This is a genomic window from Desulfogranum mediterraneum DSM 13871 (assembly GCF_000429965.1).
Taxonomy (GTDB): Bacteria; Desulfobacterota; Desulfobulbia; order Desulfobulbales; family Desulfobulbaceae; genus Desulfogranum; species Desulfogranum mediterraneum.
In genome coordinates, this window is sequence record NZ_AUCW01000020.1 from 1 (window position 1) to 57,671 (window position 57,671).

General features: G+C 56.3%; 49 protein-coding genes and 1 pseudogene. 15 read left to right on the plus strand and 35 right to left on the minus strand.

Translation table 11 applies throughout. The annotated features are described in order from the left end of the window. The 3 genes from G494_RS27390 to G494_RS22880 all read left to right on the plus strand — a co-directional run. Positions 1-202, plus strand: a 202-nt coding sequence (locus G494_RS27390) for a hypothetical protein (protein ID WP_208597665.1), incomplete at its 5' end; no start/stop codon positions are given. Between the two features lie 155 nt (positions 203-357). Further along, complete coding sequence (locus tag G494_RS0110605; protein ID WP_153305837.1) at positions 358-1,221, plus strand: MlaD family protein; 864 nt, start codon at positions 358-360, stop codon at positions 1,219-1,221. Between the two features lie 111 nt (positions 1,222-1,332). Continuing rightward, positions 1,333-3,633 carry a DNA topoisomerase 3 gene (locus G494_RS22880; protein ID WP_051305595.1) on the plus strand — a complete coding sequence of 767 codons (2,301 nt, stop codon included), beginning with the start codon at positions 1,333-1,335 and terminating at the stop codon, positions 3,631-3,633. A gap of 154 nt (positions 3,634-3,787) precedes the next feature. Here the strand turns inward: G494_RS22880 and G494_RS0110615 are convergent, their stop codons facing one another. The 6 genes and pseudogenes from G494_RS0110615 to G494_RS0110640 form a co-directional block, all read right to left on the minus strand. Continuing rightward, the gene (locus G494_RS0110615) at positions 3,788-4,345 is read right to left on the minus strand and encodes a nitroreductase family protein (protein WP_028584532.1); all 558 of its coding nucleotides are present in this window, start codon (positions 4,343-4,345) and stop codon (positions 3,788-3,790) included. Between the two features lie 155 nt (positions 4,346-4,500). After that, positions 4,501-5,043, minus strand: a pseudogene (locus G494_RS22885) (IS256 family transposase); the annotation flags it as partial. A gap of 18 nt (positions 5,044-5,061) precedes the next feature. Next, positions 5,062-6,276 carry an iron-containing alcohol dehydrogenase gene (locus G494_RS0110625; RefSeq protein ID WP_028584533.1) on the minus strand — a complete coding sequence of 405 codons (1,215 nt, stop codon included), beginning with the start codon at positions 6,274-6,276 and terminating at the stop codon, positions 5,062-5,064. A gap of 697 nt (positions 6,277-6,973) precedes the next feature. Next, a complete protein-coding gene (locus G494_RS28025; protein ID WP_332307525.1) occupies positions 6,974-7,207 on the minus strand; it encodes a hypothetical protein in 234 nt (77 codons plus the stop codon). A 316-nt stretch (positions 7,208-7,523) separates the two neighbouring features. Beyond that, positions 7,524-8,552 carry a B12-binding domain-containing radical SAM protein gene (locus G494_RS0110635; RefSeq protein ID WP_028584535.1) on the minus strand — a complete coding sequence of 343 codons (1,029 nt, stop codon included), beginning with the start codon at positions 8,550-8,552 and terminating at the stop codon, positions 7,524-7,526. Between the two features lie 86 nt (positions 8,553-8,638). After that, positions 8,639-8,932: a putative quinol monooxygenase gene (locus G494_RS0110640; protein ID WP_028584536.1), complete on the minus strand. Its 294-nt coding sequence runs from the start codon at positions 8,930-8,932 to the stop codon at positions 8,639-8,641. Positions 8,933-9,023: 91 nt separating this feature from the next. On the opposite strand from G494_RS0110640, the gene G494_RS22890 reads away from it, so the two are divergent. Both G494_RS22890 and G494_RS0110650 read left to right on the plus strand, forming a co-directional pair. After that, positions 9,024-9,929 carry a LysR family transcriptional regulator gene (locus G494_RS22890; protein WP_084456674.1) on the plus strand — a complete coding sequence of 302 codons (906 nt, stop codon included), beginning with the start codon at positions 9,024-9,026 and terminating at the stop codon, positions 9,927-9,929. 278 nt (positions 9,930-10,207) lie between these two features. Next, entirely contained in the window at positions 10,208-12,001 is a 1,794-nt protein-coding gene (locus G494_RS0110650) for a KamA family radical SAM protein (protein WP_028584537.1), read from the plus strand. A 337-nt stretch (positions 12,002-12,338) separates the two neighbouring features. On the opposite strand, the gene G494_RS0110655 is transcribed toward G494_RS0110650, so the two are convergent. The 6 genes from G494_RS0110655 to G494_RS22905 all read right to left on the minus strand — a co-directional run bounded on the left by G494_RS0110655 (position 12,339) and on the right by G494_RS22905 (position 16,183). Next, positions 12,339-13,208: an MBL fold metallo-hydrolase gene (locus G494_RS0110655; RefSeq protein ID WP_028584538.1), complete on the minus strand. Its 870-nt coding sequence runs from the start codon at positions 13,206-13,208 to the stop codon at positions 12,339-12,341. 10 nt (positions 13,209-13,218) lie between these two features. Next, entirely contained in the window at positions 13,219-14,040 is an 822-nt protein-coding gene (locus tag G494_RS0110660) for a flavodoxin domain-containing protein (RefSeq protein WP_028584539.1), read from the minus strand. Positions 14,041-14,090: 50 nt separating this feature from the next. Further along, positions 14,091-14,555, minus strand: coding sequence for a MarR family winged helix-turn-helix transcriptional regulator (locus G494_RS25400; protein WP_051305596.1), 465 nt, complete (start codon positions 14,553-14,555; stop codon positions 14,091-14,093). A gap of 108 nt (positions 14,556-14,663) precedes the next feature. Beyond that, the gene (locus tag G494_RS0110670; RefSeq protein ID WP_153305838.1) at positions 14,664-14,924 is read right to left on the minus strand and encodes a hypothetical protein; all 261 of its coding nucleotides are present in this window, start codon (positions 14,922-14,924) and stop codon (positions 14,664-14,666) included. 193 nt (positions 14,925-15,117) lie between these two features. After that, the gene (locus G494_RS25405) at positions 15,118-15,396 is read right to left on the minus strand and encodes a hypothetical protein (RefSeq protein ID WP_028584541.1); all 279 of its coding nucleotides are present in this window, start codon (positions 15,394-15,396) and stop codon (positions 15,118-15,120) included. Positions 15,397-15,652: 256 nt separating this feature from the next. Then, positions 15,653-16,183: a GNAT family N-acetyltransferase gene (locus tag G494_RS22905; protein ID WP_084456676.1), complete on the minus strand. Its 531-nt coding sequence runs from the start codon at positions 16,181-16,183 to the stop codon at positions 15,653-15,655. Positions 16,184-17,189: 1,006 nt separating this feature from the next. Here G494_RS22905 and G494_RS0110695 point away from each other — a divergent pair. Further along, positions 17,190-17,579 (plus strand): hypothetical protein, encoded by a 390-nt coding sequence (locus G494_RS0110695; RefSeq protein ID WP_028584543.1) that lies wholly within the window; start codon positions 17,190-17,192, stop codon positions 17,577-17,579. Positions 17,580-17,760: 181 nt separating this feature from the next. Continuing rightward, entirely contained in the window at positions 17,761-18,324 is a 564-nt protein-coding gene (locus G494_RS22910) for a CDP-alcohol phosphatidyltransferase family protein (RefSeq protein ID WP_051305598.1), read from the plus strand. A gap of 216 nt (positions 18,325-18,540) precedes the next feature. Here the strand turns inward: G494_RS22910 and G494_RS22915 are convergent, their stop codons facing one another. Then, a complete protein-coding gene (locus tag G494_RS22915) occupies positions 18,541-18,870 on the minus strand; it encodes a hypothetical protein (protein ID WP_051305599.1) in 330 nt (109 codons plus the stop codon). 541 nt (positions 18,871-19,411) lie between these two features. On the opposite strand from G494_RS22915, the gene G494_RS27255 reads away from it, so the two are divergent. Next, a complete protein-coding gene (locus G494_RS27255) occupies positions 19,412-19,582 on the plus strand; it encodes a hypothetical protein (protein ID WP_167331681.1) in 171 nt (56 codons plus the stop codon). Between the two features lie 285 nt (positions 19,583-19,867). Here G494_RS27255 and G494_RS25410 read toward each other — a convergent pair whose 3' ends face one another. The 3 genes from G494_RS25410 to G494_RS0110725 are packed head-to-tail and all read right to left on the minus strand — an operon-like array spanning position 19,868 to position 24,573. Next, the gene (locus tag G494_RS25410) at positions 19,868-22,195 is read right to left on the minus strand and encodes an ATP-binding protein (protein WP_028584544.1); all 2,328 of its coding nucleotides are present in this window, start codon (positions 22,193-22,195) and stop codon (positions 19,868-19,870) included. Next, a complete protein-coding gene (locus tag G494_RS22925) occupies positions 22,192-23,859 on the minus strand; it encodes an ABC transporter substrate-binding protein (protein WP_051305600.1) in 1,668 nt (555 codons plus the stop codon). Before G494_RS22925 ends, G494_RS25410 begins: the two co-directional genes overlap by 4 nt. Then, entirely contained in the window at positions 23,860-24,573 is a 714-nt protein-coding gene (locus G494_RS0110725) for a response regulator (RefSeq protein WP_232362529.1), read from the minus strand. A gap of 504 nt (positions 24,574-25,077) precedes the next feature. On the opposite strand from G494_RS0110725, the gene G494_RS0110730 reads away from it, so the two are divergent. The 3 genes from G494_RS0110730 (at position 25,078) to G494_RS26130 (ending at position 29,032) form a co-directional block, all read left to right on the plus strand. Then, on the plus strand, positions 25,078-26,481 hold the full coding sequence (locus G494_RS0110730) for a sodium/glutamate symporter (RefSeq protein ID WP_028584546.1): 1,404 nt from the start codon (positions 25,078-25,080) through the stop codon (positions 26,479-26,481). Positions 26,482-26,496: 15 nt separating this feature from the next. Beyond that, the gene (locus tag G494_RS0110735) at positions 26,497-28,086 is read left to right on the plus strand and encodes an amidohydrolase (RefSeq protein WP_035246196.1); all 1,590 of its coding nucleotides are present in this window, start codon (positions 26,497-26,499) and stop codon (positions 28,084-28,086) included. A 463-nt stretch (positions 28,087-28,549) separates the two neighbouring features. Continuing rightward, a complete protein-coding gene (locus G494_RS26130; RefSeq protein WP_084456679.1) occupies positions 28,550-29,032 on the plus strand; it encodes a PilZ domain-containing protein in 483 nt (160 codons plus the stop codon). Between the two features lie 572 nt (positions 29,033-29,604). Here the strand turns inward: G494_RS26130 and G494_RS0110745 are convergent. From G494_RS0110745 to G494_RS0110780, 8 genes are all read right to left on the minus strand, one after another. Then, entirely contained in the window at positions 29,605-30,585 is a 981-nt protein-coding gene (locus G494_RS0110745; RefSeq protein WP_028584549.1) for a hypothetical protein, read from the minus strand. A 261-nt stretch (positions 30,586-30,846) separates the two neighbouring features. Further along, positions 30,847-31,512, minus strand: coding sequence for a GntR family transcriptional regulator (locus tag G494_RS0110750; protein ID WP_232362530.1), 666 nt, complete (start codon positions 31,510-31,512; stop codon positions 30,847-30,849). A gap of 68 nt (positions 31,513-31,580) precedes the next feature. Next, positions 31,581-32,837 carry a hypothetical protein gene (locus G494_RS0110755; RefSeq protein ID WP_028584551.1) on the minus strand — a complete coding sequence of 419 codons (1,257 nt, stop codon included), beginning with the start codon at positions 32,835-32,837 and terminating at the stop codon, positions 31,581-31,583. Between the two features lie 71 nt (positions 32,838-32,908). Beyond that, complete coding sequence (locus G494_RS0110760) at positions 32,909-34,189, minus strand: TRAP transporter large permease (RefSeq protein ID WP_028584552.1); 1,281 nt, start codon at positions 34,187-34,189, stop codon at positions 32,909-32,911. Between the two features lie 12 nt (positions 34,190-34,201). After that, positions 34,202-34,702 (minus strand): TRAP transporter small permease, encoded by a 501-nt coding sequence (locus G494_RS0110765; protein WP_028584553.1) that lies wholly within the window; start codon positions 34,700-34,702, stop codon positions 34,202-34,204. Between the two features lie 63 nt (positions 34,703-34,765). Beyond that, positions 34,766-35,761, minus strand: a complete 996-nt coding sequence (locus G494_RS0110770) for a TRAP transporter substrate-binding protein (RefSeq protein WP_028584554.1) — start codon at positions 35,759-35,761, stop codon at positions 34,766-34,768. A gap of 136 nt (positions 35,762-35,897) precedes the next feature. Then, on the minus strand, positions 35,898-36,896 hold the full coding sequence (gene cuyA, locus G494_RS0110775; protein WP_028584555.1) for a D-cysteate sulfo-lyase: 999 nt from the start codon (positions 36,894-36,896) through the stop codon (positions 35,898-35,900). A gap of 35 nt (positions 36,897-36,931) precedes the next feature. Further along, on the minus strand, positions 36,932-37,348 hold the full coding sequence (locus G494_RS0110780) for a RidA family protein (RefSeq protein WP_232362531.1): 417 nt from the start codon (positions 37,346-37,348) through the stop codon (positions 36,932-36,934). Positions 37,349-37,861: 513 nt separating this feature from the next. Between G494_RS0110780 and G494_RS22930 the strand changes: the two genes are divergently transcribed. After that, positions 37,862-39,298, plus strand: a complete 1,437-nt coding sequence (locus G494_RS22930; protein ID WP_035246198.1) for a pyridoxal phosphate-dependent decarboxylase family protein — start codon at positions 37,862-37,864, stop codon at positions 39,296-39,298. Between the two features lie 153 nt (positions 39,299-39,451). Here G494_RS22930 and G494_RS0110795 read toward each other — a convergent pair whose 3' ends face one another. Beyond that, positions 39,452-40,396, minus strand: coding sequence for a LysR family transcriptional regulator (locus tag G494_RS0110795; RefSeq protein ID WP_028584557.1), 945 nt, complete (start codon positions 40,394-40,396; stop codon positions 39,452-39,454). 134 nt (positions 40,397-40,530) lie between these two features. Here G494_RS0110795 and G494_RS0110800 point away from each other — a divergent pair, with 134 nt between their 5' ends. Beyond that, positions 40,531-41,244, plus strand: coding sequence for a 5'-methylthioadenosine/adenosylhomocysteine nucleosidase (locus G494_RS0110800; protein ID WP_028584558.1), 714 nt, complete (start codon positions 40,531-40,533; stop codon positions 41,242-41,244). Continuing rightward, complete coding sequence (locus G494_RS0110805; protein WP_028584559.1) at positions 41,237-41,716, plus strand: S-ribosylhomocysteine lyase; 480 nt, start codon at positions 41,237-41,239, stop codon at positions 41,714-41,716. Before G494_RS0110800 ends, G494_RS0110805 begins: the two co-directional genes overlap by 8 nt. A gap of 93 nt (positions 41,717-41,809) precedes the next feature. On the opposite strand, the gene ovoA is transcribed toward G494_RS0110805, so the two are convergent. Continuing rightward, the gene (ovoA, locus tag G494_RS0110810; protein ID WP_028584560.1) at positions 41,810-43,915 is read right to left on the minus strand and encodes a 5-histidylcysteine sulfoxide synthase; all 2,106 of its coding nucleotides are present in this window, start codon (positions 43,913-43,915) and stop codon (positions 41,810-41,812) included. 367 nt (positions 43,916-44,282) lie between these two features. On the opposite strand from ovoA, the gene G494_RS25415 reads away from it, so the two are divergent. Next, a complete protein-coding gene (locus G494_RS25415) occupies positions 44,283-46,982 on the plus strand; it encodes a PAS domain S-box protein (protein WP_051305602.1) in 2,700 nt (899 codons plus the stop codon). Positions 46,983-47,096: 114 nt separating this feature from the next. On the opposite strand, the gene G494_RS0110820 is transcribed toward G494_RS25415, so the two are convergent. The 9 genes from G494_RS0110820 to G494_RS0110860 all read right to left on the minus strand — a co-directional run bounded on the left by G494_RS0110820 (position 47,097) and on the right by G494_RS0110860 (position 57,643). Next, the gene (locus G494_RS0110820) at positions 47,097-47,720 is read right to left on the minus strand and encodes a response regulator (protein ID WP_332307526.1); all 624 of its coding nucleotides are present in this window, start codon (positions 47,718-47,720) and stop codon (positions 47,097-47,099) included. 360 nt (positions 47,721-48,080) lie between these two features. Continuing rightward, positions 48,081-48,431, minus strand: a complete 351-nt coding sequence (locus tag G494_RS0110825) for a RidA family protein (protein ID WP_028584562.1) — start codon at positions 48,429-48,431, stop codon at positions 48,081-48,083. A gap of 146 nt (positions 48,432-48,577) precedes the next feature. Beyond that, entirely contained in the window at positions 48,578-50,500 is a 1,923-nt protein-coding gene (locus tag G494_RS0110830; RefSeq protein ID WP_028584563.1) for a molybdopterin biosynthesis protein, read from the minus strand. 36 nt (positions 50,501-50,536) lie between these two features. Further along, positions 50,537-51,775 (minus strand): molybdopterin molybdotransferase MoeA, encoded by a 1,239-nt coding sequence (locus tag G494_RS0110835; RefSeq protein ID WP_028584564.1) that lies wholly within the window; start codon positions 51,773-51,775, stop codon positions 50,537-50,539. Between the two features lie 196 nt (positions 51,776-51,971). Continuing rightward, on the minus strand, positions 51,972-52,676 hold the full coding sequence (locus tag G494_RS22940; RefSeq protein WP_035246201.1) for a HesA/MoeB/ThiF family protein: 705 nt from the start codon (positions 52,674-52,676) through the stop codon (positions 51,972-51,974). Positions 52,677-52,758: 82 nt separating this feature from the next. Beyond that, complete coding sequence (locus G494_RS25420; protein ID WP_051305603.1) at positions 52,759-53,778, minus strand: ATP-binding cassette domain-containing protein; 1,020 nt, start codon at positions 53,776-53,778, stop codon at positions 52,759-52,761. Next, positions 53,775-54,470, minus strand: a complete 696-nt coding sequence (locus G494_RS0110850) for an ABC transporter permease (protein WP_028584565.1) — start codon at positions 54,468-54,470, stop codon at positions 53,775-53,777. Before G494_RS0110850 ends, G494_RS25420 begins: the two co-directional genes overlap by 4 nt. A gap of 95 nt (positions 54,471-54,565) precedes the next feature. Then, positions 54,566-55,459 carry a substrate-binding domain-containing protein gene (locus tag G494_RS0110855; RefSeq protein ID WP_028584566.1) on the minus strand — a complete coding sequence of 298 codons (894 nt, stop codon included), beginning with the start codon at positions 55,457-55,459 and terminating at the stop codon, positions 54,566-54,568. A gap of 456 nt (positions 55,460-55,915) precedes the next feature. Continuing rightward, complete coding sequence (locus G494_RS0110860; protein WP_028584567.1) at positions 55,916-57,643, minus strand: aldehyde ferredoxin oxidoreductase family protein; 1,728 nt, start codon at positions 57,641-57,643, stop codon at positions 55,916-55,918. Positions 57,644-57,671: the final 28 nt, after the last annotated feature.

Genomic DNA, 57,671 nt, shown 5'->3' on the forward strand with positions numbered 1-57,671 from the left:
TTTGCCCTCACACCTGCGCCTCTACCACTATGCCTGCCCTGCTGCCGCCATGCCTACGCTTCTGCCGCCATGCCTACGCCTCTGCCGCCATGCCCGCGAAGGCGGGCATCCAGGTCAAGGACGCTGCATCCTTCCTCCGAGAGAAGTTCCCGCCTACAAGGGATGGCCGGAATTACTCTCCATTGCGACCCCGCCACGGTGAGGGTGACACAGCCACTGGCCGTGCCCCTGTCGCCTCGATGAGTTTCTCCATTTTTGCCTTGGATTCACAAAGGAAAGCTACTACTTTTATGGCCTGCCGGATTATGTTGCCTTGAACCAGCGCCACACGCTCCGGGAGAGACCCGATACGGGACCATGACAGAGAAAACTCTTCTTTTCCTGAATTCGGAATACGCCAATGGATTCCACCTGCAACCTGAAGAAAAAGACATGAGACACCAGCATATTCACAGACCCATCATTCTCCTGCTATTTTTGTCATCCCTGTTTTTCTGGGGATGTTCTGGCAACTCCCTGACCTTTCTGGTGCGTTTTCCGGAGGTCTCGGGCCTGAAACAGGACGACCATGTCTATTTTGGGAAGAATGAAATTGGCCAGGTGGAAAAGGTAACCTACACCACCCAGGGCGACTACCTGGTCGCAGTGAAGATCGTACCGGAGTTCAAGAACGCGGCCACCGAGGATTCATTGTTTTATATTGGCCACGCCCCTGCAAACGAATCGGCTATGGCCGTGATAGTGGAACAGGAACGGCCGGGCGGTGTGACCCTGAAGAATGGCATCACTGTCCAGGGAAGTGCAAGATCCGGATATTTAGATGATATTCTCAATGAGCTGAAGGAAAAAGCAGAAAAGGCCGAAAAGGACCTGAATGAGGCCCTGGGGGAGCTGAAGAAGTCCCTTGATGCGACTTCGGAAAAGCTGGACAGGAACCTGGAGACAACGATCGAAAACCTTTCCCGTCAACTCAATTCATTCACAGATGAGCTTGGGAAACTACCCGATAGTCAGGAAGTAGATCGAATGGAGGAGAGTTTCAGACAATTTAGAGACGAGTTCCAGAAAGCTCAAAAAGATGTTCAGGATCACATCCGCAACGAGATCCTTCCACGCTTTCGCGCGGAGTTGGAGCAGCTCCGTAAACAGTTTAAAAAGGAAGGACGCGAACAGGAACTGGAAAAAATTGACAAGCAGGTAAAAGATCTGGAGATGGTCTAGGAGGCTGGCGGCTTAGAGCTATTTTTTTCCGGATCATCCGGGGACAGACTACGGTTCGGGATAGCAGCTGTGATCTAACCGTGATCTGCCCCCGAATATTTTCAAAGATATATGACTACTCTTCTGATCGCTGAAAAGCCCTCTGTTGCCAGGGACCTTGCCAGGTTTCTCGGTATATCAGGCCAGGGTGATGGATTTATTAGGTGCAAAGACAACACCGTCTGCACCTGGTGCGTTGGCCACATCCTTGAGCAGGCGCAACCACACGTTTATGACGAGAGATACAAACAATGGAGAGGGGAAGATCTACCGATTATCCCGCAGGAATGGATCCTTCTACCCATTCAAAGAACCGAGAAACAGTTAACGATAATCAAGAACCTGCTCACCAATGCCACCGAGGTGATCAATGCCGGGGATCCTGAGCGGGAAGGTCAGCTGATTGTCGATGAGGTTCTTGATTATCTCAACTACACCGGTCCAGCCAAGAGGTTGTGGATATCAGCCCTGGATGAACGAACAATTCAAAAAGGATTTTCCAAGCTGCGGGACAACAGTGAATTCCTGAACATCAAAAACGCAGCGATCTGCCGGGCAAATGCCGATTGGCTCGTTGGTTTGAACGTCACTCGCGGCCTGACCATTGCAGCCCGGACCCGGGGGACAGTCCTTTCCGCCGGAAGAGTCCAGACACCGACCCTTTCACTGGTTGTCGGCCGGGACCGGGAAATTGAGCATTTCGTCAAAAAACCTTTCTGGCAGCTCAAGGCTACGGTCAGGCATGAGAAAGGGGAGTTCATCGCAACCTGGGAACCCGGGGAGCTGTCAAGAGGTGTTGACCACGAAGGCAGGCTTGTTGACGAGTCGGCTGCCGACGAGCTCATCGGACGATTGAGCGGGAGTCGGGCCGAGGTGGCAGATTGCAGGAAAAGCCTGAAAAAGAAGACACCTCCTCTCCCCTTCATGCTTTCTGATCTACAGAAAAAAGCTGAGGACAAATTCGGATATCCACCGAAAAAGACGCTGGATATCGGCCAGGGACTCTACGAAAAAAAGAAATGTCTGACCTATATGCGTACCGAGTGCCGCTACCTGCCGGATGAGATGCATGAGGATGCGCCACGAACAATCGCAACCCTGGTACAACTGGGGATGAAAGGCGCCAAGGAGGCAAACCCCACGCTGCGTTCTCCTGCCTGGAACACCAAGAAGCAGGGCGCCGAAGCCCATCACGGGATCATCCCGACTGAGGTTGTGCCAAGGGATCTAAGCGAGGAAGAACGCAACATCTATAACCTGGTCGCCACCAGGTTCCTCAAACAATTTTTCCCTAATTACCAGTATTATTCGACAAACATCCTGCTGAACGCCCAGGAGGAAAGATGGCGAGCCAAGGGGATCACCGTAAAAGAACCCGGCTGGATGGTGCTCAACGAGCAACAGACCAAGGATCGCCCCTTACCTGAGGTGAAAAAGGGGGACGCTGCCCTCCTCGAGTCGATCAACAAGGAGCAAAAAGCGACCAAGCCGCCTTCGAGATTTACAGAGGCAACCTTGCAGGTTGCCATGACCGAGGTGCATAAGTACGTTGAAGATCCGGTCATAAAGGCCCGCTTAAAAGAAAATTCCGGGATCGGCACACCGGCAACCAGGACCAATATTATTTCTGAGCTGCAGAAACGGGAGTATCTCCAAAAAAAGGGAAAGGCTCTTATCTCGACCGATCGCGGCCGGGAGATCATCGACAAGATGCACCCTACCCTCAAATCTCCAGGCATGACGGCCATCTGGGAGGATGCCCTCGACAGGGTCTGTGAGGGAGAGTTGACGAAGGACGCCTTCCTCACGGAGTTGACGCGGCGCATGGGGAAGATGGTCGAATATGCCCTGGCAACCCAATTTTCAGAGTTGATCACCGGCAAACGCTACAGCTGCAGCTGCGGCGGTGATTTGATCCGGATGGAGTCCAAAAAAGCCAAGGGCAAGTTTTTCTGGTTCTGCTCAAAGGGCAGAGAGAACAACTGTGTGCCCAGATCAGACTATCAGGGGGCCCCAGGTGCCGCCTTTGCGGAGCGCCCCACCTCCGGGCCACCCTGCCCTGCCTGTGGTGAAGGTTTTTTAATGCGACTTGAAAGCAACAGGAGACCGGGATTTTATTTTTGGGCCTGCTCCACAGGAAAGGAAAAGGCCTGTCCTCTCTTGTTGGACGACAACGGCCAACCCGGGAAACCGATGGTTGATCCGGATGCACCGAAGGCCCCCTGCCCCTACAAAGGGTGTAAAGAGCAGGTGACGCGTATACAGTCAGCAAAGAATCCCAATTTTTTTTACTGGAAATGTGTGAATAAGGAACACCCTTTATTCCATGATGACAAGGGCAAACCCGGTAAGAAGATGGAGTTTAAAAAATAGCCTTGGTTTTGAAGGTATCGTTCTTTGCCGTGAGGAAGCTTATTTTCTCCAGATAGCGTCAACCGTTGGAGAGCTCCCTCGGAATATCGTTACATTGCAGGAGGCTTGGAAGGTGATTAGAGACGATAAAAACATCGTCTCTAATCTCAGGGGGTCATGCATCAACAAATCGCATAATTTCACCGACATCTTTTCTAGAAGTCGGCTTCACATGCTCGCCTTCTTCATAACCGTACACAATAAGCGCGGCTACGGTCTCATCCTCGGGCAAATTGACGATTTCAGAGATGGAATCATCATCAATAACACCGAAAATACAGGTTCCAACACCTTTCGCATGAGCAGCCAGGCAAAAAGTCTGGCAGGCGATACCGGCATCGAACACTTCCCATACATTGGCTTTCGAGGTTGCATATTCCTCTTTTTCCAGATCGAGCTTGCCGCTTTTACCTTTGACGAAGCTCAGTACCAGAACACCTTTGGCATTTTTTAAGGTGCTCATGTTGTAGACAAATCCCTTAACGCCGTCGTTTGCCAGCTTCTGCATGACTGCAGCATCATCCACCAGTGTATACCTGGCTACCTGGTAATTCGCCCAGGAAGGAGCCCAGCGGCTGATGTCGATAATCTCCTTCATGGTGGCGCGGTCTACTTTTTCATTCTTAAATTTTCGAACGGACCTGCGCTCTTTTATCATTTCAATAGCATTCATCTTTTCACCTCTTCCTGGTATGGTTTTGGTTATTTTGAATTTTTGTACCTTTAAATAATTCGGTTCCGCGTATCATGGTAAACAGCTTCTATTGTTTGAGGCCCTTCACTCTGACTGTTTTCCAACGAGTTATTGTCAAATGTGGTGTACGAGGGTCAGCCAGCTTTCCTGTCAGGCTGATCGGTAACTCGTACTCCATCTCTGAACTCCACCCCGATTATGACCTCTGCTAACCTGCGGAATCCCTTTATCCGTTTCCAGCGCTTCTGGGCATTTTCCAGTAGCTTAAAGACCATTGCCAGGGTGGTTTCCCGTGATCCGCAGTTACAGCTCTTCTTGGTCCTCAAACGCACCGTTGAAAAGGTCGACTCAATCGGATTGGTCGTCCTTATATGCACCCAGTGTTCCGCAGGGAAATCGTAGAAGGACAGGTGTTCGTCGCGGTCTTTGCTAAGACATTCCATTGCCTTTGGACATTTGACTTCGAAGCGGGCAAGAGCACCGTCGAAGGCTGTGTTGGCATCCTCTTTGGTCTCTGCCATCCAGATGTCATGCAGCGCAACCTTTACCTTGGACTGCATCGACTTTGGTAACTTGTTGAGCACGTTAGCTGTCTTGTGTACCCAGCAGCGCTGGTGCTTTGAGCTGGGATAGAGCAGGCTCAGAGCATTCCAGAAGCCAAGGGCGCCATCGCCGACGTAGTGCATCCTGCTACACTAGCAGCACATGGGGCTTAACGATTCTTCATAGATCTTGGTAACGATATCCGCATCGGCTTCAATGGGCGCAAGACTAAGAAGCAGGCTGAGAGATGGAGTTTCCATGGCAAGCTCGGTCAGACGGGCAACGTCGACGGCAGTGAAACCTTCGTCCTTCAGCTTGGAATCTACGCCAAGAGCGAACAGCCACTTTTCAATTCCGACAGCGGCCTGTTCAGCTTCGCCGGCGTCACCGGTAAGAGCAGGGACGATGGGGGCAAGAATGTCTGCCAGTACCGCACTCTTTACCGTGTAGATGTTCTTCACAACAGATGGCAACAGCATAGCAAGACCGAGACCGTGAGCCAGTTCAGGTTTAACAGCGCTCAGGGGATGCTCCAGAGCATGCGTGAAATGCAGCAGGCCGTTGTCGAAAGAAACACCTGCAATCATAGAGGCGTACAGCAGGTAATAACGGGCGGTCAGGTCTTCAGGGTTTTGCAGTATAATCGGCAGGTACTTAGCAACGAGTCGGACAGTTTCCTTGGCCATGAGGATGGAATAGGGGCTTGCGACCTTGGTGGTAGCAGCTTCGACAACATGGTTGATGGCGTCGATAGACACGTACAAGCTCTGATTGCGAGGCAGCTTGGTCATCAGCGCCGGGTCATCGATGGAGTACATCGGATAAATACAGTCGTAGGCGATGGCAGGCTTGTACTCTTTATCCAGAATGGTGACGACAGCAAAACGATCAATCTCCGTACCGGTACCGTGTGTCAGGTTAACAGTGACAATAGGAGCGGCTTTTTCCGGAGTAAAGGTGTACTCGTACAGGCTGGCGGCAGTTTCTTCCGGGTACTCCATGAGGATAGCAACACTTTTGGCCGCATCAATAGGGCTGCCGCCACCGATGGCAAGTACGCCCTGTGCACCGAACTCCAAAGCAACCTTCGTGGCAGCATCCACCTGCTCAGCAGTCGGGTTCGGGGTAATCTGGTCGTAGATACGGTAGGCAATCCCCTTTGCTTGCAGGGCCTTCTCAACCACCTCCCAGGCGCCGCTAATTTTATAAGAAGACTTACCGGTAACAACGATCACCTTCTCGATCTGCAGCTGTTTCATCTCAGCAGCAATATCATCGATTTTCTGGATTGCTCCGACACCGAGATAAACGGTGCTTTTTGAACGGATCTCCACCACTTCATTAATATCTACATCTTGTTCCCACATATTTGATCTCCATCAAAACTAACATTGTTAAATACAAACACTAAAATACTACCCATCTTAACACACCTTACTTCCACACCATGGGGCAATAAGTGCAAGGAGGCATGTGCCTTCTGCCTCTTGAAAAGAGGCGACCGTGAAACATACCTAAATAATAAATTACATCTAAACAAGTGACGCAGCAGCTCGCACAAAGCTGCTGCACTTAAAGAGGTTGATTTATATCCAGGAGCCCTCATTGATTGATGCACAACTGCTTCATACCTGCAGGAACCGGTGTGAATTCTTGACAATCTGAAAAAATTATAAATATATGGCATCCCGAGTCATTATCTTCCCCAAAGGACTTCTCCTTTATTTCGTGCCAGCAACATGCTCCAGCGCAATGCCGTTGACTTAAGCGGAACCTGATTTACGAGGCCACTTCCCGTAACTACTTTTTGGGCTATATTCGGATCTCCCAAAAGGGTTTAGCAGATAAACCCGCCCTGCAGCACTGTTTAGGAGAAAACAGGCCTGGCCAGGAATTCAATGCCTTCTGAACCGGTTTTAATTGAAGTGATTGTGACCTCACCTTCAGGTTCAAAAGCTACGGGGGCTTAAGCCAAAGCTTGTTATATCAATAAGGTGGTTGGGAGATCCGGATAGACCCGTTTTTTTCTTTGTTCCGTAAAATGGCCAACAGACGAAAACCCTTTCAGGTTGTATCGGCTGCATTGCTTGCCATGACAACCGCCTGATCTACAGCTTTCTCGAAAAGCTCAGAGACGATCTCGAGGGGCAACTTCTTTCTGGCTCGAAAAAAAGCTGCTTTGTCAGGAGGCGAAACACCCTGACCGTGAGCGAGCCCGGTATCGCTGAAAAAACTATTAATTACCTCCTGATAGCCAAAGCGTTTGCCAGGGCGGACCATATTGACCAGCAGCGCCATGGTGACGGCTAGAGAGAGCTTCCTGGTTCTGCTGAAATCCTTGTCTGCAATGGTTACAGTGGTCTCTTCCTTGTTTTTGGGAAGGAATCGTCCGATACAGGGAAACAGGGTATGCTGTGATTTTTCTTCATCTTGGCCACAAACTGGCACATATTTTCACAGCACCTCTGATGCCATTTAACACCTCTTTATAAAAATATTGTTGCCTTAGCCATTTGAAGGCATCACAACAGTCGGACCGCTTGATATTAACTGTGTTTTCAAGATATTAGACACACAAAGCCCTGTTCCATGAGCTTAAGTCAACGGCATCGATTCATATCCAGCTCCTCCGGCAGGCGTGGAAGAATGCTTCGAGTTGGCCAGGGTACTTCTCTTGGTATTTGTTCATTTCAATACTGATCAATGCGTAGCGATCGCGCTGTTGCATGTCATCTAAGTGTGAATAGTATCCCCGCCTCCTGCCGAATATGAAATTCAGTTGATCCTCGTAACTCAGTGCCATAAACCGTCCTATAGTTGAGAGTAAGTTTATCTTGTCTTGTGGCAACTGGCCTCGTAGTTCGGTGAGAAGGTTCACCGCATGGTAGTTGACATACTTGCTGTGAATCCCATCAAGCTGGTTGACGATCATCTGTTGTTCCTTGATCATTTCAACCTCTGAAAGCATGGTGAACGTGCCTTCTTGAACCATTGTATCAAGGGCTGTTCCTGGATTGACGGCAAGAGACAGGATCCGTACAACCGCGGGATCGATCAGGTTAATGAGGCGTGCTGTATCATCAGCATGGGATTGCGTAAGTTCTTTGCCTCCAAGTCCAAGAATGGTGAAAAGCAGTATGTCCATGCCAGCATTTTTGGCATTGATCGATGATGCGAGAAGGGCTTCTGCTGTTACGCCCTTCCGAACCTTTTTGAGCACCTCATCCGAGCCTGATTCCATCCCGCAGTAGAGTACGTTCAGCCCGGCATCGCCGATCTCTTTTATTTCTGTCGGAGATTTCCTGAGCATTGTCTGTGCTCGACCATAGGAGCTGATCTGTTTGATCGAGGGAAATGCTTCTTTTAACGCGTGTAGAATCTCTACGAGATCATGCGTTTTCATGGTGAACGAGTCTCCATCCTGCAGGAAACATCTCTCTACCTTGCGCTCATTGTAGACCTTTTGTGCAGTGAGTATGTCCTTTTTGATCTCGGCCACTGACCGGATAGAAAATTTGATACCTTTGTAGAGCGTGCAAAATGTACAACGGTTCCATGGGCAGCCTCGGGTCGTGCGGATCAGGAGGCTGTCCGCTTCATCTGGTGGCCGGATTTGGCCTTGCTCGAAATCTTCAGTAATCATGATTTTTTGCTACTCAAGACCTTACATATCGAATTGGGAGACATTCTCACTTAAAGTACGTGAGTATGTCCCCTTGGATTTGATCATCAGGCAATCAGTGTCATTTCGTTGAGTGTGAAGTCTGCAACGGCTCCCTCTGTGGCAGCCATATACTCGGCAAGGTGTGTGTTGCCCATGTGAGTTTGCCAGAGTTCACGGGACTCCCAATTTTCGTAGAAAAGAAAAACTTCCGGACGTTCGTTGTCCTGGTGAAGGTCGTACTGAATGCAACCTTCTTCTTTTCGGGTTGTATCGATGAGCTTAATGAGCTCTGTTTTAACCAGCTCGATGCTCTCTTTTTTTGCCTCAATTCTTGCGACAATCGTCAGTTCTTTTTTCATTGTAACGGATCCATGTGAGTAAATGTTAATCTGTAAAGCTACGATGCCACCTTTATGTTGATTTGTAAAACGAGTTGTTCTAATCTTATCTATGAGCATTTTAAATAAATCTGAGGTGGAAATGAATACGGGAAAAAGTTCAACTTTCCTGCTGGATGCCGACCTTATCACTCTACGGGCAATTGTAGCCGTTGTTGATGAGGGGAGTTTTTCCGGCGCTGCCAAGGTCATTGGAAGGTCCCAATCGGCAGTAAGTTTGCAAATCGCAAAGTTTGAAGAAAAGTTAGATGTTCGCCTGTTCGAAAGAACAAGCAGGTCGGTAGCTCAGACACCCGCCGGTGAGGTATTCACGGCTTATGCAAGAAGGATTCTTGAGTTGGCTGATGAGGCTTTAGCCGCTGTTAGCTCTCCGTCTATAAAAAAGCCCTTACGTATTGGCTTTGCCGAGTATCTGGTCCCACATCATCTCTATAAACTACTTTCAAGATTCAAGAGGAGATATCCCAATGCGGCAGTTGAACTCAAGCTAGGCGTGGGAGGGGCTCTTTTGGGTGAAATGAAGGATAAACAACTGGACGTAGTTGTTGCCGGCCCTGAAGGGGCAGAGGGCTTAATACTCTTTGAGGAGCCACTCGTCTGGGTCGGACCTCAGGATCGGCCTTATGAGGAGAAAGAGTTGGCATTGATCCTTATGCAACCTCCCTGCAGTTACCGAAAGGCGGCATTTGACGCTTTAGCCAAGGCTGAATGCTCTTGGAATATTGCTCTCAGCGCAAACTCCATCCAGGCCACCCAGTCTGCCGTTGCAGCCGGTCTAGGCATTTCCGTGGTTCCTCAATCTGCTGTAAGTAAAGATCTAAAAATTTTGAGTGAAGGATTTCCCGAACTACCGACAACGAGCATTCAGGCCTATAGCAACAATGTCGACTCTCACCCGCTGATTGAGCCGTTTGTCGGCTTCCTCAAGGAGGAACTAGTAGGAATTGGAGTGAACTAAGTCAGGGGAGTAGCTATCTAACAAATTAAGTGATTGACTCTAAGACTGCAACAAGGCGACCGCCCTCTGTTCGAGAAGTCCAGGCTTCTCTGTTAAATATCAGTCAGTTCTAAGAGTTGAAAATTGGTCTCGATAAATCGAGATTCCACTCCTTCCTTGCAACGCCCCTGTTTGGTAAGGCGTTGCCGTCTTTTTTTTTGGGATAGGTGCCCTTCGTCTCCCGGTGCACGGTGTCGTGTTTGCACCTGTCCTTGCAAGAGTTGAAGTTGAGGTGTTCAATGAAAACTGCGCAACGTGTGCAACAAATTCGAAAAATTATTGCCCTTGACCCGATCATGGAAGCAATTTTACTCACCGATGTATCCTTGGAGGAAAAGCGGTATAAACTGCGCAGCCATCTCTCCAATCTGCTGCTAAAGATTTATGATAAGACCCACGACATGCCCGCCCTGGAGTGGGTTGTCTTTAGAGATACCATCTGGGTATTACGCAACATGCTTAACACCCGCAGCGAAGAGCTGGCTGGTTTTTCTCTACTTGCCTATCTTGATAATCTGCTGCATGGGCGTCACCAAGGACCGCCTCCGAGTTCGGGGTTTATCGCTGAACTGCGGCATCTGGTAAAGGGCATCAAGGGATTAACCCATCTCTACACGGAAAAGCGACCGGCCTTTCTTAAGCATACCGGCAGGACCGCCGCAAAAATGCGATCCACGGCTCTCTCTCAAATGGCGCGGAAGGCAAAGGCCTTTATCGACCGATACCCCTGCGGTATGGATGACGAGCTGATTCGCGAGCGCAGCAGCAACAGGCAGCACCTGTTTCAATATTTCAATATTACCGATTTGGAGTGGAACGACTGGACCTGGCATAACCGAAATATCATCCGCGATCCGCAGGTCCTTGGGAAATTGATCAACCTCTCTATTGAGGAGCAGCAGGCAGTCACCCTAGCCCGGGAGCAGCGTATTCCCTTTGGGATCACACCGTACACCATGTCATTGATGGATCGGGAGAACCGCGGCAAATGGGATACGGCCATCCGCGCTCAAGTGATCCCGCCCATGCAGTACGTTCAGCGGGTCAGCGAATTACGGCAAGACCCGACCTGCAGCAACGATTTTATGGTCGAGGGGGACACCTCGCCTATTGATGGCATTACCCGCCGCTATCCTAATATTGTGATTCTCAAGCCTGTGCTGACCTGCCCCCAGATCTGCGTGTATTGCCAGCGGAACTGGCAGATTCAGGATGTAACTTCGTCGGATGCGGCCCTAGGCGAGAAAAAACTTACGCAGGCTCTGGACTGGATCGACAAAACCAAGGAGATCTCCGAGGTCCTGGTGACCGGCGGTGATCCGCTGATTCTCTCCGATGACCGGTTGGAGATGATTCTTGGGCGCCTAGCGCAGATGGAGCATGTGGTGCGCATCCGCATCGGCACCAGGACACCGGTGACCCTGCCGCAACGCATCACCGAATCTTTGGTGCGGACCATCACCCGGTTTCACGAGCCAGGTCGACGGGAGATGGTTATCATCACCCACTTTGAACATCCCACCGAAATCACCCCCGAGGCCATGCAGGCGGTGCAGCGTTTTCGTCTCTTTGGGGTCGAGGTCTACAACCAGATGGTGTTCACCTACTACAATTCGAAAAAATTCGAGGCCGCCACCCTGCGCCAACAGCTGCGGCTCATTGGAGTGACGCCCTACTATACCTTCAACGCCAAGGGCAAGGAGGAGACCGACGATTATCGGGTGCCGATTGCCCGTCTGCTCCAGGAACAACAGGAAGAGGCCCGACTCTTTCCGGGCACGGTGCGTACCGATGAAATTGTGTTCAATGTACCGCGCCTAGGCAAGAACTACCTTCGTTCCGGTCAGAATCGGGATATGATCGCCATCCTCCCTGACGGACGTCGTGTCTACGAATTCCATCCCTGGGAGAAGAAAATGGCCCTGATGGATACCTATGTGTACACCGATGTCTCCATCCATGCCTACCTCAAGCGCCTCCAACAGGACGGTGAACAGACGAGAGAATACAATTCTATCTGGTATTACTACTAGAATACCCGCCAGGCGAATCACAGAAGCCCTTCAGCCGCGCCAATCGATCTTTTGGCAATCCTGTCCTGGGCAAAGAGGAACGATTGTCCCCATTCGAGACCTGGAACTTTCCTCCCCCGGCGCCATTAAACGTGGTGGCTCGCTCAAGGTCAGGTATCACGCTTCTTCCATCCACCAGAAAATCACCTCGGCTTCGCCCGACTTTGTCATTATCATCTCTCTCTTTGAGGAGAGAGGTGGCTTCGTTTGTTTGGACAAGATTTACTGCTTTTAAGGTGGGATTTCCAGCGTTGTCGTTTCGCCATATGAACACCTCCTGGCGGCATCTTAACCGCTCTTAAGTTGATGTCCACTTTTTCTCTACCACCTCAGATGAATATGGCAGCAACTTGAAGCCGGTGGTGTTACTGGTTATTCTTCCGAGTTTTGGCATGTGAAACCCGAAGAATATCGCACCCGTTTCGGCAGCTTCCGTCAACAGACGGATTCTGGTCTGGACCGATTTTTCCGGCATGACGTCCACGATAGGACTCCAGCTGGGGGTTTCCACATGGATTTCGTGGATCAGCGCGTCTCCAACGTACACGAGATGTTCCCCTCCTGATGTTGCAAGTAAAGCCATATGCCCTGGGGTGTGTCCAGGTGTTTCCACCAATGATATGCCGGGGACTATTTCAGTGTCTCCATCAATCAGTTCGACTCTCTTCCGTAATGGTTTCAGAAGGGTTGTGACCATGCCAGTTAGCAGCTTTTGGAAGTCGTCTGACAGTCTCGGAAGTTTTGGTTTCCCGGTCCAGAACTGCCACTCTTTTCGGTTCATGAGGATTCTTGCATTCGGGAATAAAGTTGCGCCTCCGATGTGGTCGGGATGGGCGTGCGTTACCAAGACAATGTCGATCGATGCAGGGCTGATACCGGCCGCTTGCATATTGCACACAAGCTTCCCGGCCTCAGGCAGCATTTCGCCCGCTCCGGTCTCCACCAGAATCTTGTTTTTCCCTGTATCGATCAGCAGACATGTGTAGTCACTCACCCAAGTTGGCCACTTGTCGATGGATATACCGTACTGAATTAACGCCTTCCCAAGTTCGTTTTCCGGTGCGTTCGGGAAAAGCAGTGCGCCCGGGTTGTCATAAGCATGCTTACCATCGGTGAAGAGGGTGCATCGAAAATCTCCGATATTGAAATACTGGTATTTTGATTCCATGCCACCTTCTCTACAGATATAGTTTGCCAACCTGGCTGTTCAGCTTTTCTACCGTTGTTTTGCCCATGGTGAGTTTCATTTGCCATGACTGTTCCGTGCTGTTGATCTTCAGGTTCCCCTCCGGGCACACAGCAACGCAGCCGAGGCATGCGATGCACGCGCTTGAGTCAACAGTGCCTGATGCGCAATCCATGGCACCCGTCGGGCATAATTTTTCGCACATACCGCACTGACAGCACTCGGCTCCGTTTCTTGAAGGTAACTCGGTAATGACTTTGAATCGGAATCCTTCGAATTCGTCCAATTGATCATCATTAAATGCTCCTTGCTCGAACCCGGAAACCATATCGCCGTCAACTCCCGAAAATCGGCGGAGTGTTGCGCGTACAAAATCTTCTGCCAACGCATGTTCACGCTTGTCCGGGCGGTCGGTAAATGCCTTCCACCCCCCCACATTGAATGTATGCTTACCTGGGAATTCTGCGGATGAAACAACGATGAAATGCCGCTTTTCAAGAATTCGGGCGGTAGAATAGTGAGCTGGGTGAACCGTAAAGCCTCCATACGTGAAAAACATGGCGCATTTCATTTTATTGCCGTCAAGTGTGCCCAGCCAGTCGCGCATCACTTTGGGCGCGCGAAGCGAGTGAACCGGGGCCCCGAAAACAGCCGCATCATATGCCCCGAAGTCAATTCCTTTTGCCCTTGCAGCCGGGCTGGTTACATCGCAGAGAGTGGCTTCAGCCCCTTCGAATTCGAGACGTTCCCTGATGACTTCGGCCATTGATCGAGTGTTATTAGTCGCGGAAAAAAATACAATAGCAATTCGCATTGGCTACCTCTAGATGCTGTTAGGCAGCCTAACAACTGGGTTAAATTTTTTTAAACCCTATTGCTTCTTGCGTTCAAAGCAATGAGTTCATCGAATGTCATTTTGAAATGATCAATTTTTATGGGCGCTTTATTGCCAAAAAATAGACAGAAGTCTGCATATAATCTTTCGTGGTGAAGGGTGTGATGATGGTCAGCCGTCCTCCCGTTTTCCGTGAGCCAAAGGGTGACTGCCTTTCGGTCATCAGGGTTAGCTTCCTTTCTTACGAAGCCTTTGGCCACGAGCTTTCGTATGCGTTCCGACAGTGTAGGCTTGGAAATTCCAAGGATGCCGGCAAGTTTGGTCAAGCTCCCTCCCTCGGCTTCGGCAATGGCGGCAATGGTGTGGATTTCCGCAGGGTAAAGGGGGATATCCGTACCAAAACAGACACCCTCTGCATGGTGAGCGTTGACAGTGTCAACAAAAGCCAACATTGCAGACAGCATTTGTTCGTATCGTTTTTTTTCATCAACCATGAACCCTTTGTAAGGGTTACTAACAATGAAGTCAAGAGTAAAGGAGAGGAACTTCTCTTATTTCCAAAGAAATAGATAAAAAATTATTAGGCTTCCCTGTTGGAGTGCTCAACTTTCCAACCCGCCATAACCGTTTGTTTTAGCGCCCAAAACAGCTGAGACACCCCGGTGTGCATTGAGAATATCTAGAGCAGTACCCATGATTGCATGGGTCCATGACGACATTGCCTGTTCTGAAAATTCCCCAATGGCCCCAAGCTTGTCGAGAGCCAAAGCCATCAGGCGATGCATTGCCTCCAGCATGCTGATATCCACCAATTCGTCACAACATGCATGGTACAGACTTCCCATATGTCCTCGGATCATCATAATTTCTTTGCTCAAAGGACAAGAATATATAGCGTGCCATGACGATGGTTATGTGGCCCACCAGGCCGTCATAGTCTCGAAGTTGAACCTCCCGCTCCAGGTTCAGATACTGCTTGGCCATCTTAAAAAACACCTCAATGTCCAAGCGCCAGATGGTCCCATATCAGGCCGAGCCGACGCAACAGCTTGTTATTTATTGATAAAAACTCCAAAGGTGGCTGTTATCTTGACTTAACCTTGCATTTTGAGGGGCAAAATCAGCATTGTAAGGAATCATATCCTCCCGGAGTTCAAATCCTTTATGAAATTGATTTTTCTCCCGGTAAACCACCTTCACCCCCAGTTTTTTTTCTATGTCTTCGATATATTCTTCGTTGCCAACGGCAATGGCTTGTGACCAATTGCAGTCCCGTTGGTGCCTGTCGGCTTTCAGTGCTTCCTCTAACCACCTTGCATTTGCCTCTTTAAGCATAGATACTGAATCAAGTCTGAGAAGCTGAGATAAACGCTTTTAATTGATGATGGCATAGCGTTGTTTTTGGCTTTGTGTTTCGTTTTATCCGCTCCAAGCCCATTCTGACGGATGTGGCACGATCTCCGTGCGAACCATGTTCAGGTCAATATATATCAGACAGTTAAACAGGTGTGTTCCACTTTGGATGGCCGTTGCATGGTAGCGGTCTTCCCCAAGGCCCCTTGTCGTTTCTTTCGCCGGTTAAACTAATTATTCAAGATACCCTAAATTTTTCCAAAAATTTTCCTCTGTTTATTGAAAACGGCATAACGACATCTCCGTAAACGTCAAAAGTTATGTCTGGCCTGAATCCCAACTTTTCTAAAATAGATTTTGAGGGCAGGTTTTCAGGTACAACCGCACCGCATATTTTATCTAATTCAAGATCATTAAAACCGTATTCCAATACAGCAAGTGCAGCTTGAAAAGCATACCCTTTCCCCCACACGCTTGGGATTAAGCCATACCTGATATCAACAAAACTGCTCTCTTTCACAAACTCAAGACCGCAATAGCCAACAGGCTCTACGGGCCTCTTACCGCTCAATATGAAGGTACCGAAATTGTGCTTCTGCCAATGATCCAACCGGAGGTTGAACCATGCTTTAGCGTCACTCTCGCTATAAGGTTTTTCAAGCGGTAGATACCTTGTCGTTTCAACCTTTGATAAAAAATTTTTTACAAATTTAAAATCACTTTTTCGCATAGCTCTAAAGGTTATGTCCGCAGTGCTTGGAAGTTCCATTTGTCAGTCCCACATACTCATATCTAAAGAAAACAAAAAGCTGAAGCATGCAGCGATCCAGCCCTGCTGCTTAAATGTTGGGATCGACACTCTCAAACAGAAGATCAGCAATCTCTATCAAGTTCTTCCCTGTTAAGGTGTGGTACACAGAATACCTAACAAAATTCTCCCCAGCCAAAGCCAACATATTTCCACCCGATCTTTACTCCTCGCCTCCCCCCCGCTGCTCATCCCGGAACAACCGGAAAGGCTTGCAAAGCCTGGCTGATTTGCCTAAAAAGTAACTTGCTGCCCCGCAGGGAGCAGGAGGCACAGGGCGGCACCAGCAAATACATATTAAGTTCAGACACTTAAGATTTAGCCACGGCTGTAAACATTTTCAAGCGAATACCTGGTTGCTCCTGCTGGAGACCCATTCTGCCAGGGGCTGCTACGCTTACTGCCGAGCAGGGAAGGGCGACAGGGCGAAGCACGGCGAGCCCTCGCCGAAGCAGGGCCTTGGCATGAGCTCTACCAAGAAGAGGGAGGGAAAGACGATGACTGACCAAGAGAGCAACAAGGGCCGGTTTCTGAGCCGGAAACTCAAACCATGGCACCTGATTGCCCTTGGGCTGCTAGCCTTGGTGTTCCTTGCTGCGCAGTTTGCGCTCTACCGCAGCAGCGCAGACCAACCGCCGCAGCCAGAACAAAGCAGGAGTGGAGGGCAGGAGCAGCAGCAACAACAGTAGGGGAGCGAAGGGCAGCCCAAAGCGACCAAGCCATCCAGGACGGTGGAGCAACCTGGAGCGGCCTGGAGCGGCCTGAAGCAGCCACAGGGGTAAGCAGAATCAAGAGGACCCTGGATTATGCCCCTGGAGCAGGGAAAAAAAGTGCTTACCTGTCCGGCTCAATTTGGTAAAGATACCAAGATGCTGCCATCCAGGCGAGCCGGCAGCGGCGATGGTCTGGTCCAGCTTGTTCTTCTCGATGCGACCACAGGATTAATTTGCAACAAGGGAGTCTCCCCATGAATATCAGTTATGATTTTGTCGTTCCTACAGCCAAAGAGTATACCAAGGCCCTGAAGGCCGTCAAAAAACAGATCAGTGCGCAGCAAAAAAGCATGCTGGAACGCCACTTCAGAAACCTACACCACACCGCGAGCTTTGCTCAGCTGGCCCAGGCCATGGGGGCGGAGGAGTACCAGCAGGCCATTGACAGCTACAACCAGCTCGGTCAACTGCTGGGCGATCAGCTGGGCATGGGCTATCTGGAGAGCGTTTCCCGGCCAGGCGAGCCCTTCTGCTGCAGTGCCCTGGGCAGCGGCAACCCCTATCGCGCCGAGGATGCAGAGTACCAACTGGTGATGCACCGCGAGCTGGTTGAGGCGATCTGGAAGCTCAAGTGGTTCAAGTAAGGGAGTGGGGGGCGTAGCACAGTGGCGGCCACAACCCTCGCTCTCCCCAGATGAGGTCCTGAATCAGGTGAGCGGGTAATAAAAAAGGGCAGAGAAAGAGCTGCCCCCCGTAGCCCCCAAGGGGTCCCCATGGGATCCGGTGATAATTGCAGCAGAGCCTCTTTAGTGGTATGTAGAGAGGATGGTACGCAGATACATACGATTCATCCCCAATACCCTGTCCATGCTGCGGCTGCTTCTGGCCGCCATCTTTCCCTTCAGCCCGCCCGGGCTCTGGCTGTGGCTGATCATCGGCAGCGGCTGCAGCGATGTACTCGACGGCTGGATTGCCCGGCGCTGGCAGCTGCAGAGCCGTCTGGGGGCGATCCTGGACGGGGTGGCCGACAAGCTGTTCATCCTGGCAGCCCTGCTCACCCTTGCCGGCAGCGGCGCCTTCTCCTTCTGCTGGATCCCCCTCCTCCTGGCCCGCGACCTGCTGGTCGCCTTTACCGCCGTCTATGCCGCGGCCATACGCTCCTGGGGATCATTTAACAAGATGGAAGTGCGCTGGCCGGGTAAGCTGGCCACCGCGGCTCAATTTTTGCTGCTGCTGACCGCGGTCATCTTTCCCCGACCCGTCTCCCCCCCCATCCTCTGGCTGGCGACGACCCTCAGTGTGCTGGCTGCCTCTGATTACGGCAGGCTCTTTGTCCTGGAGCTGCGCCTGCGGGCAGCAGCCAAGGAAGGCGAGTCAGGCCGAGAGTAGGTCGCAGATAGGCCAGCGACCGGCCCCTGCCCCAGGCTGCCGATAAAGAAGGCAGAACCGAAGAGGGCAAGGGGACCACTGTCCGGCGGAAGCTGATCAATCACGCCAGCCACCGCAAACCAGATTCACCGAGATCCTGGAATAGGAGGGCAGAACAGCCGAGACCGGCAAGCGGTCTGACCGGCGGCCGCAGCTCCCCAGACGCTCCAGGCAGCGCTACTCACCGCCTGCCTCTTCTTCGCCCTTGGCAGAGACCGGCGTATCCTTTACCGCCTTTGCCTCCTTTGCCTCTTTAGCCGCCTTCTTCCTGAAGCCGCCTGTTTTGGTCTGTTTCTTGAGCTTGAGTTCCTCAACCAAGAGCCGGTAGTCGATCTGCTCCTGATGCAACCGGGCAAAACAGGTGGCGATCACGGCAATCGCATTGGGCACGCTGCCCTTCTTCTTGTAGGACTGAATATTTTTATCACTGACCTTGATGAGCTTACAAAACTTCGGCAGGGTAATCTCGGCATCAAGCAGCATCTTTTTAAATTCTATAAATGTCATGGCATCTACCTGTCCATACCTCTTCCACCATAATTCTCGATCGTTCCTTCCACCAGATCCATCCTGGAGCGCCTGCAAGATATACCGACTTGGGAACAGACTTGTCAATCAGCATCGCCGCCCAGCCCTGGTGATGGTTGCTTCACCTTGAGCGCTCAGAGCAACCGATCCGCCCATGGAGCAGAAAAAAGGGGTGCGCTCTCCGACATTCCCTTTGCTCGTCAGGACGCAGACCCAAGGAGACTTGACGCTGCCTCCAAGACTGGATTCCCGCTTGCGCGGGAATAACGACTACAAAGAGACCAACCATGTACCTGCATCCCGGATTCCCGCCTGCGCAGGATGGACAGCCAAAAAATGAATGACCTGGAGGGGAGAGCAGCCCGCTGCCAAGGCGGTGGCTGATCCGAGGGATACAGCTATTAAACCCTTGACAAGGGTATCCGCCAACAGTACTAATAGTAATATAATATAACTAAAAGTTATATCAACAACTGGATGAACGAAACCCCGCTTTAACCACCCAAACATGGAGGAGCTGATGGCCAAGGATAAGAAAAAGAAGCTCGACAAGAAGAAGGCAAAAAAGAAAGAATTGAAAAAAGGCAAAAACAAGGATCTGAAAAAGGATTTGAAAAAAGCTAAAAAGAAAGAGTTGAAGAAGGCGAAGAAGAAGGAACTGAAAAAAGGCAAGAAAGCGAAGAAGAAGTAATCCTGCCCCGCTCAGTTGCGCCCATGGGGGCCCGCTCGAGGGCACCCATGGTTGGTTTCCCCAGGTTCGTCCCTCATTACAAAGGTCACTGCCAATGATGGCTCGGCTGATCTTGAGGGTACCTTGAAAAGTGTCCCTGCAGGCGGGCATCCCGCTCAAGGCTGGGGTCTCTCTCCTCCAGGACTGGATTCCCGCCTGCGCGGGAATGACGACTACACAAGGGCTATCCCCTCGCTGCTCATTCTCTGGCAGCTCCGGCTAGCTCCCATCTCCTCACAGTATCCTCTATTCAATCTTGTCCAGGGTGGCACAATCCCAGCAGCAGGATATCCGGGTCCCCTGGGAAGAGCTTTCAATCACAAACAGTCCCGCAGTCAGCTCCACCCGCTCACGCATACTGATCAAGCCCAGGCCGCACCTCTGCCGGTCATGCCCGCTCTGTCCGCTCTGTCCGGAGGCGGTTTCCGCCCTCTCCAGGATCTCCTCTCCAATGCCGCAACCATCATCCCGGACCGACAGACAGAGCTGCTCTCCTGCTGCGCTCAGGCTGATATCCACCTGCCCTGCACCGCTGTGCTTGGCGATATTATTCAAACTCTCCTGGACGATACGGTAGATCCCTATCTTCAGGGAAAGCGGCAGGGAAGACTCCTCCACCCGCAGGTCAAGGTTCAGCGAGATAGCACGATAGATCTTGGTATACTCATGACAGTGCCACTCCAGGGCCTCGAGCAGGCCCAGGTCATCGAGGAGAGATGGGCGCAGCTCTTTTTGGATCTCCCGAATCAGAACCACAATGTTCTTGACCATGGTGATGACGCTCGACAGGGTCTCCCGCTGCCGGGGGGAAACCTCTGTGATCACATTCTCCACCCCGAACTTGACCGCCGCCAGGCTGGGACCGATGTTATCATGCAACTCTGCGGCCAGTCGTCTCCGCTCCTCCTCCTGGGCCTCCAGTATCCTGGCGGAGAGGTACTTGAGCCGACTCTCCGAGTTGCTGATTTTCCGCTCTGCCTGTTTTCTCTCGGTAATATCCTCAAACAGCAGGGCCACCCGCAGCTGCTGCTCCTTCTTGTCGCGAATATAGATGAAGCTGACCACACCCCAGCTCACCGGGGCCTCCTCCTGCAGCCGGATCTCAAAGGTTCTCGCCTCCAGTGCCTCTGTTCCCCACAAGCTCTGGACAGAGGAGAGCAGAGCGGGTCGATCTTCAGGAGCGACCAGGCGGGTCAGATCCTTGGCTGAAAGGTTTCCCTCATCCCTGAGGATGGCTTGAAAGGCCCGGTTGCTGTAGGAGACGGCAAGATCATCCAACTCTATAAAACAGAGGGCCTCTTTAAGATTATCGGCAAGGAGCCGGAAGCGCAGCTCGCTCTCACGCAGGGCTGCCTCGACCAGCTTCCGCTCGACGATCTCCTCCTGGAGGCGGCTGTTTTTTTGAGCCACCTCCACAGTCCTGCGCCTGACCCGCTCTTCCAGCTGGTTATGCGAGAGGAGCAGGGCCTGTTCACGACGATTGATCTCGGCAATAAAATATCGCGTGGCCCGGCCAATGGCCGTAATCTCGTCGTCCCCTCTCAAGGGTATCTCGGTTACCTCTCCATGGATATGGCCGCGGATCGCCTGCTGGAGTTCCAAGAGCCTGTCCACGATGGTCCGGCGGAGAAAAACCAAGATAACAATGGCACAGGAAAAACCCAGAACAAGGAGCAGCAGCGAGAGGGTGTTGGCCGTCCGTGACTGCCGGCTTGACTGTTGCACCAAGTTCTTGATATGGGCGTTAATCCGCTCAACGCTCTGGCTGGTACTCGACTTGATCTGCTTGGCGATGAATGCATTGGTGATCAGGAGATCGCGAATATCGCTCTCAACGGCCTGCTCCTGCTGGGAGAGGGAGAAGACATTGGTGGTTCCCTGGGCAAAGCTCATCAACTCTGCATAGACCTGCCTGAGCTGCTGCTCCCTTGCCCCGCTCAACCGGGGCAACAGCGCTGTTGTTTGACCGATATTCTCCGCACTCTTCTCCATGAACTCGTTACGGCGAACCTCGCCATCACTGGTAGCCCCTGCAAAGAGAGCGACCACCAGGCCGTTGGCCCGCTGCAAGACCCTGCGCCCTGCCGCAGTGGCCGGAATGCTGCCATCGAGCTCAACCCCAAGACGCTGGATACGGGAGCTTATCCGGTAGAGCCGCAGCCGCACGCGCCCCTGTTCATCGAGCACCTCTGTCATCCGATCGATGTTGCCATGCATATAGCGTGATAACTCGACAAGGCTTTGCAGGGAGACACTCTCCTGGCCATAATCCTCCAACAGGGCCACCTGCTCCTCCCACTGCTCGATCTTCTCCTTAAACTCCCGGGACAGGGACGCACGGACATAGGAGTTGGGAGCGGAGATGAGTTCCGGGGCAATGGCCAGGATCTGTTCCGACTCCTGGACCAGGGCAAGGCTCTTTATCAGGACAGGGAGCTTTTCCTGGGCAACCGCTTCCACCGCCTGGCGGGCCTTGTAGACCACACAGGTGGTACAGATCGCCAGCAGCATCATCACACTGACCAGGAAAAACAGACTTACCTTCAAGCGGTTGGAGATGGTCATCTTCATCATGGCAGGGCCTGCATCCCGCTGCCCTCTGCCTCGGTCCCAGCCTCTGCCCCAGCCTCTGCCCAGTAGAGGGTATCCATGGGGGCCAGCAGTCCCCAAAAACCCTGATTAAGCCCCCTCAGATCTCGATCATAGACCGTGGAGTAGGGCATCGTCGCAAGCCAGATCATAGGACAGTCCTGACGGAGGATCTCCTGAAAGGTCCCATAGATCTCCCCCCGTTGCCGGGGGGAAGAGGCCCGGCCCGCCCGGGCAAGCAGCTCATCCACCCGGGGATTGCGATAGCCGGTGATATTGGACCAGACCACCCCCTTGCGAACATTGCCCGACTCATAGAGTCGATGGATACCGATCATCGGCTCATGCCAGGTAAAGGTGATATCCAGACTCATCTGATACGCCTCCTGGGCAATCCGCTTGCCCCAGGCTATCAGGTCAGGCGGTTCATAGAGCTGCAGATCCACCCCGATGTCGCGGCTGAGACGATAACGCAGATACTCCAGGAGCGGACGGGTCAGGAGACGGGCATTGGGCAGGGCGGTGATGGCAACCGTCATCCTCTGCCCGTGCTCATCGCGGGGATAGCCGGCCTCGTCCAGGAGGCGGTTCGCCTGCTCAAGATCCTGGTGCAGGGGGTGCGGCGGGGGACTGTAATAACGGTGTCCCGGGACAAGAGGGCCATCCATCGCCAACCCGGTGGGCCCCAGGATGTACTCTGCGATGAAGGCCCGGTCAATGGAGAGCGAGAAGGCCCGGCGCACCCGGACATCGTCAAAGGGTTTTCTCCGTACATTCAACTCAATACCAAGCATGGCGCCGATGCCTGCGAAGCCCCTGGTGGTGGAAACCAGCCCCTCGGGCCAGATCAGGGAGCGGCTCCCCGCGAGTACCGGAAAGAACCCGGTCAGCTGTACATCTCCGGCCTCCAGGGCCATGATAATCTCGGTAGGCCCGGAAAAGATGCGAAACTCGATCTCCCTCAAGAGAGGGCGGTCGGCGATGAAGAACTCCTCAAACCTCTCGAGCACAATGGCATGCCCGGGTTGATAGGAACGGAGACGAAATGGCCCCGAACCGACCACCTGCCAGTTGGCTGGATTGGTACGGATATCTTCGCTGTTGCCATAGACATGCTCTGGCATGATCGGGGTCAAGGCTGCGGTAAGTGCCTGAAACAGGGCAGGATAGGGATAGGAGAGAAAGATGGTGAACCCATGCGCTCCGCTTACCTCCATCCGCTCTATGGGGGAGAGCATGGTGGAAAATGGGTGGTAACGACGCACCGTCTGGATGGAGAAGAGCACATCCCGGGGAAGAACAGGACGGCCATCATGGAAGAGTGCCTCTTCCTGCAAAACAAATTCTACCTTTTTGCCGTCAGCGGAAACCTGCCAGCTCTTTGCCAGGTATGGCCCGGGCACCCCGTTGCGATCACAGCGGACCAGCCCTGCAAAAAGCTGGGTACCGACCAGGCCGGTGAGGGTGCCGGAGTGGAGTCCCGGATTAAAATGGGGGGGCTCGTTGTTGAGGGCCACCCTGAGGGTATCTCGCGACCCAGGCTCCTCTGCCCGGACGAGCAGGGGCGAGACCGAGAGGACGGCCAGCAGGAAGAGGAGCAGCCAAAAAATGCTGAATGAGGAGGTGCTGACGGAGAATCGAACCCCCATTTACTCCTCCACCAGCAGACCATGCCGGCGTGCATAGTTGCTCAGGTCCAGGATATTGTGCAGATCCAGCTTACGCATGACGTTGCTTCGATGATTATCCACGGTCTTGGGCGAGATGCACAACAGCGAGGCGACCTCCCTGTTGGTGTTGCCCTCTGCCACCAGCTTGAGCACCTCACGCTCTCTCTGGGTCAGGATATCAAGGGAGGACTCCTGCTCCTCGCTGTTGAGAAAATATCGATCCAATACCGAGCTGGTAAATTCGGAACTGATATAGGACTTCCCTGCCAGGATCACCTCCACGGCCAGATGAAACTCCTGCTGGTCGGCCATCTTCAGGAGATAGCCCTTTGCCCCTGCCTGGAGGGCAGCCCGCAGATACTTCTCTGAGGCGTGCATGGAAACCACCAGGATCTTGGTCTCGGGGGCGATCTTCCGGATCTCCCTGATGGCCTCCAGACCGCCCAGGTTGGGCATGGAGAGATCGATCAGCAGCAGGTCGGGCTGCTCACGACGTACCAGCTGGATCGCCTCCAGACCGTCACCCGCCTCACCAACCACCTCGAGGCTCAGCTTGCTGGTCAGCATCAGCCGCAGACCGTCCCTGAAGAGATTATGGTCTTCTGCAATCACCACCCTCGATTTTTTGTCGCTCATCACCATCCACCACTCCTCTCTGAAAAAACTGTAACCGATCACGGGGTGTGTGATCATGAATATTACTTGCCTCCAGCGCTGCCATCTCAGAGGCAAGATAAATCGCTTCCTGAGTACGTATACTACTCAGCCCACATTACCCAGCGGTGCAACGAGGGGACTGATTTTTTTCTCTTTAAACCCGGGAGACAGATTTATTTTCAATACAAGCCAAGAAAAAAATCAGTCCCCTAGCTCTGTACCGAGAAATTCAATCTGTCTCCCGAAGGCAGAAGAAAAAGAGCAGAGCCTCATGGGTAATCAGAATGTTTTTTCCTTACGGCCCCAGAACCGCCTGCCACAGCCGTGCAAAGAAGGCAGCAAGAATAATCATCACAAAACCCCTCTCCCCCCAGGATAAGCCAGCTCCTCCCCAGTCATTATAGGGTGCCTCCCAGAGAGATATAGGGTGGAGCCCTCATGTTGGTTTTTCCCAAATAACCCTATCTTAGGAACCAGGAGAAGAGAACACTTTTCAACAGGGCAATTGCCGCAATCGTCCAACAAAAAAACGGAGGATGTATGCTAGAAACGTACAGTGGTTTTAACACGTTAGGAATCATCGGAGCGATGCTGCTCCTGGGAATATTTTTACGCTCAAAGGTGAAAATCTTCCAGCAGTATCTGGTCCCTGCGGCCATCATCGGCGGCCTGGCAGGATTCTTCCTGATCAACTTTGAGATCATCCCCTTTACCAGCGACAGATTCATCCCCTTTACCCTGCATGCCTTTAACATCAGCTTCATGTCCCTTTGCCTGACCCGAAGCAGAACCACCAAGAAAGACCCCAATGCGACCAAGGAGTATCTGCGGGGCAGCATGTGGCTCACCATGACCTGGAGTACCACCTTTGCCATCCAGGCACTGGCTGGGGCACTCGCCCTCTGGTTATTCAACATCGTCTCCGGAGGCAGCCTCTCCCATGCCTACGGTTTTCTGGTCACCCATGGCTTCACCCAGGGACCGGGACAGGGGCTGGCCATCGGTGGGATGTGGGAAGAAAACTTCAACGTCGAGAATGCCCGCAACATCGGCCTGATCTATGCCAACATCGGTTTCCTGGTCGCCTTTATCATCGGCGTCCCCATTGCGAAATACCTTGTCTCCAGAAATCTCAACACCAACAAGAAGGCAACCATAAGCCCTGAATTTTTAAAAGGCATCTACGACCGATCCAAAAAACAATCCATGGGCAACGAGACCACAGTCTCTGCCAACGTCGAAACCCTGGCCGTCCACATCGCGGTGCTCGGCTTTGCCTATATGCTGACCTACTTCTGGCTGAGTTGGGCGGTACAACACCTGGCCGGTCTCCCGGGAGGCACCTACTTCAACTTCGGCTTCTTCTTCCTCCACGGGCTGGTCATCTGTCTGCTCATTCGCACCGCCATGGAGAAGCTTGGTTGCGCCCATTTACTGGACCATGGCGTCCAGTGTCACATCACCGGGCTTGCCGTTGACATCATGCTGGTCGCCAGCTTCATGAGCGTCAAGATGGCCATCCTCAAGGCCTACATTGTGCCGATCCTGATTGTCTGCCTGGCTGCAACCCTCGTCACCCTGATGCTGATCTGGTTCTTCGGGAGGAGACTGCAACACCTGGGACCGGAGCGAATGGTCACGACCATTGGCTGCTGCTGCGGGGCAACCGCAAACGGCCTGCTGCTGCTGCGGATCCTCGACCCGGACTACTCCACCAGCGTCTCCCTGGAACTCGCCTTTTTCAATGTGGCCATCGTTGCCGTCACCTTCCCGCTGCTCGGCTTTGTCTCTCCCCTTGTTCCGGGAATGAACGTCCTGGAACTGGTCACCTACTATGGCGTCTTCGGGATCATCACCACGGCCTGCCTCTACGCCTTGGGAAAAATGAATTTTTCCCCGAAAGAAGAGGTTCCTGCCGCAGCCACAGCCAGCCAACAGATATAAGGGACGGATACTCTGATGCGTACTCTCTATACCAATGGTACCGTTGTTACCATGGACCCACGCCTGCCCCAGGCAGAGGCCCTGGTCCTGGAGGATAACACCATTATCGGCGTCGGCAACGGTGAGGATATGGCCAGGATCGCCGGCAGCAGCTCCCGCACTGTTGATATGCAGCGGGGAACCCTGTTCCCCGGGTTCAACGAAACCCATAACCACCTCTCCATGTATGCGCTCTGCAACCAGCATGCGTACCTGGGGGCGTGCACCACGATCTCAGAACTGCTCGCTGCCATCAGGCAGCACTATAGCGGGAGCGAGCCTGAGATCTATATTGGCTACAGTTATGACGACACCAAACTCGCTGACGGCCGGCAGATTACCCGGCACGACCTGGACCAGATCCGTTCGGATGTCCCGGTGGTGGTCTACCATATATCAGCCCACCTGGGTTTTCTCAACTCAAAGGCCTTGGATTTTTTCCATATCCATGGCGATACCCCCTCTCCGGCAGGAGGAAAGATTCACAAGGACCAAGAGGGCCTGCCCACGGGACGGCTTGACGAACTTGCCTGGTTCAATCTGGTGGAAAAATTCCCTGCTCCTGATCCAACCCTCTACCAGGGACTCCTGGAGAAGGCCATAGCGGATTTCAACTGCCAGGGGATCACCGGAGTCCACGATGCCGGACTGGGCATCGAGGGGGCGCCGCAGATGGTCTTGAACTCCTACCAGAACCTGGCAGCGAACCGGCAACTCAATGTGCGCACCTTTCTCTCGGCCCTGCCCCAGGTCTTTGCTGAACTTGCCCCAGAGCCTCTGCTGGAATTTGGCGATGAGATGGTCAAACTCGGCGGGGTGAAACTCTTTATCGACGGCTCGATCCAGGCACAGACAGCAGCGCTGCTCGCCCCCTACAGGGGAAGTGAGGAGTGGAGAGGGGAGCTGGTCATGACCGAGGAGGAATTTGCAGCAGAGCTGCTCAGGTACCACCGGCAGGGGCACCATATCTCCAGCCACGGCAATGGCGATGCTGCGATCGAGGCCATTATCACGGCCACGGAGGAGGCACAGCAAGAGTGCCCCCGGCTTGATGCCCGACACATGCTGATCCACTGCCAGATGGCCCACAGCAGCCACCTGCGCAGAATGAAAAAGATCGGGATGATCCCCAGTTTTTTTGGGATGCATGTCCACAACTGGGGTGATCGGCACCGGGATCTCTTCCTTGGCCCTGAACGGGCAGAGCGGCTTGATCCGGCAGGCGAGGCAGAACAGATCGGCCTGCCCTTCACCCTCCATGTGGACACCCCGGTCCTGCGACCACAGGTGCTGCCCTCCATAGAGACCGCCATCACCCGCAAGACCAGTGGCGGCGATCTCCTGGGCAGCGAGCAGAGGACCACCCAGTACGGGGCCATTGCCGCCTACACCAGTACGGCGGCCCTCTGCAGCCATTCGGAGAGATTCAGGGGAACCCTGACCGTGGGCAAGCTGGCTGATATGGTCCTGCTCGACAGGGACATCTCCAGCTGCGCCCCTGAACGGATCGCAGAGGCCCGGGTACTGCAAACCATAAGCGATGGCCGCCTGGTCTTCGAAGGCTAGCCAACAAGAACCTGAACCGGCAAGCGCCCTTTTCCCAGGGCAGCTTGCCGGTTCAGCCCGAGCCTACAGCTCTTTGCCAGGCCTGTTTTGGCATGAGTAAAGCGAGGCCTTCTTTTGCCCCGACCTCTCTTCCCCCAGTCTACCTTTACGTATTCCCTGAAATTTCCTGGCTTCCGTTGTTACAGTTGTCTCACCCTTCCCTCCTCTCCTGAGGGAAGAGAGGAATCCACCTCGAGTATCACCGAGGAATAAGCATACTCCCATAAACAAAAAAGTTGCCAGGCCAAGACCTTTAAACTATCCTGTATTTTCAACCCCTCCATCCTGACCAGTCCGCTGTCACCTTTCCCCCCCAAAAAAAAACAAAGAGATTGACCTACAGGTAGATCAGCACGATGGTATATACCACGACGTGGGACAAGAGAAGGCTCGACACGATGACATTTAGTTCTGTGTATTAAAAATGGTTCAAAAATATTTTCTAAACAAATCAGGCACAACAACGATACACTGTCCTTCCTGCAAAGAGGCAAGAAGGGTACAATCCAAAAATGGCTCCAAAAAAAGCTATGCTCTAAGAGTGAGGTGCAGCTGCAACCATATCTTTAAGATTGAGATTGAACACAGGTTACAATACAGAAAAAAAGTGAACTTGAGCGGGGAATACAAAAAACTAGACGAAAGAGACAACGCCTACAGGCACTGCATGATACAAGATATATCAACAACAGGGATAGCCCTACTCTACCTGGATAGCTTTAAGCCGAGCCCTGAGGATATCATCGAAATTAAATTTTCTCTAGACGATCGAAAGAGAAGCAGAGTGCACAAAAAAGCAAGAATAATCCATGTTAACAGCGAGAAGAAAACCTTAGGCGCAGAGTTTATCGAATCTTACAACACTAATGAAGACAAAAACATATACTTTTACCTATCCCAAAACTAACAACAAAGGCAAGACGGCTTATCACCTCAATTAAAATATAAAAACGCCATTCAGCAGCACAGGACACGGACACGCCACCTTTCTTTTCAAAAAAATTCGACCTGGCCTCTATTTACGCGCTTACCTATTTTCCGGCTCAGGTTGCTTTCCGCAACCTGGCGATTCCCCCAGCAAGCACAGAATCGTTTTTCCCAAACAACACGAGGCGTCACCCTCAACCACCAAACAGAGGCAACGATACCTTTCCAGACTCACCATTGCCCACCCCAAGACAAACTCGAAGCTTCCCGGCCCAGATTCTACCATGGAAAGGACGGCTTTATGCCCGGCCGTGCCGACGGTTGAACTGGCAGCCTAACATGAGCAGGGATTTCACCTAAAGATCAGAAAAGCTTGTCCGAACTGGTGGAACCACCTCTGTATATTGCTGGTGAGTCACGATCTTGAGCTTCTCCGCAAATGTTGTCACAGAGTCCTTGATCTGAACCAATGGAAAGCATGACAGGAAAGAGAGGGCAGACCGTGTTTAATAACGGTCTGCCCTCTCTATGCATAGATTACTCTACAGAAACTCAGGATCTCCCCAGGGAGGGAAAACGCCGGGCCACCAGCTTGAGCAGATGGGGAGAACAGTAGATCGGCAGCTGGGAGACTGCCAGGTAGAGCCAGGTGAGCTCCGGCACCACCCCGCCGGTGGCGGCAAGCATCAGGCCCATGTTGCGGTTGGAGGTCATGAAGGCCAGGCCCAGGGCCCGCCCCCGTCCCGAGGGCAGAAAGACCAGCAGGGTGCTGATCAGGATCGAGAAAAATACCAGCATGGCCAGGGCCGAGGTAAGGACAAAGTACAGGGGTGCGCTCAGCAGCTGCCGACCCACATTTTCCATGATGGCTGCGGCAAAGATAAAGAGGATGATGATGTTGAGCCCGTCCAGCGGCAGGCTGTAACGCCGGATAAGCGGCAGGCTGAACCGTCTTCGCACCAGCAGCCCCACCAGCGCGGCCCCACCGAGAATGGCGGCCAGTTGAGCGGCCAGGGCCAGGGGAGGGATGAACAGGGCGGAGCCGGCAAAAAAATGGGCAAAGAGGGGTGCGGTCAGCGGCACCAGGCCGGTACTGAGCACCAGGGTAATCAGGATCAGGGTCGACTCCATCCCCATCAGGGCGGCCAGGGCCGGGGCCGACATGATCGGCGAGGCCACGGCCTGGAGGAGAATACCGAGGAAGAGCGGTGTCGAGCGCTGGTCCAGCTCAAGGGCCAGCCCCAGGCCGCCGATGGCCAGGGGAATGATCAGCGAGGTCCAGCAGAGGACCGCCAGCACCAGCAGGGGACGATGGAGATAGCCCTTGAGGGCGGTGGTATCCATCCGCAGAAAGGCGATGGCCAGCAAGAGAAAGACCGCCCCGCTGAGGTGCGGTTTCAGGGCAGCGCCCAGAGAGGAGGGCATGACCGTCCCCAGGGCCAGAGAGATGGCCACGGCCAGGGTTCCCTGCCGCCCCAGCCAGGTGAGCAGGGCAAGGGGCAGGGCAATACCGCTTGAGACGACTCCATGCATGCACCGACTCCTTGCAGATCCAAGAGGGAGGGAGGTGAGAGAGGCTGAAAGGCCAGGGACTGCCGAACCATACCCTGCCGAGCGGCCAGCCGCAACCAAGCCCTTGACAACGGAGAACCATCCAAGCCCCCAAAACACTGAGCCGGCCATCTGCGTTGCCTCCGAGAGGGGCAGCCACCCCTTCAGCAGGGACGCCAGCTAAAGAAGCTAAAGAAGCTGGCGCGGCTCCAATCCGCTTCGTACCCTGGCATGGGGCTGCTGTCAGCCCTCGTCTTCGGCGGCGCAGATTTCGGCCATCCGTTTACCGGCATCAAAGTAGTGGTTTCTGATGCAGCTCTCCAGGACCACGGGATCACCCTCTTTCAGGGCATCCACGATCTGCTGATGGCGCAGGTAGACCTCATGGGCGGTATAGAGCTGGAGCCAGTGCCGAAAGAGCAGGAACTTGGAGAGTCCCTGACAGGAACGGCGGCAGAACTCCAAGAGCAGCTCATTGTCGATCCGGGAGAAGAGGACCGTATGAAACTTGTCATCCAGGGGGGTAATCCGCTCGATGGGTTCTTGATTTTCTGCCACCAGTCGCATCTTCCCGGCAATCTCTTCCAGCTTTTTGAGATCCCTGGGCGTATACTGGTCCAGGACGGCACAGACTGCCGCGGCCTCCAGGATGCCGCCGGTGAAGTAGCTGTCCCGGATCTGTTTAGGGCTCAGTTTGGTGATGAACTTCCCCTTCTGGGGAATCCAGACCACCAAGCCCTCTTTGATCAGGACCTGGAGGGCCTCCCGTACCGGTGCCCTGCTGATGGCAAGCTTCTTGGCAATGACCAGCTCCTTGACCTTGGCCCCGGGTTTATAGGTCCCATCCAGGATAGCCTGCTTGATGTTGCTGACCACAAGGTCGGTATAGGTGTGTTTTTCTATTTCCAAAATCCTCTTCCTTTCAGGAAACAACCGCCGGGGCGATTCATTGGCTGGGGCCCAGCGGCCAGGGACATTCAGCCCTGAGCTATGCCGCAAGATGACGATAAAAGAAAGGAAAATTTCTCTGCAGAAAAATCCTGTCGTGCCTTCAACAGCTCGGTTGCCGCCTGGATATTCGCCGCCAGGATGGGTACGGCCTGCTCCAGGGCGGCCAGGTAGACATCGGAATCCTGGGCCGTGAAGGCCGGTATCTTCCAGACCCGGATGGCCGCCTCAGACACGGCCATGGAGAGTACGGCCGCGCTCCCGGGCATCAGCCCGCCGCCGCCGACCAGGTCATGGAGCCCGGAGGACATGAAGGAGATGCCGCCGGCATCCTCACTGACCAGCAGGGCAAGCTCGGCGATGAGCGCCACCTTTTCCCTGGCGGTTTCCGCCCGGGCCAGGCTTGTCCCCAAGCGGGCTATCCGCTCACCCAGCCGGCGGGTGGCCTCTGCCATCTCAGCCCTGCCCCGGGGGTAGGCGTCCTCGGCCGCAAGACAGGCAAGCCCGGCCCGGCCGATGCCCTGGATCAGGGCGTCGTAGACCACCGGATTGTCCACCTCCCGGTTCATCCGCACCCAGAGGCTGTTCTCCTCCCTGCCCTTGCAGATCGCCGGCACATAGGCCTTGCTCTCCAGGATGATGGTGGGCAGCATATCAAGGCCAAGGGTCTCCATCAAGGCCCCCTTTGGCCCCAGCATGATGTTCCCCTCCAGGTCCTCATCCGGACCGATGCCGCCCTCATTGGCGTTGAGGATGGCCAGCACCGAGACCGGTACCCCCTGGATATCCAGCACCGCCCCCAGGCAGCGACCGACCTTGCCGGCCATGCCCTCGGGACAGGAGTGGAGCTGTCCGGGATAACGTTTTTCCAGGGTATCCATCACCGCGAGGCAGGCGGCGGTCTGCAGGGCCACGGGCAGCTCCAGGCAGCCCTGGCCGTAGATGCGGCCAAAGGCGGCAAAGGCGGCGCTCTGACTGTAGACGCCATCCAGGCCGATCACCCGGCGACAGAGGCTGGCCTCGTGGGGGGTGATCCCCCTCCTGGCCCAGGCCGCACCGGTACCGCCGTCCTGGGTATGGACGGTGATCCAACCGGTATCGATATCCGCCTCCACCGCCGTGATGGTGGTGCAGACCGGAAAGGCCCGGCGCAGGAGACAGGCGATCACCGCAAAACCGGCGGTGTCATCCTGGACAAAGCCGGAGTGACTGTGGACATGGCCGGCACCGGCGTGACCGCTTATGCCGAGAATTCCCTTGGAACCACTACTCTTCTTTACTTCCACGCTATGCTCCTTGGAGGCTGATCACCGGCTAAGCATACCCTGCCCTGCTCTTCGCCGCCACCCTGCAGCCCCTAGAGGCCGGGCAGCCAGAGGGCAATCTGGGGGATGAAGGTCAGGGCCAGCAGGGCCAGCACCATGGTGAGGAGAAAAGGCATCACCGCCAGGCTGAGCCGCTCGATGGAGATGTTGGCAATGGAGCAGCCGACAAAGAGGTTGACCCCCACCGGCGGAGTGAGAAAACCCATGGATGAGGTCACGATCATCACTATCCCGAACTGGATGGGATCAATCCCGAGGTGCCTGACCACCGGCAGGAGCAGGGGGGTGAGGATCAGGATGTTGGCCAGGGCGTCCATGAAGGTCCCCATAACGATCAGAAAGAGGAGGATGATGGGCAGCAGGATGTACTTATTATCCGAGATCCCCACCAGGATCTCCACCAGCATGTTGGGCAGGTTGTAGAAGAGCAGGATCTGCCCCAGGGCCGTGGCCGTGGCCACCACCAGGAAGATGGAGGCCGTGGTCAGGGCAGTGCCCTTGAAGACATCGATCACCTTCTGCCAGCTCAGGGTCCGCAGAAAGATCCCCTCGGCGATCAGGGAGTAGACCACGGCAATGACCCCGGCCTCGGTGGGGGTGGTCAGGCCGCCGTAGATGCCGCCCAGGACGATGATCGGCACCATCAGCGCCGGCAGGGCATCACGAAAGGCGACCAGGATCTCCTTGAACGGCGCCCGGCTGCCGGAACCGGTAAAGCCGTACTTGCGGGCCAGGATATAACTGCAGATCATCAGGGCCAGGCCGACAAAGAGGCCGGGAATGATCCCGGCGATGAAGAGATCACCCACCGAGACCCCGGCAGTGGTGCCGTAGATGATCAGGGGGACGCTGGGGGGGATGATCACCCCCAGGCAGCCGGCTGCGGTGTTGACGGCCGTGGAAAAGGAGGTACTGTAGCCCTCCTTCTTCATGGCAGGGATCATGATCCCGCCGACGGCGGCCACCGTTGCCGGGGCTGAGCCGGAGAGGGAGCCGTAAAACATACTGGTCAGCACCGAGATATGGGCCATGCCGCCGGTGAGGTGACCGACCAGGGCCCTGGAGATTGCCAGCAAACGATGGGCCATGCTGCCCTTCTGCATGATCTCGCCGGCCATGATGAAGAAGGGGACCGCCATCAGCGGAAAGACATCCAGGGAGGTGACCATCTTCTGGATCAGAAATTCATAGGGCAGCATATCGCTGGCCGTCATGCCGACGACAACGCTCAGGCCGATGGCCACGCCGATGGGCACACTCAAGAGGAGAAAGGTGGCCAGGGAGAGAAAGGTGAGGGTAATAGCCAGATCCATGGTAGGGGCTCCTTAATTGTGATCCAGGGGTGCAGGATCGATCTTTCCGGTGATTACCCACCAGAGTCGTTCAATCGTTCTGATCGTCATAAAGCCCATGCCCACAGGCATGCAGAGGTAGACCCAGTAGGCCTGGATCTCCAGGGCCGGGGTTTTCTGGCCGGTACTGGCGAGAAAGATCACAAACTTGACCCCCAGGACCGTGACAAAGAGACAGAAGGCGATGGTGCACAGAGAGGCGCAGATCGTCGCAAAACGAGCGAGTCTTGCCCCGAATATGTTGCGGATGACCGTCACCTCAAGATGCCTGTCCGCCTGGGTCGCATAGCTGCAGCCCACATAGACTGCCCAGATAAAGAGGTAGCGGGCCATCTCTTCGGACCAGTCCAGCGAGTTTTGCAGCACGTATCGGTTAAACACCTGGATCGCGGTTATCCCGGTCATCATGACCAGTGCCAGGGATGAGATAAGCTTTTCCACACTGGGAATGGATGATTTCGGTGGGGTGCGCATGATGCTGTTCTCCATAAATCATAAGGCCGGGCAGAGGGTAGCTGCCCGGCCAAGCGGACAAACTTACTCGCCTGCCATGGTTGCCTTGGCCCGCTCGATCAGTTCCTTACCGATACGCTCCTCGAACTGGGCGTAGACTCCGGCAGTGGCCTCTGCCCAACGCTTTCGTTCTTCCGGGGAAAGGACGGTCACGGTCACGCCCTTATCCTTGAGCTGGGCCATGATCTCTTTTTCACCGTCCCGGATCAGCTTGCGCTCGTAGAGCTTCACCTCTTCAAAGGTGGTCAGCAGCAGCTCCCTGTTCTCCGGGGAGAGGCTGTCCAGAAAACGCTTGGAGATCATCACCAGGTGGGGGGAGAAGAGGCTGTTGACGATGGTCACGTGGTTGTTGACTTCAGGGAAGTTGTTGTACCAGGCCAGGTTGAGGTCAATGTCGATGCCGTCAACGGTCTTCTGCTGCAGGGCGGTGTAGACCTCACCCCAGGAGATGGGGGTGGGGTTCATGCCCAGGGCCTTCAGGGTGGCGATATGGGCCTTGGATGGGGTGGAACGGATCTTCAGCCCCTTGGCGTCCTCCAGGGTTGTGACCGCCCGGTTGTTGTTCCAGAGGTTGCGAAAACCGATCTCGATATATCCCAGGCCGATGATGCCGCTCTTTTCCAGGGCCTTGGTGGCGTTCATGCCGATGGGGCCGTCGGTTATCTTGTCGGTGGAGGGATAATCAGGGAAGAGAAAGGGCAGGTCGAAGATCAGGAATTCATCGGAAAAGGGGGCCAGATTGGGGGTGGAGGCGGAACCCATCTGGAGCATGTTCAGCTGCAGCCCCTGGACCACGCTGTCAAAGTTGCCGAACTTTGAGCTGTCAAAGATATCGACCCGGAAGGCGCCGTTGGAGCGTTCCTCCATCAGCTCTTTGAATTTGATAAAGGCCTGACCCATGGGATGCTGGGGCACGTTGGGATGGGCAAGTTTGATGACGATGGGCCCTGCAAAAGCGGAAGCTGCTCCCATGCAAAGGCATAATGCTACTGCGGTTACGATGGATCGAACGGATTTCATTGGTTCCTCCTGGGGGGATTAGGGGGAGTGGGACGCAACAGGTGTTGGTTCCCGCTCATATTCAACAGGCTGTACTACACACATATGGATGATCTTCCCTGCTGCCGGGAAGTTTCCGGCAGCAGGGGATTGTAACTTACTCAAAGGTATCAAGGTAGGCATAGAGCGCCGGTGAGCCTCCGGTATGGAGGAACAGGACGTTGGCTCCGGGGGCGAAGTGATCGTTGCGGACCAGGTCAATCAGGCCGGCCATGGCCTTACCGGAGTAGACCGGATCCAGCAGGATGGACTCGGTCTGGGCCAGCAGCTTCACCGCCTCGACCATGCTCTCGGTGGGCAGAGAGTAGCCCGGTCCCACGTAGCCGTCAAAGCAGGTGATCTCCTCTGCCGGCACGCTCTCGCGTACCCCCAGACGGGCAGCGGTTTCCAGGGCCAGCTTGTGGACGATCTCTTCCTGGACCGGCTTGGTCCGGCTGACGTTGATCCCGGAGACCGGGATCCCGGCATTGCTGCCGTACATTCCCACCACCATGCCGGCATGGGTACCGGCGCTGCCGCTGGGCACTACCATGTGGTCGATCTTGAGGTTACGCGCAAAGAGCTGCTGCTGGATCTCCTGGGCACAGGCCACGTAACCGGTGGCGCCGATGGCGTTGGAGGCCCCGCCGGGGATGATGTAGGGCTTCCTGCCGCTGCCCTCTACCTCTGCAGCCAGCTGCTCCATTGCAGCCATCATGTCCGAGCCGCCGGGGACCACGGTGATGCTCTTCACCCCCATCAGCTTGAACAGAAAGTTGTTGCCGGAACCGTCTTCCCGGTAACTGCCGGCGACCCGTTCTTCCAACACCAGGTGGCAGTCCATCCCCTCCTTCACGGCCCAGGAGAGGGTGAGGCGGCAGTGGTTGGACTGGACCGCACCACAGGTGATGATGGTGTCTGCGCCCTTTTCCAGGGCATCAGCGATACAGAAGTCCAGCTTTCTGGTCTTGTTGCCGCCGGCACAACCGGGAAGAAGATCATCACGCTTGATAAAGAGGTTCACCTTGTTACCCAGGGCTGCCGAGAAGGCGGGAAGCGCCTCGATGGGGGTGGCATCCTGAACATAGTTTCTTCTGGGGAATTGGGTCAGATTCATTCTATTGCCTATGAAGGTTAAATTAAAAAAAATAATTAGGGGATAAACACGACTGCTTCAATTTCGATATCAGCTCCCAGGGGGAGCGCTGCAACCTGGTAGGCACTCCGTGCCGGACAGGGGGTCTGGAAATACTCTGCGTAGACCGTGTTGACCTCTTGAAAGTCCTTGATGTCTGCCAAAAACAGCGAGACCTTGACCACGTCTTCCAGGCCTGCTCCGGCCGCCTTGATCACGGCGGCAAGGTTCTTCAGGGCCTGATGGGCACGCAGGCTGATCGCTCCCTCAGGGATGGTGCCGGTTGCCGGGTCGATGGGCAGCTGGCCGGAGGTAAAGAGCAGATTGTTGGCCTGGATGGCCTGGGAGTAGGGTCCGACTGCTCCAGGGGCTGCACTGGTCTCGATTACTTTTTTCTCTGTCATTCGCTTGCCGATATGCTGAGATTTTATCATCTTTCGCAGTGCACCAAGACACTGCAAATCCGTTGTTAGCGATGAGCCAAAATGACGAATGTCGACATTTTTTGTGATTTCCTTATGCCAGAGTTGAAAATAGTTGTCAAACAAAAAGAGCAGAGAGCAGGGCTAAAAAACCGGGCTGTCAATCATTAAAAAGTGATGAAACTGAACAGTCCTCCTGATGAAGAGGGTTCTTCCCTGCTGCTCCAGCCCAGTGAGATCGACAGAGCCCCCTGGCCATACTCCACTGAAATGTTACGAGAAAAACAGAGCTCTCCCCGGGGGGCCCTGCCCCGGACCCTGCCTGGGAGGGGTGAAAGAGTTGACAGGGACGATGAACCGTGTAATTAAATGTCGAATGTCGACATTTTTTTTGGATAACTCAAACCCTTCAGTGATCTCTTGGGGAAAAGAAGGTCCTCACTGCAAGCGACAATCGGTCAAAGATAGATCCTGAAAACAGCCGGCCAACGGCTCACCTTAACCACACAATCCGGAGCTACAACCATGGATCACACCACCTTGGACCCGCAGGACTGGGAGGCCTTCCGACAGACAGCGTATACCATGCTGGATGAGGCCTTGAACACCATGATGACCGCCAGGGAGGGCAGGGTCTGGACCCCCATGCCCGCTGAGATGAAGGAGGCGCTGAACAGGGAACTGCCCAGCCAGGGGATCGGGCCGGAGGCGGTGCAGGAAAAGATCAGCGCCCTGCTCCCTTACGGAGTGGGCAACACCCATCCCCGCTTCTTCGGTTGGGTGCACGGGGCCGGCAGCCCCGGCTGTCTGCTGGCCGAGATCGGCGCTGCAGCCATGAACGCCAACCTGGGAGGACGGGACCATGGGGCCATCCATGTGGAGAAGCAGGTCCTGGAATGGTGCAGAGAGATGATGGGCTTCCCTGAAGGTTCCAGCGGCCTGCTGGTTTCCGGCACCTCCATGGCAACGGTGATCGCCCTGAAAACCGCCAGGGACCAACGCCTCGGGGTCTCCTGCAGAGCTGAGGGCCTGGGCGATCCCGGCCTGGTGGGCTATGCCTCTGCCCAGGCCCACTCCTGTCTGCAGCGGGCCTTTGATCTCCTGGGCCTGGGCAGTGATGCCCTCCGCCCGATCCCCTGCGATCCATCCTTTCAGTTGGACCTGGGGGCCCTCAAAAGACAGATCCACAGGGACCGGGAGCAGGGGCTCACCCCCTTCCTGGTCATCGGCACAGCCGGTTCGGTCAACCTGGGGGCCATCGACGACCTGGATGCGCTGGCCGATATCGCAGTAGAAGAGGAGCTCTGGTTCCATATCGACGGTGCCTTCGGGGCAACAGCTATCCTGGCCGATGATCCGGCAATCAACCTCAACGGCCTGGACCGGGCCGATTCCCTGGCCTTTGACTTTCACAAGTGGCTCCATGTCAACTACGATGCCGGCTGCATCCTGATCCGCTCGGCCAAGCTGCACCTCCAGGCCTTCAGCGGCCGGGCAGAGTATCTCCAGGCAGCCGGCCAGGGCCTGGCCGCCGGCAACCCCTGGCCCGTGGATTTCGGGCCTGAACTCTCCCGTGGCTTTCGGGCCCTGAAGGTATGGGCCCACCTCCAGGAGCACGGCACCGACAAGCTGGGGGCTGCCATCCGCCAGAACTGTGCCCAGGCACGCTACCTGGGCAGCAGGGTTGCCGCCTCCCCGGATTTTGAGCTGCTGGCACCGGTGCTGCTCAATATCGTCTGTTTCCGCTTCACTGCTGCAAATCCCGGGGAGCTTGATGAACTCAACCAGGCCATCGTGATCCAACTCCAGGAGAGCGGTACCGCCGCCCCCTCCACCACCCAGCTCCATGGCCGCCTGGCCATCCGGGTCAACCTCACCAACCATCGCACCGAGACCGCGGACCTGGACCTGCTGCTGCAAGAGGCCTGGCGCCTCGGCCGGACCTTGGGCGAAACTGCATAGTCGAGCAGCCTGCCTGTGATCTGGTGGATCACCGGGGGCTGGGTGACCATTCGGGCCGCCCTCGGCCTGCTGCGTATCTGGCCGGGAACGGCAGGCAGCCCGCTCATCCCCCCTCATCGCCCCTGAATAATCGACACAGCTCTTGCCCTGTTTTCAGGGCGTCTGCAGCGAGAACTCTGAGATCTGGCGGAGTTCACGGCAGAGGTGTTCTTGAAAACAGCGCTCCGTCACGGTCTCCTCTTTATCCCGAAAGCGCACACAGGATATGGAATTTTCCAATTTTTGGGGAGTGATTCTGATCGGCACAATGGTCCCCCGGGCAATCTGTCTGCTGATGAGATGACTCACCGTAATCCCCAGCCCCAGCCCCTCTTCAATGGCAGCAACGATCGCCGTGGCGCTGTCGGCGACAAAAACCAGGGATAAGGCCGGAGGGGCCTCCCCAAAATGGAGCTTGAACCAACTGCGAAAAAGGGCAATATCCGTCTTGTAGCCGATGTAGTTCTGCCTGATCAGTTCCTCATAGTCTGCTCCGAGGACCTGCTCTTCATAGACCTCTCTGGAGCAGGCCAGGACAAACTCCTCAACAACCATGGACTCGATGGTATAGGCCCTGTCCCCGCCTGGAGTATCCAAAAAGATGGGCAGGATATCGATATAGGCAAAATCAAGTTCACCTGCTGCAACCTGGCCAAAGAGGTGGTTGGGATCCCCCAGCTCAAGCTGAAAGGAGACCGCCGGGTAACGGCGATGAAAGGAGGCACAGACCTGGGGCAGGTAGCGTTGCCCGAACTCAGCAGGGGCGCCGATGCGCAGCAGGCCGGCAGGTGTTTCCCTGCTCTCATCGAGGTGCCTGAGGCCGGCTTCAAGCTCTCCCATGAAGCCCTGGACAATGGTGTAGAGTTTCTGGGCGGCTGCAGTGGGAACCAGGCGCCGGTTCACCCTGGTGAACAGGGCGGTCTGCAGCTCTTCTTCCAATTTTTTCAGATGCTGGCTCACCCCGGACTGGGTGAGATGTAACTGCCTGGCTGCAGCGGTGCTGCTCTGCTGGTTAAAGATGTGATAAAAGACCTTTAAGCGGTTGAAATCGGGAAGCATGGCGCCCCACCCTTTCGGTAAGTTTTAATAATCAAAAACAGTAGAACGATTAATTTTACTAATTAACGCTTCCTGCCGTATGATGCAAGCGTTCAAGGGGATCAGCCCCGGCAAAAACGACAGGAGAACTGAAGGTGAAGATAGGAATCATTGCAGCGATGGAAGAGGAACTGGCACTGCTGGTGGAGCAGTTGGACAATGCCCTGACCACCCGTTTCGGCCGGTTCAGCTACCACCTCGGCCAAATCCGAGGGGTGGAGGTGGCCCTGTTTCTCTGCGGCATCGGCAAGGTGAATGCCGCCGTGGGCACCACCCTCCTGCTCGATCGCTTCAGGCCCGACTGCCTGATCAACACAGGGGTGGCCGGTGGTTTTGCCCAAGAGCTTGAGATCGGCGACGTGGTTATCTCCTCAGAGGCGTGCCATTACGACGCCGATGCAACCGCCTTTGACTACCAGATGGGTCAGATTCCGCAGATGCCGCCAACCTACCAGGCAGATGCCAGGCTCAGCCGTCTGGCAGACAAGGCCTGTCTGGCCTGCGAGGAGCTGGTGGTCCATCACGGTCCGATTCTCTCCGGTGACTCCTTTGTCCACGCCCCTGAACAGATTGCCGCCATCAGCGAAAAATTTCCCGATGTCATGGCGGTCGAAATGGAGGGGGCTGCCGTCGCCCAGACCGGATTTCTCTTCCAGGTACCCTTCATCCTGATCAGGACCATTTCCGATAAGGTCCGGGAAAGCGGCAACAGCGCGGTCTATGCAGACTGCCTGAAGGCTGCGGCAGAAAACTCCGTCACCATAGTACTCGCCATGCTGGACCATATTCATGGAGAACCAAATGCGTAAGATCGAAAGCTTCAAGATTGACCACACCCGACTGCAGCGGGGGCTCTATGTTTCCCGCAAGGACCCGGTGGGCGCCACGACCGTGACCACCTTTGACCTGCGGCTGAAGGAACCCGACAGAGAAGCGGCTCTGGACCCGGCCGCGGCACATACCATTGAACACCTGGGCGCCACCTTCCTCCGTAACCATCCCCAATTCGGCCCCAGGATCCTCTACTTCGGCCCCATGGGCTGCCTGACAGGATTCTACCTGCTCATAAGCGACAACCTTGAGGCTGCCGCACTGCTGCCGCTCATCCAGGAGCTCTTCTGCTATATGGCCGACTTTACAGGGGCCATTCCCGGGGCCAGCGCCGTTGAATGCGGCAACCACAGCTTGATGGACCTGGCCGCGGCCAGGTTGGAGGCAGGACGCTATCTTAAGGAGGTGCTCAGCGGGAGCCGCGGCCCCTGCCTGAGCTACCCGGAGTAAGCTATCCGGAGTAAGCTATCCTGCCTACACGCCAGCAAGGCTTGGACTCCTGAATCGGACAACAGGGGCGGCACCACCGCCCCTGTCTTGGCCTCAGCGCCGCTCCCAGCAGGTCAGTTGGGCCAGGGTATGTTGATACTTTCTACCGGTCTCCCGGAGCACAAAGGGGAGATCAAGCGGTTCTGCCAGCAGGGTGAAATGCTCCTGGAGGATCTCCTTGAGCCCCTCCAGGGTGGTATGGGGTTCCCCATCCTGCCTGAAGCCGCCGATCCAGTTCTCCCGCCTGGTAAACTCCTCAATCCAGGTATAGGGTGAGGTGAGCACCAGGACCCCGCCCGGGTTGAGGCGTTCGTGGATGGTGGTGAGAAACTTGGCCGGATCGTAGAGCCGGTCCAGGAGATTGGCGGCCACGATCAGATCATAGCCCCTGAACCTGGGTTTCAGGTTGGAGGCATCCCCCTGGCTGAACTCGACCTTATCCCTGCTCGACTCCAGGCCGAACTCGGCCAGGCAATGTTCATGAAAGGAGACGATCTCTCCCTCTTCCACCAGCTCATAGCGAATCACCCCCTTCTCCCGCATCTGAAAACCGATCCGGATGAAGCGGGCGGAGAAATCGATCCCCTGGACAAAGGCAAACTCCCGAGCCAGTTCAAAGCTGGTCCTGCCCACGGCACAGCCAAGATCCAGGGCCTTGGCCCTGGGCCTCCCCGCTGTCACGGCCAGAGCCTGTCTGGCTACGGCCAGGGGAAAGTTCTCCACCCCAAAGTAACTGGGGCCATAGTGGGCCTCGCAATACTGGGAGACCGCAGCATCGGTCTCATACATGGCCTCGGGCAGGGCCACCGGCTGCTCTGATTCCAGATAGCGGAAGCCGGCATGCTGGAAGAAGTGGCGCCTGAATCCATAGCGCGCATCCCTGCAGGCCTCGTTGCCGGTGGAGATCCAGGAACCGCCCTTGATCAGGTTGTGGCGGGTATCAAAGGTGGGGGTGGAGAAGTCATCGTAGCAGGGGTGGACCTCAAAGCCGGCAAAGCCGCTGATCGGGGTCTCGGTCCACTGCCAGACATTGCCGATGAGATCGAAGAACTCGCCAAAGGAAAAGCGGTTCACCGGGCAGGGCGAAGCCCAGTACTCCAGGTTGATGTTCCCGGGAGCCCGCTCCCAGTAAGGCTGGTCTGCGATGGGCTCAAGGCCCCTTAGGTGGTACCACTCCTCCTCGCTGGGCAAGCGGATGGGGGCCTTCCTGTTCTCGGCCAGCCAGTTGCAGAAGGCCTTGGCCTCCAGGTAGTTCACCTCCACGGGCCAGTCCCAGGGCATCTCGATGAGGCTGGCCATGGTCCGGTAACGGTAGCCCTGTTCGTCCTTGATCCAGAACAGGGGCTGCTCGGCCCGGGCATAGCTACGCCACTTCCACCCCTCCTCGCTCCAGAAGCGCTGCTGATGATAGCCGCCTGCCTCCACAAAGGACAGAAACTCCCCGTTGGAGACCAGGTACTTGGAGGCGGCAAAGTCCCGGACCTCGGCCTCATGGTTACCATACTCGTTGTCCCAGCCATAGAGGGGATCTGTCCTCTCCTTGCCCAGAACCACCCGGCCGCCCCGGACCGCCACCAGGCTGTTCTCCGGCGCCTCTCCGCTCTGCCCGCAGACCGGCCAGGCAGCCAGTTGGCGTACCTGCTCCAGAGGCAGGCGACGGATAATCACCGACGAGGTCTCCAGGTGGATCCGCTGATGCTCAATGCCCATCATGATCACCCAGAAGGGATCCTCCCAGCTTATGGGCATCTCCAGGGGCAGGCTGAGGATCTGCTGCTCCACAAAGGCCCTGACCAGCTGCCGGTACTCCCTGACCGCAGCCAGCGAAGGCCAGTCATAGTGACTGCTGTCCAGGTCGTCCCAGGACATCTCATCCACGCCCACGGCAAACATGGACTCAAAGCTCGGGTTGATCCGGGTGGTGGTGAGTTTGGCGGTAATCAGTTTATTGATGTAGAAGGCCGCGGTGTGGCCCAGGTAGAAGATCAGGGGATGCCGAAGCGGCTCGGCCCTGAGAAAGAAGGCCTGGTCACCGGCCGGAATGGCATAGAGCTGATCCTCCAGGCTAAAGGTGTCATCAAAGTATTGAAGGATCTCACTGCGTTTTTCTTCAGCAGTGCCCTGGTTGAGCACCGTTGTCCTGGTTATCCATTGTTCCATATCTCCTCCTCCGCTCCTCCGCTCCTCCGCTCAAACAGCTCTACAGGCCTGCACTGATTCTTTTTCCATAACTCCTGAAAACTGTAGACATTAACCCTGAAAATGCCACTCAACTATCCGCTGGTCACTGCTCCTAAAGGGGCCAATTGGGCTCCCTGAGCGTTCCATTGCCAGGGAAAATTGTGTATACTCTGTGGTAGGACCCTTCTCCCCCTTGAGCTAGAGGAGCTCCAGGGACCAGGCACAGGCCTGCTGCGGTCATGGGTATCGATCTTCACAACACAGGACCCGCTGCGCGCCCCCTGGCCAAGGATTCAGGAGAAAGGTAAGATTTCCCCTCCACTACTCCATACCAACAGCTGAGACCATGGATAGCGTCCATATCTACCAACTGGCAATTTTCAGTCTAGAGGCGACCATAACCGCCATACTCCTCCTGGGCCTGTTTCGCCTTCGCTTTCGACTCGGTCTATCGCCTCTCTATGTCACCCTGGGCGTGTTCCAGCCGATCCAGGTACTCCTGGCCTCTTCGATCTACGTGGAAATCGTGCCCGGCATCACCGTCAGCCCGGGATCGGTGATCCTCTTTACCGCCAGCCTGTTCGCGGTGCTGCTGGTCTATATCCAGGAAGATGCCAGAGAGGCCCGTAAGGCGATTTACGGGATCATGCTGGCAAATATCTCCATGTCCATTTTTCTCTACGCCTTCGGGCTGCACATAGACTTACCCGGCACCTTGAACTTCCTTGGCCTGCCCAGAGAGATATTTCAGCAAAATGCCAGGGTAATGATGACAGGGACCCTGGTCCTGTTTGCAGATGTGGTCCTGATTATCTTTGTCTACGAACTGCTTGGCCGCTGGTTGAAAAACCATCTTTTTCTCTGCATCTACCTGACCATGGCGCTCATCCTGCTCTTCGACAGCCTCGGCTTTTGCACCGGCGCCTTCTGGGGGCAGGCCAACTATGGTTCCATCCTCTCCTCTGGAATCATCGGCAAACTCATGATGGCGGTCTTCTACGCCACGGCCATGACCCTGTATCTGAAGTTTTGGGAACCAAAGACCCAGGTAACCCATCCCTTTGCAGATATCTTCTCTGCCCTCACCTACCGCCAGAAGTATGAAATCGCCCGCCAACGAGGGGATCAGGCTGAAACCGAGCTGTTCCGCTGGGAACAGATCTTCCTCTCCGCAGGATGGGGCATCATCCTGCTTGATCCCGATGAGGGGACGATCCTCTCTGCCAACCACTCCTTTGCCCGGATGCATGGCTATAGCCGAGATGAGGTGATCGGCATGGATCAGGCAGCAATGTCTGCCCCGGAGTCCCGGGCAGCTCTGGAGGAACATGTTGCCATCGTCCGCGATCAGGAGCAGGATACCTTTGAATCAATCCACATCAGCAGGGATGGCCACACCTTCCCGGTGCTCATCGACCTCCACACCATCAGGGATGGTGGAGGCGAACCGCTCTACCTGGTTGCCAATGTTCAGGACATCACGGAACGCAAGCAGGCCGAGGTGGCGCTTCTGGAAAGTGAAGCCAAATACCGGGTACTGGTGGAGAACCAGAGCGATATGGTGGTCAAGGTGGACCTGGAGGGGAGACTTCTCTTTGTCAGCCCTTCCTACTGCACCATGTTTGGTAAAGAGGAAGGGGAGCTCCTGGGAAAACAATGCATGCCCCTGGTCCATGAGGATGATCGTGAGCCGACGGCCAAGGCCATGGAGGCCCTGTTCTCGCCTCCACACACCGCCTATCTGGAGCAGCGTGCCTTGACCAAAGAGGGCTGGACCTGGATCGCCTGGCTCGACACGGCCATCCTGGACAGCGCCGGCAAGGTCAAGGAGATCATAGGCGTCGGTCGTGACATCTCCGAGCGCAAACAGATGGAGGAGGAGAAGGAGCATCTCCAGGCCCAGATACAGCAGGCCCAGAAAATGGAAGCTATCGGTAAGCTGGCAGGGGGCGTTGCCCATGACTTCAACAACATGCTCAGTGTCATCCTGGGATATGCTGAGATCCTCAAGGAGGCGTTGGCAGATGAGCCCAATCGGCTGGAAGAGATCCTGGAGATTGAAAGGGCAGCTCTCCGCTCAAGGGACACCACCCGGCAGTTGCTCGCCTTCTCGAGACAGCAGGCCATTGAGCCCAAGTCCATTGACCTCAGCCACCAGCTGGGGAGCCTGGAAAAACCCCTCGCCCGCCTCCTGGGTGAAGATATTGCCTTAGAGGTCCAGGCAGCTGCAGAACTCTGGCCTATTCATTTCGATCCCTCACAGCTTGACCATGTTCTCTTCAACCTGGCCATCAATGCCCGTGACGCCATGCCCGATGGCGGGCTCATTACCATTGGCGCAGACAATACCATCGTTGACCGGCTCCATGACCCGGATCATCCGGGGATCACCCCGGGAAACTATGTCCTCCTCCAGGTCCGTGACACCGGTGTCGGCATGGATGCGGCAACGCTTTCCCATATATTCGAACCTTTTTTCACCACCAAGGATGTTGGTAACGGCTCAGGTCTCGGCCTGGCGACGGTCTACGGCATCATCAAACAAAATGAAGGCTTTATCTACGCAGAGAGCACCCCGGGACAGGGAACTGTCTTTGAACTATATCTCCCCCAAAGCGAAACGGATCAGCAGGGACAGGAAAAGAAGGAAACCACCCAAACTGCGTCTGGTTCTGAAAGGATTCTGCTGGTGGAGGATGATCCCATGGTACGTGAGCTGACCCAGAAGATGCTGGAAAACTTAGGTTACCATGTTATGGCGATGGCAGGGCCAAGGCCTGCCCTTACCGCCCTCTCCGCCACGCCCCCTCCGCAGATAGATCTCCTCCTCACCGATGTGGTGATGCCGGAGATGAATGGCGCAGAGTTACGGGACCAGGTCAGAGCCCTCAGGCCGGAGATCAAGACGCTCTTTATGTCCGGCTACCCTGAAACCGTTATCTCCCGACACGGTGTGATCGACCAGGGGGTACACTTCATCCAGAAACCCTTCAGCAAGGAGGTGATCGGCCAAAAAATCCATGAGGCCCTTCATCCGACAGGGTAACCGCTCACCGTCCCGTCAGGTAAAGAAGCCTGGACCGCCAGGATCCTGCGGGCCCTTGCCTCTCCCTCGGCTAGATGCAGAGGAAGAGACCTCTTGGATGAGGCGATCATTCGATCAAGCCCCCTTCTGATCCAGGGCCTGCCTCACGGCTGTTGCCAACTCGGCTCTCTGAACCGGTTTCTGCAGATAGGTTCGAATGCCAAGCTCAAACGCCTTTTCCTCGCTTAGTGCAGAACTATAGCCCGTGCATAAAAGGATGGGGATCTCCGGCCTGATCTCTAAGACTGCAGAGGCCAGCTCTGCCCCGGTGAGTCGGGGCATGGTCTGGTCGGTAATGATGGCATCAAAACTTTCCGGCGAGGCCTTGAAGGCCTCGAGGCCCTCTGCGCCGTTACTCACTGCCAGCACCCTATACCCCAGCCCCTCCAACACCTGGGTATAGATATCAAGAATATGTTGCTCGTCATCTACCAGCAAGAGCCGTTCCCGGCCGGTTGGGATCGCTTCCTTCTCTTCCCGGTCAGAGGCAATGACTGTTTGAGCGAGCACAGGAAAGTAGAGACGAAATACTGTTCCCTGTTCGGGTTCGCTCTTTACCCGGATATACCCTCCAAAGGTCTCGACAAGGCCATGGACCACGGCCAGTCCCATGCCGCTGCCCTTGCCCGCCTCCTTGCTGGTAAAATAGGGTTCAAAAACCGTCTGCCTGGGCAGGCGTCTCCTGCTGTGGATCGGGATTACTTGGGGAGGACTGTACCGACATAGCTCAGTTCATCTTAAAAGAGGCAGTTGAAGGGGCTAGGAGCTGGCAGGGAGAGGATCGTATCATCCAGAGCTTGAGGCCTCTGCTAAGCACTGCACTGCACTGCACTGCACTGCACTGCACTGTTCAATAAAGCAATTATATAGCTGAAACAAAAAAAGAGTCAAGGTTCACCGGGCCTTGGCGCCAATGCCCGGTTTTTGCAGACTCCTTTTGCTCTGCCCCCCTGGACCTGCGCCACCACCCTCCCGGCGGCTCAAGCGGAAAAAACCTCCAAGGGGGCAGCCATGGGAGGGGTCTGGCAGCACCAGGGCCCTGACAGACCCCGGCAGACCTTACTGGGCTGCAGCCACCACAGAGACCTCGACCAGCAGCTCGGCACGGGCCAGACGTGCCTCCACACAAGCCCGTGCCGGGGCACAGCCACTCGGGACCCAGGCATCCCAGACCTCATTCATGGCCTCGAAATCCTTGATATCGCGCAGGTAGATGGTGGCTGACAGCAGCTGGTCGCGGCCGCTGCCTGCCTCTGCCAGCAGGGCATCCACATTGGCCAGCATGGTTCTGGTCTGTTCCCGGATATCACTGTTCCCATCCAGGCCCACCTGGCCACTGAGGTAGACGGTGCCGTTATGACGAACGATCTTACTCATTCGGGGTCCGACCCCGAGACGCTGCACTTTCATAATTACAATAACTCTCTTTTATTAAACAAAAAAAACAGCTATCGAGTGCCAATCACTCGACAGCTGTCCGCGTTGAGACGACCTTGCATCCTGAACTTGGTTCTTCTTCAGCTGACCTCACTGGGGCGGCCGCACTCCCTTGCTACTCAACGGACCCGCCGGCCGCACTCCCGGGTGGAGTAGCCGCCCATCTCCTCCAGCTCCTGCTGAAAACCGCTGTTCTCCAGGATGGCCAACAGGGCCTGGATCATGGGCAGTTCCAGCAGCTCCACGGGCAGGAGCAGGTCGTAGCGCTCCTCGGTGACCGGGATAAAGTCCAATCCCAGGGCCCGGGCCGCACTCATGATCCCCAGCCCGCAATCGGCCTTGCCGGCGAGCACGGCCACGGCCACGGCCATGTGGGTGTACTCGTCATGGTCATAGCCCTTGATTCCGTCCGGGTCGATCCCCTCCTGCTCCAGCTGATAATCCAGGAGCACCCGGGTGCCGGAGCCGGACTGGCGGTTGATGAAGACCAGGTCCTCCCGACTCAGATCCTGGATGGAACGGATCTCCCTGGGGTTGCCGGGCTGGATGAAGAGCCCCTGCTGGCGATGGGCCAGGGTGATGATGGCGATCTCCCGATCCCCCAGGTAGCGATCGACAAAGGTGGTATTGTAGCTGCCGTCCTCCGGATCCAGCAGGTGCGAGCCCGCGATATGGGTCATGGACTGCTTCAGGGCCATGATCCCGCCCAGGGAGCCCAGGTGGGAGGAGGCCAGGTGGCAGGCCGGGCTCTGCCGGCGGAGGCGATCGCGGAGCAGATCCAGGCTCAGGTCATGGCTGCCGGTGCAGAGCAGGGTCTGCTCGATGGCCTGGACCGACTGGAGCAGCTCCAGCTGAACCTGATCCCCGCGGCTGACCCCCTCGGAGGCGGCATCGATATGGAGCATGGCATTGGCCCGGGTCAGGGTGGTGATGGCGCCGGACCCCTTTTTCAGGGGCAGGGCCACATAGTTTTCCCCGATGCGGCCCATGACCATCCGCCGGAACTCCTCGATACCGCTGCGGGAGGGGATATCCTTGGCCACCAACCCCTGCACCCGGACGGGCGCGGCCGGCTCCAGCCCCTGCCAGCGCGCCAGCAGGGGCAGGACAAACTGTTCAAAGGCGATGATGGCCGAGACCGGGTAACCGGGGATGCCCACCACCGGCTTGCCCTGGACCACGCCCAGGATGGTCGGCTTGCCGGGCATGATGGTCACCCCGTGCACCAGGACCTCGCCCAACTCCTCGATGATCCTGGCCGTATAGTCGGCGCTGCCTGCCGAGGAGCCGGCATTGATCACCACCATCTCGGTGTCGGTGGCCAGCACCTCCTCCACCTGCCCCTTGAGCCGTGGGTAGTCATCGGCAGTGATGGCCTGGACCCGGGTCAGGGCCCCGGCCCGCCGGGCCAGGCCGGCCAGGACCGCGGAGTTGGACTCGATGGTCTTGCCCGCAGGCGGGGCTCCGTCGATATCCTCGATGGAGACCAGCTCCGAGCCGGTGGGCAGGATGGTCAGCTCTGGCCGTTTCCTGACCTCCACCCGGGTGCAGCCGGCGGTGATCATGGCGGCGATATCGGCAGGCTGGACCAGATGGCCGGTGGGAAAGAGCAGCTCAGTGGCCACAATATCCTCCCCCACCTTGCGGACATGCTGCCAGGGAAAGACCGGGGCCCGGATCACCCCCTGGCTACCGTCCGCACTCAGGAGCACGTTTTCAATCATGATCACGCTGTCCTTGTCCTCGGGCAGGGGGTAACCGGTATTGATGGGAACCCCCTGACCTGCGGCGATATCCAGGGTCAGGGGATGCTCGTCCGAGGCGCCAAAGGTCTCCTCGGCCCGGACCGCGATACCGTCCATGGCAGCACCGTGAAAGGAGGGCGAAGAGAGCCGGGCATGGACCGGTCCGGCCAGCACCCGCTCGCCGCTCTCCTGGACCGGTACGCTCTCCGCTCCGGTCTGCCGGTCTGCAAAGCGCGACCAGAACAGCTGCTGGGCCTCGCTCCTGGAGTGCATGTTGAGATAGATTTTTCGTTGCATAGCAGAGTCCATTGATAAAAATTTTCCCGCCCCTGATCAGGGGAAGAGCAGCACGGTGGCCTCGGCGCCCTGGTCCAGGCCTTCCACGTCCCGGCCGATGACCAACAGCCCCTGGGCCTGGACCAGGGGCTTGAGCAGGCCCGACTTACCGTAGAGGGGCTCGGCAAGGGGAAGCCCGCTGCCCTTGCCGGCAACCAGCCGCACCCGGACATAATCCTCCCGGCCGATGGTGGAGGGGATCTGCTGGCCGGTCTCCACCCGAATGGTCTGCAGCCCGCCGCTACATCCCAGGCCGCCCAGCTTGCGCAGCAGCGGCCGGACAAAGAGATAAAAGACCACCATGGCCGAGGCCACGTTGCCGGGCAGGCCGAACAGGGCCTGGTTGCCGCTGCGGGCCAGGATGGTGGGTTTGCCGGGACGGATGGAGACCCCATGGGCCAGAAGCGCAGTCCCGGGTAGCTGTTCAAAGACCTGGAGGGTATAGTCGCGCTGCCCCACCGAACTGCCCCCGGAGAGCAGCAGCACATCGGCCTCTGCAAGCCCCCGTTTACAGGCCTCCTCCAGAGCAGCGGCATCGTCGGCTATGATCCCGTAGTTGAGCGGGATAGCGCCGGCCTGCCTCACCAGGCTGGCCAGGGTGGTGGAGTTGATGTCTCGAATCTGGCCCGGCCCGGGATGCTGCTCCGGGGCAACCAGCTCATCCCCGGTGGAGATGATAGCCACCCTGGGCCTGCGATGCACCTCCACCCGGGAGTAGCCCAGTCCGGCCAGGACCCCCAGCTCCTGGGGGCGGAGGAGCTGACCCCGATCCAGGACAGCCGCGCCCTGGGGGTAATCGTCTCCGGCCTGGATGGTGTTCTCCCCCGGGGCCACCGGTCGATAGAGCTCCACGCTCTCCTGATCCAGGGGGCTGGAGTACTCCACCATGACCACGGCATCCGCCTTGTCCGGCAGTTCACCGCCGGTCCAGATTCGGGTGGCCTGACCGGGCCGCAGGAAATAGCTCCTCCCGGATTGTCCCATCCTGACCTCGCCCACCACCTGGAGCAGGGCAGCCTCGGATTCCGAACAGCCAAAGGTGTCCCTGGCGCGGACCGCATAGCCGTCCATGGTGGAACGGGTGAAGGGCGGCAGGGCCTCCCCGGCCAGGACCTCCCCGGCCAGGACCCGGCCGGCGGAGGCGTCCAGGGGGACGGACTCGCTCTCCAGGGCGTGAAACGGTTGAAACAGATCAAGAAATTCCATGGTGCTGATGAGTTGAAAAAAACCTTTCATAGGTCACTGTTAGCAGAGATTCTGGATGGAGGAGAGCAACACGATCCCGGCCCTCCAGGCCAAGCCCGCTCACGGCTGACGCGCCTGTTGACTCGGCTCCCCTGCCCCTGTTTATACCGTGTCCCCTCTTTTATCAACCGCTTTAGCGCCCAGCCACCGGGACAGGCTGCGGCTCAGCTCAAGGCAGCGGCTGTCATCAGCCCGGGACGGGTTCAAAGGTCAGGTGCTTCAGGTCCACCTCCAACCAACTGTTGTGCAGGGAAGAGGCTTGCCCCAGGAGCAGCTTCACCGCCTCGGCCGCCTGGAGGGAGGCAATGGTTGCCACGGTGAAGGAGAGCACCGATGGCGGAGAGCTGCCCTCGCCCTGGCGGCCGGCGCTGCGCAGAGCTGGAGGATAGATGGCCTGGATCAGGTTATACCCCGGCAGCTGGACCCCGACCTGCCCGTACCAGCCCTGGACCGCACCATGAACCAGGGGACGCTCGATGGCCAGGCACTGGCCTGCCAGGTCGTAACGGGCCTGGATGGAGTCGAGACAATCCACGACCAGATCCGGCGGCTCCCGGATCAGACCATCGCCGGCCCTGAAATCCACGCCCCGGGCCACGGCCGTACAACCGGTGCCCAGGTCGTTGAGCCGGGCAGCAGCCACCCGGGCCTTGTTCTCTCCCAGGGTGGAGCCCAGGGCGTTGAGCTGGCGGTTGCAGTTACTGGGGCTGAAGCGGTCAGGATCAAAGAGGGTCAGCCGGCCGATGCCGATCCGGGCCAACTCCTCGGCCACAAAACCGCCCAGGCCCCCACAGCCCACCACCGCGACATGACTGGTTGCCAGCAGCCGCTGCTGAGCCCCATCCAGGGAGCCCTCATTTCTGGCCAGGGTCCGACCAAAGACAGCACTCATTGTTCTCCTCCCAAGGGTTCAACATTTCCTCTGATCCGGATTGCCATGATGCCTCCTCCCACGCCAGCTAAAACCACTCCAGCTAAAGCCACTCCACCCCATCCCCGCCAAAGCGAAGCGTGACCGGATCACCGATGAGCAGACGATGCCGCTGGTACTCCTCCCGGCTGAGAAAGACGGTGACCATGGTACCGGTATTGACCGCCACCCGGATGCGCTCCCCTTCCTCCAGCAGGAGCGATATCCGGCCATGGAGGACACCGGGGGCCGGCGTCGGCTCAGGGCCGCGTTCCAGGGTGTATTTTTCCGGATTAAGGTGAATCCTGCTCCTGCCCAGGGGCTGGAGGCAGCCCCGAGGCAGGAAAAAACGGGTTTTTTCCTGGAGCAGACAGACCCCCTGCTCCGGGGCAGCTGAACAGGAGAAGATGTTCTCATGGGAGGTGGAGACCAGCCGACCCTTCTCCAGGACAAAGGTCTCATCCGCCAGGCCGGCGGCCTGGAGACGATCATGGGAGGTGAAGAGGATGGTGCAGCCCTGGTCGCGATTGATCCGGCTGAGCAAGCCCCGGATCACGGCCTGATTTTCCACATCCACGTTGGCGGTGGGCTCGTCGCAAAGCAGCACCCTGGGCGAGAGGGCCAGGGCCCTGGCCAGGGCCAGCCGCTGGGTCTCCCCGCCGGAGAGTTGATCGGCCCGGGCCGAGGCATAACTGGAGAGATCCACCAGCTCCAGCACCCGCCGGATGATCTCCGTCCGCCCGGGCCTGCCCACCCCCCGGATCTTGAGACCGAATTCGATATTCTTGAACACGCTGGTGGAAAACATGATGGGATGCTGATCCACCATCACCACCTGGCGGCGAAATTTCTCCAGGCGCAGGCCCGGCTTGGACCTGGGCACGGTACAGCCGTCAAAGATGATGCTCCCTGAGCTGGGCGTCTCCAGAAAGGCCAGGAGGTTAAAGAGGGTGGTCTTGCCCGCCCCGTTGGGGCCGAACAGCCCGTAGATCCTGCCCCGCTCCAGCACCAGGTGGTCGATGTGGAGGACCTCCTTGCCGCCATAGCTCTGCACCAGCTGACTCAACTCGTACTGATGCCTCACAGCCGCCCCCTCCCCTGGACCAGGTTGAAGAGCACATTCATGGCCAGGCTGATGGTCATCAGCACCAGCCCCAGGGCAATGGCCAGGGTAAAGGAGCCCTTGTCATACTCCAGGGCCATGGCCGTGGTCATGGTGCGGGTAAAGCCCTTGATATTGCCGCCCAGCATCATGGAGATGCCGATCTCGGAGATCACCCGGCCAAAGGCGGAGATCACCGCGGCACAGATCCCGAAGCGGGCCTCTCTGAAGATGACCACCGCGGTCTGCAGGCTGGTTGCCCCCAGGGTCCTGGCGGTCTTGGCATAGCGCTCGTCAATCCGGGAGATGGCAGCCACGATCAGGGCCGTTACCAGGGGGGTGATCAGGATGACCTGACCGATGATGATGGCGTTCTGGGTGTAGAGCAGGTCCAGGCTGCCGAAGAGGCCACGCCTGGAGATAAAACCATAGACAAAGAGGCCGATGACCACCGTGGGCAGGGCCAACAGGCTGTTGAGCAGGGTAATGATCAGACGCTTGGCCGGGAGATGGCCATGGGCGATGAAGAAGCCCAGGGGTATCCCCAGCACCGAGGCCAGCAGGGTGGAAAGGCAACTCACCCGCAGGGAGACCTTCACCACCGTGAGCAGCTCCGGATCCAGGGAGAACACCAGCTGGATCGCAGATGAAAAGCTTGCCGTAAAAAAATTCATGCTCCTCCCGGTAGGCAAGAGAGTGGCCCCGGCCCCTGCCCCGGGATCAACCCGGAGAGCGGCCGGTCGGCAACCGAAGCAGTGCTACACGCTTGCTACTGCACCGCATCTGGGTAAAAGAGCTGTTTCCCCAAGAGGCGATAGCCTCCAATGACCGCCTGTCCCCGGGCAGAGACCAGCCACTGGGCAAACTCCTTGGCAACCTGGTAGTTGACATGGGGATGCCTCTTGGGATTGATGGGGATCACCCCATAGGGGTTGGCCAGCTTGGGGTCGCCCTCGGAGAGGATCTCCAGATCGATGGGGATCTCACGGCCATACTTGTACTTGAGATAGGTTCCCCGGTCTGCCAGGGTGTAGGCCTGTTTCTCATCGGCAATGGTCAGGGTCTTGCCCATGCCCTGGCCCACGGAGAGATACCACTGACCCAGTCCTGCAGGATGAGTGAAGCTGATCTCACGGCTCTTGCCCTTCTTGGTCACGGTGCTGGTGACGGTCTCCATCTGCAGACCGGTGGCCTTCCAGAGGGCCTGCTCCTTGGTGTGGGTTCCGGAATCATCGCCCCGGGAAATAAAGAGGGAGTGCGAGTCGGCAATCTGCTTGAGCGCCGGCACCGCCTCCTTCATCCCCTTGATCCGGGCCCCGTCAGCCTGGGGTCCCAGGATCACGAAGTCGTTATGCATCACCGCGTAACGCTTGGTGCCGTAGCCTTCGGCCACAAAGGCCTGTTCCCGATTCTTGGCATGGACAAAGATCACGTCCACATTGCCGTCCCGGCCGTCACGGATGGCTGCCCCGGTTCCCTTGGCGATCACCTTGACCTGAATCCCGGTATCCTTCTCCAGGGCCGGCAGCAGGACATCCAGCAAGCCCGAGGCCTGGGTGCTGGTGGTGGTGGACATCTTGATCACCTTCTCGTTGGCCAGGCCGCTGGTCCCGCTCAGGGCCAGGGTGAGCGCTGCTGCCAAAATCAGCTGTAACAGTTTCATTTCTCCTCCTTTTTTTTCTCTCTTGTTCTACTCTCTTGTTTCTGATGGCTGGCCTGAAGGGTGCGCACCTTCACGATCCCCCGAGGCCATCTGGGTGCAGATGGCCGCAGCCAACTCCACATCATAGCGGAGTGTACGCCGAGTTCCGAGAAAAAAGTCCAGGACAGAAATGAATCTGGCCAAGATAACAGATACTCAGGGCATGGTTTCGGTCCAAACCCGAGACAGCACAAAGCCCTTTGCAAGTCCTCCGCCCGAAACAGGCCTTGGTGCTCACAAGGGGCAAGGCGGCTCAGCTGGGCACGACTGCCACAGGCAAAGCCAGACAACACGACTGATTCACCACTGATGGGTACCTAGAAAAATGAGATTTTTCAAGGTGGCCCGATGATCATGCCCGGCGCACCAGCCTGCGGGAGGGGAAGATGCAGGAGGTGCGCCGATTGCGGCAATGAATCAAAAATCCCAGAAGGTGTCAATCTCCTGATCACTCATATCCCAGACCACGTTATGGGGGGCAATGGGTTCTTCGCTGAAGAACTCGGGCAGACGGTCATCTTTTTCCGTCAGGCCGGCTGCCAGGTTGAAGGCACGCTCTGTCTTGAGGATGGTCTTGCCCAGGTTGGTGACATCATCGGCGGTCAGGCTGATGCCGAAGCGGGCATTGATCATGTCGATCAGGGCGGGCAGACAGTTGGCATCATCCAGGGCGGCAAAGGCGATGAAGAGGCACATGCCGGTGGAATCGATGGCCGCCGTGGCAATCTGGAGGTTCCGGGAGAGCTCAACCTGTCCCTCATGGCTGAGGGGATCAACCGAACCGCCCACGCCCAGGATATTGGTGGCAATGGTGTAGCCCATGGTGTGATCCGCGCCCTGGGTGGAGGTGGCATAGGTGATGCCGATACCCTTGATGGCCCGCGGGTCATAGGCCGGGATGGCCTGGTTCTTGACCACCGGCACCCGGGTGACCCCAAAGGCCCGACCCACCGAACCGGCACCGTTGCCGATGATCCTTCCCAGGGGGGTGCCTTCGGCGATCTCTTCCTGGAGGATCCGACAGATCCCAGCGCCGTCACCGAATTCCAACACCCCTGCCTCCATGGCCACCCCAAAGGCAACCGCGGTCTCGATGGAGTCCAGGCCGATGTCATCCATCAGGTTATCGGCCAGGGCGATGTAGTCCAGGTTGTCCACACAACAGTCCGCACCCATGGCCCAGATGGACTCATACTCAAAACCCGAGGTACGATACTTGCCGTCCGGCCCGTTATAGACCTGGGAACACTTGATCACACAGCCCGGGTGACAGTTATGCTTGGGCTTGCCGCCGCGCTCGACAATGGTGTCATACATGGTCTCACCACTGATCTCCTCGTGCCCTTCAAACTGGCCCGAGGTGAAGTTACGGGTAGGCATCCCCCCGGCCTCGTTGATGATATTCACCAGGACGTTGGTGCCGTACTGGCCCAGGGCCTGGCTGATGGGATTGTCCACCAGGGCCTTGGTAAAGGCCCGGTTGGCAAGCTTGAAGGCCTCGGGATCGGCCAGCACCAGCTTCTCCCTGCTGGCCTCAACCGTGATGAACTTCAGCCGCTTTGAGCCCATGACCGCACCGAGCCCGCCGCGACCGCAGGAACGCATCTTGCCGTCCGGGTCCTTGACCGAGATGTTGGCACCGGTCAGCTTGAGCTCACCGGCCTGGCCGATGGTGATCAGACCGTGCTTGCTCTCCAGACGCTCATCCAGGGCCTCGGTCACCGCAAAGTTGCCCTTGCCGATCAGCTCAGACTCTTCACTGATCGTCACCCCAGCGGCGCTGACATGGAGACTGTACCAGCTGTCACCTTCAGGCAAGCCTTCGATGATCAGGGCCTTGACCCCCAGCTTGGCCATCAGCTGGGCCGAGGTGCCCCCGGCATTGGCCTCCTTGATGGTCCCGGTGAGGGGACTCTTGGCCCCACAGGAGAGCCGGCCGGAGTTGGCGGCGGTGGTACCCGACAACAGGCCCGGAGCAAAGATCAGTTTGTTGTGCTTACCCAGGGGGTGACAGGTGGGAATGACCTCTTCGGAGACGATGGTTGAGGTGAGGCCGCGGCCTCCGAGGCCCTGCCACGGACCTGGGACCTCTTCCACGCTGGTGCTTAAATCCGACATGTTTACACGAAATATTCTGTCTGTCATAATCCTTATCCTTTGTTTATCGCTCTTC

Excerpts from the sequence above, each read along its gene's own strand:
- G494_RS22925 (WP_051305600.1), bottom strand. The coding sequence starts at position 23,859 with ATGGGGGTTCGATTCTCCGTCAGCACCTCCTCATTCAGCATTTTTTGG.
- G494_RS28025 (WP_332307525.1), bottom strand. The coding sequence starts at position 7,207 with ATGGCGCTGCTGGTCAATATGGTCCGCCCTGGCAAACGCTTTGGCTAT.
- G494_RS0110835 (WP_028584564.1), bottom strand. The coding sequence starts at position 51,775 with ATGAAAGGTTTTTTTCAACTCATCAGCACCATGGAATTTCTTGATCTG.
- G494_RS25400 (WP_051305596.1), bottom strand. The coding sequence starts at position 14,555 with ATGGTTGATGAAAAAAAACGATACGAACAAATGCTGTCTGCAATGTTG.
- G494_RS25415 (WP_051305602.1), top strand. The coding sequence starts at position 44,283 with ATGGATAGCGTCCATATCTACCAACTGGCAATTTTCAGTCTAGAGGCG.
- G494_RS0110725 (WP_232362529.1), bottom strand. The coding sequence starts at position 24,573 with ATGATCACACACCCCGTGATCGGTTACAGTTTTTTCAGAGAGGAGTGG.
- G494_RS27255 (WP_167331681.1), top strand. The coding sequence starts at position 19,412 with ATGGCCAAGGATAAGAAAAAGAAGCTCGACAAGAAGAAGGCAAAAAAG.
- G494_RS0110860 (WP_028584567.1), bottom strand. The coding sequence starts at position 57,643 with ATGACAGACAGAATATTTCGTGTAAACATGTCGGATTTAAGCACCAGC.
- G494_RS0110660 (WP_028584539.1), bottom strand. The coding sequence starts at position 14,040 with ATGCGAATTGCTATTGTATTTTTTTCCGCGACTAATAACACTCGATCA.
- G494_RS0110615 (WP_028584532.1), bottom strand. The coding sequence starts at position 4,345 with ATGAATGCTATTGAAATGATAAAAGAGCGCAGGTCCGTTCGAAAATTT.
- G494_RS0110635 (WP_028584535.1), bottom strand. The coding sequence starts at position 8,552 with ATGATTACTGAAGATTTCGAGCAAGGCCAAATCCGGCCACCAGATGAA.
- G494_RS0110695 (WP_028584543.1), top strand. The coding sequence starts at position 17,190 with ATGAATATCAGTTATGATTTTGTCGTTCCTACAGCCAAAGAGTATACC.
- G494_RS22880 (WP_051305595.1), top strand. The coding sequence starts at position 1,333 with ATGACTACTCTTCTGATCGCTGAAAAGCCCTCTGTTGCCAGGGACCTT.
- G494_RS25410 (WP_028584544.1), bottom strand. The coding sequence starts at position 22,195 with ATGATGAAGATGACCATCTCCAACCGCTTGAAGGTAAGTCTGTTTTTC.
- G494_RS0110805 (WP_028584559.1), top strand. The coding sequence starts at position 41,237 with ATGCGTAAGATCGAAAGCTTCAAGATTGACCACACCCGACTGCAGCGG.
- G494_RS0110770 (WP_028584554.1), bottom strand. The coding sequence starts at position 35,761 with ATGAAATCCGTTCGATCCATCGTAACCGCAGTAGCATTATGCCTTTGC.
- G494_RS25405 (WP_028584541.1), bottom strand. The coding sequence starts at position 15,396 with ATGCTTAAAGAGGCAAATGCAAGGTGGTTAGAGGAAGCACTGAAAGCC.
- G494_RS0110855 (WP_028584566.1), bottom strand. The coding sequence starts at position 55,459 with ATGAAACTGTTACAGCTGATTTTGGCAGCAGCGCTCACCCTGGCCCTG.
- G494_RS0110850 (WP_028584565.1), bottom strand. The coding sequence starts at position 54,470 with ATGAATTTTTTTACGGCAAGCTTTTCATCTGCGATCCAGCTGGTGTTC.
- G494_RS0110730 (WP_028584546.1), top strand. The coding sequence starts at position 25,078 with ATGCTAGAAACGTACAGTGGTTTTAACACGTTAGGAATCATCGGAGCG.
- G494_RS0110765 (WP_028584553.1), bottom strand. The coding sequence starts at position 34,702 with ATGCGCACCCCACCGAAATCATCCATTCCCAGTGTGGAAAAGCTTATC.
- G494_RS0110605 (WP_153305837.1), top strand. The coding sequence starts at position 358 with ATGACAGAGAAAACTCTTCTTTTCCTGAATTCGGAATACGCCAATGGA.
- G494_RS0110650 (WP_028584537.1), top strand. The coding sequence starts at position 10,208 with ATGAAAACTGCGCAACGTGTGCAACAAATTCGAAAAATTATTGCCCTT.
- G494_RS0110825 (WP_028584562.1), bottom strand. The coding sequence starts at position 48,431 with ATGAAAGTGCAGCGTCTCGGGGTCGGACCCCGAATGAGTAAGATCGTT.
- G494_RS22915 (WP_051305599.1), bottom strand. The coding sequence starts at position 18,870 with ATGACATTTATAGAATTTAAAAAGATGCTGCTTGATGCCGAGATTACC.
- G494_RS22905 (WP_084456676.1), bottom strand. The coding sequence starts at position 16,183 with ATGGAACTTCCAAGCACTGCGGACATAACCTTTAGAGCTATGCGAAAA.
- G494_RS22940 (WP_035246201.1), bottom strand. The coding sequence starts at position 52,676 with ATGAGTGCTGTCTTTGGTCGGACCCTGGCCAGAAATGAGGGCTCCCTG.
- G494_RS22910 (WP_051305598.1), top strand. The coding sequence starts at position 17,761 with ATGGTACGCAGATACATACGATTCATCCCCAATACCCTGTCCATGCTG.
- G494_RS0110780 (WP_232362531.1), bottom strand. The coding sequence starts at position 37,348 with ATGATAAAATCTCAGCATATCGGCAAGCGAATGACAGAGAAAAAAGTA.
- G494_RS0110640 (WP_028584536.1), bottom strand. The coding sequence starts at position 8,932 with ATGAAAAAAGAACTGACGATTGTCGCAAGAATTGAGGCAAAAAAAGAG.
- G494_RS0110795 (WP_028584557.1), bottom strand. The coding sequence starts at position 40,396 with ATGCTTCCCGATTTCAACCGCTTAAAGGTCTTTTATCACATCTTTAAC.
- G494_RS26130 (WP_084456679.1), top strand. The coding sequence starts at position 28,550 with ATGGTTCAAAAATATTTTCTAAACAAATCAGGCACAACAACGATACAC.
- cuyA (WP_028584555.1), bottom strand. The coding sequence starts at position 36,896 with ATGAATCTGACCCAATTCCCCAGAAGAAACTATGTTCAGGATGCCACC.
- G494_RS22890 (WP_084456674.1), top strand. The coding sequence starts at position 9,024 with ATGAGCATTTTAAATAAATCTGAGGTGGAAATGAATACGGGAAAAAGT.
- G494_RS0110760 (WP_028584552.1), bottom strand. The coding sequence starts at position 34,189 with ATGGATCTGGCTATTACCCTCACCTTTCTCTCCCTGGCCACCTTTCTC.
- G494_RS0110625 (WP_028584533.1), bottom strand. The coding sequence starts at position 6,276 with ATGTGGGAACAAGATGTAGATATTAATGAAGTGGTGGAGATCCGTTCA.
- G494_RS0110670 (WP_153305838.1), bottom strand. The coding sequence starts at position 14,924 with ATGATGATCCGAGGACATATGGGAAGTCTGTACCATGCATGTTGTGAC.
- G494_RS0110655 (WP_028584538.1), bottom strand. The coding sequence starts at position 13,208 with ATGGAATCAAAATACCAGTATTTCAATATCGGAGATTTTCGATGCACC.
- G494_RS0110735 (WP_035246196.1), top strand. The coding sequence starts at position 26,497 with ATGCGTACTCTCTATACCAATGGTACCGTTGTTACCATGGACCCACGC.
- G494_RS0110745 (WP_028584549.1), bottom strand. The coding sequence starts at position 30,585 with ATGCATGGAGTCGTCTCAAGCGGTATTGCCCTGCCCCTTGCCCTGCTC.
- ovoA (WP_028584560.1), bottom strand. The coding sequence starts at position 43,915 with ATGGAACAATGGATAACCAGGACAACGGTGCTCAACCAGGGCACTGCT.
- G494_RS0110830 (WP_028584563.1), bottom strand. The coding sequence starts at position 50,500 with ATGCAACGAAAAATCTATCTCAACATGCACTCCAGGAGCGAGGCCCAG.
- G494_RS22930 (WP_035246198.1), top strand. The coding sequence starts at position 37,862 with ATGGATCACACCACCTTGGACCCGCAGGACTGGGAGGCCTTCCGACAG.